The sequence below is a fragment of the Hymenobacter ruber genome (assembly GCF_054783255.1).
In genome coordinates, this window is the sequence record NZ_BAAGQX010000002.1 from 1433063 (window position 1) to 1490733 (window position 57671).

Consider the following 57671-nt stretch of genomic DNA (forward strand, 5'->3'; position numbering starts at 1 on the left):
TGGCCAACTCCCTCAATTTCGGCCTCTACGCCCCCGATGGCCGCCAAGCCGGCTTCGCCCGTGTGGTGACGGACAGGGCCACGTTTGCCTGGCTCTGCGACGTATTTGTGCTGCCCGAGTTTCGGGGCCACGGCCTCTCCAAGTGGCTGGTGAAGCAGATGCTGGCCCACCCCGACCTACAAAACCTGCGCCGCCACCTGCTCGCCACCTTCGACGCCCACACCCTCTACCAGCGCTTCGGCTACGAGCCGCTGGACCGCCCCGAGCGCTGGCTCGAAATCAAAAAGGCCAACCCCTACCCGGCGCCATAAGCCGCTATTTGGCCAGGCTGGTCCACTTGCTGTCCTTCAGCCGAAACCGCCACGGCTGCCCGGCGGCCTCAGCTCCGGCGTAGGCCAGGCCTACCCGCGCGCTAGCCACCACATCAGCATCGGCTACGTTTTCGGCGTGGTCTTCAAACCAGATAACGTCGCCGGTAACCGGCTGGCCGGTGAGGGCAGGCGTAATGCCCAGCGCCTGGCTTAGCACGCCCGGCCCGGCCGTGAGGGCGCGCACGGGCCGCGCCAGGCTGCGCCGGCGCAGCATTTCTTCCACCCCAATCAATGGCTCGATGGCCCGAATGAGCACCGCGTCGGGGTGGCGGGCATCGTGCGTGGCAATGTTGAACAACGCGTGTCGGTTGTAGACGGTGTAGATGTAGGCATGGCCGCCGGGCACGTGCAGCCCCTGCGCCTGGTGGCGCTTGCGCTGCAAATGCAGCGTGAGGGAATGGTCGCCCTCGTGCCGGTAAGCCTCGGTTTCGACGATACGGCCGGCCGTTATTACGCCGTCCAGGTGCGTGTAAAGGTGCTTGCCCAGCAGGTCGCGGGCAATGGCCAGCACATCGGGACGCTGGAAGAAAGCGGCGGGGAGTTTGGAATGCGACATGGATTTCAGCGGACGCGGTAGCGCAGCCCGATGCTCAGCAGCCAGTGTTGCTGCTGCCACGGCAGGCGCGTGGTAGGCTGGTCGTTCACGCGCAGGTCTACGTCGGCAGCGGGTAAATCGACGGTGGCGGCGCGTCGGAACAGGAAAAAGCCGCTTTCCTCGTCCAGCTGCAGTTGCGTTTTGCTGCGCATCGGCACCAGGTAGCTGGCATCAGCGACCAGCTCGAACCTATGGCTCAGCTCTACCCCCAGGCCAAGAGAGGGGCGCAGCGCGTCGCTGACGGTTTGCACGCGGGCGCTTAGCTCATCGGCCCCCAGGTGGGTGCCGGCCACGCGCAGGCCCGCGTCGGGATTATCAAAAGTGCCCAAAGGAAGGCCCACGGTTTGACGGATATAGCCCAGGCCAGCGCGGCCGTAGAGCGGCCGGTGGTGCGGGTTGACGTTGTGCTCGTAGCTCAGGCCCACCTCCCAGCCATCGCCCTTGAGCTGCCGGTACAGGCGCTGCGTGGCCACGCTAACCGCCAGTTCCCGCGTCAGGGTATACTGGTATTCAAACTGGGTTATTACGGTCAAATCCTGCGCGCTCACCCGGCCCGTGCGCTGCATCTGCAGGCCGTAGCCGGCCGGCGCATACGCCACCGTGAGGCCGGCGGCGGGCACGGCCACCGGCCAGGCCCCCGCGTGCGAGCCGTAGCTGAAGCGTTTCAGGAAACGGTCGAAACCGCTCAGTTGCTTTTGCTGCGGGTCCGTCCCGGCTTCGGAAGGCTTGAACAAAGAATCCGTCTGCTGCTGGCGCTGCTGGTCGAGAAGGGCTTTTTGCAGTGTTTCGGGCGGCAGCAGCGTGGTGTGGCCCCGCCAGAAAGCCGAGTCGTAGGCCACGGCGTTGCGCAGAAACACGTCCTGGTACTGCGCCCGCTCCAGGTAGCCGGGCCGGGGCGTCTGAGCCGTGTCGATGGCCGTAGTCAGAAATTCGCCGAAATAGTTGAGCGGCGGGCCAACGGGCAGTTTGGCTTTGGTTTGCCACCATACGGTTTTGAGGTGCCAGCGGCCGGCGTACAATTGATAAGCCACGCGCAGACTGCGCGAGTCGGCGGCATTCGGCGAGCTGTTGAGGCCAGCGGGCGTGTAGTGCCACTCGGCTCCGAGGAAAGCGTAGCTGTCCTGGTCGATGTACATGCGGCCTTCGAAGTCGGCGCGGCGGTTGCCGGCCTTTGGTGCGAAGGTGATAACGTACACCGGCCGGTCCTGGAAGGTGCTGCCGGGCGCGAGGCGGTAGTCATAATCCTTGAAATGGGCAGGGTCGATAAACTGCGAGCGCCGGTGCACGAAATCGCCGAGGTGCACAATGAACGGCCCGCCCGCCCAATCGATGCGGAACGGCTGCCGCTCGGGCCGCAAATCGACCTTGCGCGACTGCTTTATCTGCACCTCCCCCTCCGCCGTGCGCCGCTGATACGGTTCCTTAAACGCCAGCAGCAGCCCTTCGGCCAGGTAACGCGGCTGCCCGGCCAAGTCGTTGTCGGACTCGCGGTAGAAGCCCGTGAGCTGCGTGGGCCGCGTGGGGTAGTTGCGCGGAATGCGCGCCACGGCCTCCCGCACGATGCCTAGCACCGAGCCCGTCACCTGCACTTCGCCCAGTGCCGCCGGGCTTATTTTCAATTCGATGAGCAACTCCGGCCCCGGCAGCGGCGGCAGCGGCTGGCTGTAGCTGCGGTAGCCCAGCAGCGCCACCGTCAGCCGTTCCCGAGCATAGGCCGGCGGGATGCTCAGGGCAAAGCGCCCGGCATCGTTGGTACTGGTACCGATGCGGTTATCGGCCACGCCCACCTGAGCGTTGGGGATGGGCTGGTGCGTTTCGGCATCGAGCACCCGGCCGCGCAACAGGGTTTGGGCCTGGGCGGGGCCAGCCAGCAGCACCAGCAGAAAAACAAGCCCCCTCGAATACGGCATAAGCAGAACGCAGTAGAGACGCATATTTGCGTCTCGCTGTTGAACGATTCGACCCAACATTCAGCGTTGGCTGTTCAACAACGAGACACAAATATGCGTCTCTACAACGTTTTTTTCAGCTATTGAGCCGACACCTGCTGGCTCAACAGATACTCGGCAATTTGCACGGCGTTGGTGGCGGCACCTTTGCGCAGGTTGTCGGCCACCACCCACATATTCAGGGTTTTGGGCTGGGTTTCGTCGCGGCGCAGGCGGCCTACCAGCACAGCGTCTTTGCCGTGGCTGTCTTTGGGCATGGGGTAGGTGTTGGTCGAGGGGTCATCCACCAGCTCCACGCCGGGCGTGTGGGCGAGGATTTCGCGCACTTCGGCCAGGTCAAATTCCTCGGCAAATTCCACGTTGATGGATTCTGAATGGCCGCCCATCACCGGAATCCGCACGCAGGTAGCCGTCACGCGAATGCTGTCGTCGCCCATGATTTTCTTCGTCTCGTTCACCATTTTCAGCTCCTCCTTGGTGTAGCCGCTGGGCTCGAACACGTCGATGTGGGGCAGCACATTCAGGTCGATGGGGTGCGGGTAGGCGGGGTTGCTGGCCGTTTGGCCGGCGCGCTCTTCCAGGAGCTGGTCCACGGCTTTTTTGCCGGTGCCGGTCACACTCTGGTAGGTGCTCACCACAATGCGGCGCACACGGTATTTTTTGTGCAAGTCATTCAACGCCACCACCATCTGAATGGTCGAGCAGTTGGGATTGGCAATGATTTTATCTTCCGGCGTGAGGGTTTTGGCGTTTAGCTCGGGCACCACCAGCTTCTTGGTGGGGTCCATGCGCCAGGCCGAGGAGTTGTCGATAACGGTGGTGCCCACGGCGGCAAAGCGCGGCGCGTGCTCTTTGCTAACGGAGCCGCCGGCCGAAAAAATAGCAATATCGGGGCGAGCTGCGATGGCATCATCCATGCTCACCACGGGGTATTTTTTGCCCTGAAATTCAATAAACTGGCCCACCGATTTGGCCGAAGCCACGGGCAATAGCTCGGTGAGGGGAAACTGACGCTCGGCCAATACTTTCAACATCTCGGTGCCCACCAGGCCGGTGGCACCCACAACAGCAATTTTCATGGAAAAAGCAGAAAAATAAACAGGCGCACCAACGGGCACGCACCCGCAAATGTCGCCAGAAATGGATTACTTTAGACGCCGCGTCAGCATTTTGCCGGCTTCAACTTCTTCTGCATTCCCTTGCTGAAACACCTTTACTTCCTGCTCCTGTTCCTACCCGGCTTTGCCCACGCCCAGCTGGCCGATAATTTCACCGACGGCAACTTCACCGCCAACCCGGCCTGGAGCGGCGACGCGGCCAGCTTCCAGGTAACCGCGCAAGTGCTGCAAAGCAACGGCCCGGCCGTCACCACCACCCAGATTGCCCTTAGCACGCCCTGCCAGGCCAACATCGGCACGGTATGGGAATTCTGGGCCAACCTGCGGGTAGCAACTACTTCGGGTAACTATGCCGACGTGTGGCTCATCGCCTCGCAGACCGACCTCAAGGCCGCCAACAACTCCGGCTACTTTGTGCGCCTGGGCGGCACCGGTGGCAAAGTGAGCCTTTTCCGCAAAGACTCCACCCGCACGGCCGTGGCGGTTATCGACGGCGCAACGGGAAGTTTGTCTACCACCAACAACCTGGTGCGTGTGCGCGTGACCCGCACCACGGCCAACCAGTGGACGCTGGAGCGCGACCTCACCGGCAACCGCACCTTCGTGGCCGAGGCCACGCAACCCGTCGACGCCACCTACCAGCGCAGCGTGGCCGTGGGCGTGTTCCTGAACTACTCAGCCACCAACAACCGCAACTTCTACTTCGACGACTTTGTGGTGACCGATGCCACGGCCCCGCTCCTGACCCGCGCCGTGCCCGCCGATGCCCGGCAGGTCGACGTGGTTTTCAACGAGGCCGTGGCCGCCGCCAGCGCCGGCCTGCCCGCCAACTACCGCCTGCAAAGCGGCGCGGTGCCGGTTTCGGCGCAGCCCTCGGCCACCAATCCGGCCGTGGTGCGCCTGGTTTTTGCCGCCGATTTTCCGAGCCAGAGCGTGCTGGAAGTTCGCAACGTGGCCGACAGCTACGGCAACGTGGCCGCCGGGCCGCTCACGGCCGCTTTCACGGCGCTGCCCGTGCCCCCGGCCTTTGGCGACTTGATTATCAGCGAGATTTTTGCCGATGAACTCCCGCAGGTGGGCTTGCCGCTTTCCGAATACGTGGAGATTTACAACCGCAGCCTCACCAAAACCCTGAGCCTGCGCGGGGTGCGCCTGGGCAAAACCGGCAGCACCACCTTCGCCGCCTTTGCCGATACGGCCAAGCTGCTGCCCGGCCAATATGCCGTGGTGTGCGGCAGCACGCGCATCAGCCAGTTTGCTACGCCCGGCGTGAAGGTGTACGGCCCCACCAACTTCCCCTCGCTCAGCAACGGTGGCGACCAGCTCCTTCTGCGCGGGCGCGACGGCCGCACGCTGTTCGAAGTGAGCTACGCGGATACGTGGTACCGCGACATTGCAAAAAAAGACGGTGGCTGGAGCCTGGAAATGATTGACACCAACAACTTTTGCGCCGGGGCCAGCAACTGGATTGCCAGCACCGACCCAATTGGCGGCACACCCGGCCGCGCCAACTCGGTGCGCGCCGCCAATGCCGACGCGCTGGCCCCCACCCTGCTCCGCGCCGAGCTGCCCGCGGCCAATACCCTGCGCCTCACCTTCTCGGAAAAGCTGGACAGTGCCTCCGTGAGCAACGTGGCCCGCTACACCCTTGCCCCGACCAATACCATCACCCGCGTCACGCCCATCGGGCCTGATTTCCGGCAGGTCGACCTCACGCTGGGTACGGCGGTTTCGACTTCGGCTGTTATCAACGTCACCGTGCAAACGGCCTCCGACTGCGTGGGCAACGTGAGCGGCAGCCTGCAAACGGCCACCGTGGCCCCGCCATCCCCCCCTGTTGTGGGCGACTTGATTATCAGTGAAGTATTCGCTGATGAAACTCCGCAGGTGGGCCTGCCAATGTTTGAATACGCGGAGATTTATAACCGGAGCGCCACCAAAACCATCAGCCTGCGCGGGGTGCGGCTGGGCAAGGGCGGCACCACCACGGTAGCCGTTTTTGCCGATACCGCCCGGCTGGCCCCCGGCCAATACGCCATTGTGTGCGGCAGCACCCACACGGCCGATTTTGCCCAGTACGGCAAGGTGTACGGCCCCACCAATTTCCCCTCGCTCAGCAACGGCGGCGACCAGCTTATTCTGCGCGGCGCTGACGGCCGCACGCTGTTTGAGGTGACGTATTCCGATGCCTGGTACCGCGACGCCACGAAGAAGGACGGCGGCTGGAGCCTGGAAATGATTGACACGAACAACTACTGCGGCGGGGCCAATAACTGGATTGCCAGCACCAACCCCAGCGGCGGCACCCCCGGCCGCGCCAACTCGGTGCGCGCCGCCAATGCCGACGCCCTGGCCCCTACCCTGCTCCGCGCCGTGGCCCTGAATGCCACCACCGTCCGCGCCTATTTCTCCGAAAAGCTGGACAGCACCATGGCCACCGCCGTGGGCCGCTACGCGCTGGCCGCGCCCAGCCCGGCCATCACGCGGGCCGCGCCCGTGGGGCCCGATTTCCGGCAGGTTGACCTCACGCTGGCCGCCGCCCTGACTCCCAGCCGCCCCGTCACCCTCACCGTGCAAACGGCCACCGACTGCGCCGGCAACGCCAGCGGCGTGCTCCAACCTGCTACTTTCGCCCTGCCCGAAACGGCCGTGAGCGGCGATGTGGTGATAAACGAGTTGCTGTTTAACCCCCGCGTGAGCGCCGTGCGGTTCGTGGAAATCATCAACCGCAGCAACAAATTCATCGATTTGCAGGGCTGGCAAATCGGGAGCGTAAAATCGGACGCCAGCATTGACAGCGACGTGCTCAGCACCGGGCCGTTGCTGCTGGCCCCGGGGCAGCTGCTGGCGTTCAGCACCAGCTCGGCCATCATCACGGCACAATACCCCACCAGCAGCGACGCAGCCAATCTGGTGCAAACATCCAGCCTGCCCACCTTCCCGGATGCGGGCACCGCAGTATTAATCGACGGCAATAAGACAGAAATTGACCGTTTTGTGTACAGCAAAGCCTTGCACCTGAGCTTGCTGGCTACGCAGGATGGCGTGTCGCTGGAACGCATACGGACTAACGGGCCAACGCTGGGCAGCAACTTCCACTCGGCGGCCAGCGCGGTGGGCTATGCCACGCCCGGCCGGCCCAACTCGCAGGCCCAGGACGAAGCCGGCGGCAACCAGGAGCTGACCGTGACGCCCGAAGTCTTCACCCCCGACGACGACGGCCAGCAGGATTTCGCCACCCTCAACTACCACCTCGACGCGCCCGGCTACGCCGCCAGCGTGACGGTGTACGATGCCCTGGGCCGCCTCACGCGCCGTCTCACGCGCAACGAAACCTTGCCCACCAATGGCTTCATCCAATGGGACGGCATCGATGACAAAGGCCACAAGGCGGCCGTGGGCTACTATATTCTGTTGGTCGAATTATTCCGCCCCAGCAGCGGCGAAAAGCGCGAGTACAAGAAAACCGTAGTACTGGGGGCACGGTTTTAGAAACGCCCTGCCATTGCGAGCACAGCGCGGCAATCCGTCCTGTCGAAACCAGTCACTTTCTTTTTCCACAAAGCCCCGGCACTTCGCAGTATCGGGGCTTTCTGTTACTACAATGGGCTTGTCGCATTGTAGGACTGGTCGCTGAGAGAGGACGGATTGCGAGCGCTGCGCTTGCAATGACAGACGTCCACCGAGCCCTGCCCTTATTAAACCCCACCAGCTCGTTCGCGTCTTACCAGGCATGAACAGCACCCAGCAATTGCAGCACCTCTACTGGCGCGCCGGCTTTGGACCGCGCCCGCAGGACGTGGCCGCCGGCCTCAGCCCGCGCAAAGCCCTGCGCCAGCTGCTGCACGATTCCGCGCAATACGAGCCCCTCGCCGGCCCCGCCCTGAACTATACTGACCCGCAGGGCATGGTGATGACCGACCCGGCCTCGACCAAAAGCAACCCCGTGCCCAACGGCATGGTAACCACACCCGACCAACCCGCGCCTCCCGGCGCACCGGCCGCGCCCGTAGCCGCTCTGCGCCCCCGCGCGGCATTCAAAGGTGGCACCATTGCGGCGGGCGTGCCGCGCCTGCGCCGCGCCGACCTCACGCCCGCCCAGCGCAAGATGCAGAACGAGGGCATCCGCGACGCTTTCAACAACATGAGCACGGCCTGGATGGAGCGCATGGCCACCTCGTCGGCCCAGCTGCGCGAGAAAATGACGCTGTTCTGGCACGGGCACTTCGCCTGCCGCGTGCGCCAGCCCGATGCCGCGCTCAGCCTGCACAATACCACCCGGCAGTACGCCTTGGGCAAATTCCCCGACCTGCTGCTGGCCGTGAGCAAGGAGCCGGCCATGCTCCAGTTCCTCAACAACCAGCAAAATCGCAAGGAGCATCCCAACGAAAACTTCGCCCGCGAGGTGATGGAGCTGTTCACGCTGGGCCGCGGCAACTACACCGAAACCGACGTGAAGGAAGCCGCCCGCGCCTTCACCGGCTGGGGCTACGACTACCAGAGCAATTTCAAGTTCCGGGAACGAGAGCACGACGCCGGGACCAAAACCTTCTTGGGCAAAACCGGCAACCTGACCGGCGAGGACGTGCTGACGCACATTCTGGCCCAGCCCGCCGCCGCCACGTTCCTGACCACCAAAATCTACCGCTTCTTCGTGAACGACGTGCCCAACCCGGCGCACATTGAGCCGCTGGCGGTGGCCTTCCGCAAAAGCGGCTACGATATTGCCGACCTCATGGAGCGCCTGTTTTCGGCCGATTGGTTCTACGAGCCGGTCAACATGGGCACCCACATCAAAAGCCCGGTGGAATTGCTGGCCGGCATCCGCCGCACGCTCAATGTGAAGGTCGACAACGCGCAGCCGCTGCTGGGCCACCAGCGTGCCCTGGGCCAGAACCTGTTTCAGCCGCCCAACGTGGCCGGCTGGCCCGGCGGCCGCAACTGGATTGATTCGTCCTCGCTGCTGCTGCGCCTGCAGCTGCCGGCCATTCTGTTCAAAAACGCTGAGTTCGCGGTGGCCCTCAAGCAGGACGAAAACGACATCGCCCCCAACCAAACCAAGGCCGAGCGCACCGTGCGGCCTGGCGCGGGGGCCCACCTGCCACTGGCTCCGCTCCAGCAACTGCTCGGGGCCACGCCCGTCGCCCAGCAACCCGAGAAGCTCAGCGGCTTTCTGCTTCAAGCTAACATTCGGCCCGAAAACCTGCAGCTGGTGCAGCAGGCCGCCCAGCAAAAAGAGCCGGCCGAAGCTTTGCGGGCCACATTGGTGAGCCTGCTGAGTTTGCCTGAATACCAGTTGGCGTAACTTCCTTCCTTACCATATAGAGCTATGGCTTCCACCCGCCGCGAATTCCTTCGTACTTCCGCTTTGGCCAGCACCTTGCTGCTGGTGCCCAAGTTTCTGCACGCCCTGGACCGCGGACCGGGTCTGGCCGGTCTGCGCGATGCCGCCGGGGCGCGCCGCCTCATCGTGGTGCAGCTGGGCGGGGGCAACGATGGGCTGAATACCGTCATCCCCTACCGCAACGACCTGTACTACAAGGCCCGGCCCACGCTCGGCATCAAGGAAACCGAGGGGATTCTGGCTTTGGATAAAGACCTGGGGCTGCATCCGGCTTTAAAAGGCTTGAAAGGCCTGTACGACCAGGGCCAACTGGCCGTGCTGAACTCGGTGGGCTACCCCAACCCCGACCGCTCGCACTTCCGCTCGATGGATATCTGGCAGTCCGGCTCGGGCTCCGACCAGGTGGTAAGTACCGGCTGGCTCGGCCGCTACCTCGATTCGAGCTGTGCCGACTGTCAGCGCCCCTACAACGCTCTCGAAATCGACGACACCCTCAGCCTGGCCCTGAAAGGCAGCCAGCGCAAAGGCCTGGCCCTGAAAAACCCCGATAAATTCCACCAAATCAATCAGAACCGCCTGCTGAGCAAGGTGAGCAAGGAAACCGCGCCTGCCCACCAAGAGCAGGTCGACTACCTCTACAAGACGCTGGCCGAAACCGCGTCCTCAGCTGATTATCTGTACGACAAGTCGAAAATCTACAAGTCGGCCGTGACGTACCCGAACTCCGACTTCGGCAAAAACCTGAAAACCACCGCCGAGCTGATTAACTCCGGCGTGGAATCCCGCGTGTACTACCTGGCCCTGAGCGGCTTCGACACCCACGTGCGCCAGCACGAGCAGCAGCAGCGCCTCTTCACCGACCTCGGCGACGGCTTGGCCGCCCTGGCCGACGACTTGCGCCAGCACGACCAATGGAACAACACGCTGGTGCTGGTATTCAGCGAATTCGGCCGGCGCGTGGGCCAGAACGCCAGCAACGGCACCGACCACGGCACGGCCAACAACGTGTTTCTGGCCGGCGGCGCACTCCAGAAGAAAGGCGTGATAAACGACGCCCCCGACCTCGTGAACCTCGACCAGGGCGACCTGCGCCACCAGGTCGACTTCCGCAGCATCTACGCCAACATCCTCAAAGACTGGCTCGGCGCCGACGACACCGCCATTCTGGGCACGGGCTTTGAGCGGATGAGCGGGCTGGTTTGAGTTGAGGGTTAAAGAGTAGGAGTTACCAGAACGGCAACTCTTAACCCAATTATAGCGGCACGTTGAAGCCGAACGCCCAGATGGCCTGCAGCGACCCAAAAACGTGGGTGGCGCGGCCCTGCCGGTCATCGCCGAGGTAGGTGTTGGTGTAGTCGGCGAAGGCGCCCTGAATATCGGTTTGCAGGAAGAAATAGCGAAAAATATCCGCTTTCAGGCCCAGGCTGCTGCCCACCACCAAGCCGTGGTAGTGGAACGGTCCCTCCTGGTGGTTGCCCAGCACGGTGGAAATAGTGTAGGAAATCATGGGGCCGGCTCCCACCTTGCCCACGGCACTCACCTTGAAGTGGCGGCGGTCCCAGAGCGTCTTGTGCTTCACCAGGTTCACCATGAGGTAGTTGTTGCCGTTGGTGTGCTGCAGGTGCACAAAGTCGGGCGTCACCAGCGTGTCCTTATCAATGTAGTGGCCCCGGATGTTGCCGCGCACGTGAATCACCTGGTTGTCGTCGACCACATATTTGAGGTGGTTCCAGCTCACTTCAATGCCCAGGTTGTGCTTGTCGTGAAACAGGTAGCCCAGCGTCATGTCGTACTGCGGGATGGTCCAGGAATTGAACCGCCAGAAATCCTTAAAATCGGGCTTGTCGCTGGCGTGGGCGTGCAGAAAGGTAAAGTCGTAGTTGTCGGTCGTGGTGTTTTTGAAGCGAATGTCGCTGCGCGTGTACCAGTCGCGGTTGTAGCCCCAGCTGAAATACACGCTGCCGTGCGGCGTGAGCTCGGGCGGAATGGGCGCGGCCGTGGCCGTTGAGGTAGTGGCAATTGGGTCGACGGCCGGAGCCAGCGGTTGGGCAACAATTGGCCCGGCCAGGCCCATCAATAGGCCCGACAATAAGAAGGTAAATCTCATTGAAAATGAATAAATAATTTCCGCAATAAAGCTCAACTATAAAAGCGCGCGAAGGTAAGCCGCAAGTCTGCCAATTGTTTAGCCTGAGCGTGAGGCTGTATGCTCGGTGTGCCCGGCCACAAGTCCCAATGGCACGGTTTATAGGCCTCCTGAAGTGCGGCACCGTAGCTTAGCGCCGGAATCTACCCGCACTTACTCCCGTGAAAAAACTATTTATCTGTGCGGCAGCAGCCCTGCTGCTGGCACCGGCCGCGCCCGCCCCTGCGCAGATTCTCACCCCACCGGCGGCCTATGCCGGCCCACGCTTTCCCGGTGGCCCCGACTCGCTGCGCGCCCTAACGGGCCGTAGCATACGGCAGGCCGGCGCCACGCCAGCGGGCCGCATGCTGGTCCAGTTCGAGTTGAAGGCCGATGGCCAGCCGACCAACTACACCATGGTGCGCCCGCCCGAGCCGCTGAGCAAGCCGTTGGTAGAAGCTGCCGCCACGGCGCTAAACTATCTGGAAGCCCACATGCCCGCCTGGCAGCCCGCCCCACCCGACCCCGAAGCATCATCCAAAACTCAGCCGGCCTGCATCAGCCTCGTGCTGGATTTCACCACTCCTCTGACTGCGCAGCCGTATGCCTACACCGACCTGCTACCAGCCGTTCCGGACCCAGTAGCGCTACATAAGGCTCAGAAAAAATCCCGCTACCCCATTTCGCTGGACTACTCTTCGCGTAGCCTCAAAACCTACACTCAACGGCAGGTCCTGTATCCACCAGCAGCCCTGCGCCAGCAATTGCAAGGAGCAGTTTACGTCTATTTCGAGATAGGAGAAAATGGGGCCATTGAGCGTCCTTGCATTGTCAGTTCGGTAGGCGAAGCATTGGATCTGGAAGTGTTGAAGGCTCTCAAGCAACTACCCAACGCCACAGTACCCGCCTCGCTCCACGGCCGGCCGGCACGAGTATATTACTCATTACCTATCACATTCGTAATCAACTAAGCCCTACCGCCCAAACACGGCCGCCGCCAGCGCCAGCACGGCCCGGCGCGTGGCCTCTGGCTGCTCCAGGTACGAGAGGTGCCCGCTGCCTTCCAGAAACAGCGCCGCGCCAACTGGCGGCAGGGCCGCCTGGCGCACGGCATCGTCGAAATGCACGGCCACGTCGTGCTTGCCGGCCACCATCAGCACCGGGAAAGAGGCTTTGGCCAGCACCTGGGTGCGCTCGGGGCGGGCGGCCATGCCGCGCAGCGCCCCGGTGATGGTGGTGGCCGGCGTGGCCTTGCCGATTTCTTCGAGCAAGCCGCGGGCGTCGGTCAACTTGTCGCGGTTGGTGGGCGCGAAGAGCGGGCGCACGAATGATTCCATAAACTTGCCCACGCCGTGACGCTCCACGAAGTTGATGTTTTTCTCGCGGTTCTGGCGCTTCTCGTCGGTATCGGGCAGGGCGGTGGAGTTGATGAGGGCCAGGCCGGCCACGCGCTGGGGCCAACGCTCGGCCAGGGCCAGGGCCACGTAGCCGCCCATGCTGTGGCACACCAGCAGCACCGGGTCGGGGCAGCCTTTCTGGTTGAGGTAGTCGATGATGTGACGCGCCTGGGCCTCCATCGAAAAATCGGGCACGGGCGCGAGGTTGGTGCCGTGGCCGGGCAGGTTGGGGGCCAGCAGCCGGTAGCCATCCGGAAAAGCGCGGGTGAAGTCGGTCCACACCTCGCGGCTTTCGGCGAAACCGTGGAGGAAAACGATGGTGGGCGGGTTGGAGGCGGGCGTCATACGGGCAAAAGTAAGGTTCCCCGCTTTCCGCTTGCTTATTTATTTCACCGCTTCTTCCACCTGCCGCAGCGACGACTCCCGCACGAACAACTGCGGCTGCAGTACCACCTGCCGCTGCGAAAACGCCGTGCCATCGGCCGCCGCCAAATCGGTGAAAAGGCGGAAGGCGGCCTGGCCCATTTCCTCGCAGCGCTGGTCCACAGAGGTGAGATGGGGCTCGGCCACCATGGTCAGGGCCTCGTTGCTAAACCCCGCCAGGGCCACGTCCTGCGGCACGCGCAGGCCCCGGCTTTTTAGCACCTGCAAGGCCCCGAGAATGGCCCAGTCGCCGGCCGAGAATACACCATCGGGCGGGTTGGGCAGGGCCAGCAATTGCTTCATGCTTTCCTGGCCGCCTTCCAGGGTCATGTCGCAGTCGATAATCAGGCTGTCGTCTGGCGCGATGCCGTGGCTTTGCAGGGCCTCCAGGTAGCCCTGGCGGCGGTTGCGGTAGATATTGAGGTGCTGCGGGCCGGCCAGGTGCGCCACGCGGCGGCAGCCCTGCTCCAGCAGGTGGCGCGTGGCCTGGAAGGCGCCGTCCTGGTCGTTCAGCACCACGGCATTCACGCTGTCGCCTTCCAGAATACGGTCGAAAAACACCAGCGGTACCCCGCGCTTAATTACTTTATCGAAGTGCCGAAAATCGAGCGTGGTGCGCGACACCGACACCAGAATGCCCGCTACCTGCGCGCTGAGCAGAGTTTCGAGGTTTTTGCGCTCCTGCGCCACGTCTTCGTTCGACTGGCAGATGATGACGCTGTAGCCCGCCTTGCTGGCCGCCGTTTCAATGCCGTGCACCACCGACGCGAAAAAGCGCCCTTCGATGTAGGGCACAATCACGCCCAGCAGTGTGCTGGTGCCCTTGCGCAGGGCCGAAGCCATGCGATTGGGCTGGTAGTTCAGCTTTTTGGCTAGCTTGAGCACGGCCTGCTTGGTGGCCGGCCCAATGCTGTGGTGGTCGCTCAGGGCCCGCGAAATCGTGGTCATCGACACGCCCAGCTCCCGGGCCAAATCGGCCATGGAAACGGGGCTGTGGCCCGCATCGGAGGGTTTTGCAGAAGGGCGGCGTCCGGCCATTTTACTAATGCGATAGATAGAACTACAAGGCGTAAAGCTAGTAGAAGTGCCGCAACGATTACCCGGCGGCCCGGTTCTAACCCGGCAGCTTGCCGGAGAAGAACGTAATTTTTTTACCCCCAATTCCATAATTCCGCCGGCCGGAACCGTACAACAACGCCTGTCTTTCCGGACCTTTGGCCCCTCTGAACCAATTGCGACTCTATGAACCCTCTCGTTGACATCCGCCAGTTCGACCAAAGCCTGTGGCTGGACTTTATCAGCCGCCCCATCATCATCGACGGCAAGCTCCAGCGCCGCATCCAGGACGAAGCCCTGCGCGGCGTAACCTCGAACCCGGCCATTTTCGCCAAGTCCATCGGCGACACGGCCGACTACGATTCGGCCATCAAAGCCCTAGCCCTGCAAGGCAAAACCACCGACGAAATCTACACCAACCTGGCCGTGTCGGATGTGCAGGCGGCTACCGACCTGTTCCGCCCGCTCTACGACGGCCCCGACCACGGCTCCGACGGCTACGTGAGCCTCGAAGTATCGCCCGAGCTAGTGAACGACACCGAAGGCACCATCGCCGAGGCCCTGGCCCTGTGGAAAGCCGTGGACCGCCCCAACGTGATGATAAAAGTGCCGGCCACGCTCGAAGGCCTGCCCGCCATCCGTCGCCTCATCTCGGAAGGCGTGAACGTGAACGTGACCCTGATTTTCGGCCTGGAGCGCTACCGCCTGGTGGCCGAAGCTTTCATCGCCGGCCTCGAAGACCGCGCCGCCAAGGGCGAGCCGCTGGCCCGCATCGACTCGGTGGCCAGCTTCTTCCTGAGCCGCATCGACGTGCTGATTGACCCCATGCTGGAGAAAATCGCGGCCGAAGGCGGCGAGAAGGGCAAGCTGGCCGAAAGTCTCGTGGGCGAAGTGGCCATTGCCAGCGCCAAGCAGGCCTACCAGATTTACAAGGAGATTTTCTCGGGTCCGCGCTGGGAAGCTTTGGCCGCGAAAGGGGCCGAAACCCAGCGCCTGCTGTGGGCCAGCACCGGCAACAAAAACCCCAAATACGACAACCTGCGCTACGTCGACGGCCTCATCGGCCCGCACACGGTGAACACCGTGCCCGTGGAAACGCTGGACCTGTTCGGCAAGAGCGGCAAGGTGGCCGCCACCATCGAAACCAACCTGGAGCACTCGAAAGACGTGCTGGCCCGCCTGCCCGAGCTCGGCATCAACCTTGAAGAACTGACCCAGCACCTCGAAGAAGACGGCGCGACCAAGTTCAAGGAGCCCTTCGCCAAGCTGATGCAGTCCATCGAAAAGAAGCGCGCCCTGGCCGTGGAAGAAAAGGTGGACGACTCGAAAATGGAGCTGGGCCAGTACCAGGCCGCCGTTGATGCGCAGATTGCCAAGTTCAAAGCCGACAATTTCGTGCATGGCTTCTGGGATAAGAAAGCCGACCTGTGGACGGCTGATGAAGCCGGCCAGCACAGCATCCGCAGCTACATGGGCTGGCTGCGCGTGGCGGAGACGATGGTGGGTGCCGTGCCCGAAATCGAGCAGTTCGTGCACGAGGTGCAGGCCGCCGGCTTCAAGCACGTCGTGGTGATGGGCATGGGCGGCAGCACGATGGCTCCCATCGTGTTTAAATCCTCCTTCCCGAAAGGCGAAAACGGCCTGCCGATGTCGGTGCTCGACACCACCGACCCCGGCGCGGTGCGCGCCATTGAGGCCGAGCTTCCGCTGGCCGAGACGCTGTTCATCGTGGCCAGCAAATCCGGCACCACGGCCGAGCCGCTGGCTTTCGGCGACTATTTCTACGCCAAAGTCAAAGAAATCAAGGGTGATAAAGCCGGCGAAAACTTCGTGGCCATCACCGACCCGGGCTCCAAGTTCGTGACCGACGCCACAGCCGCCAAGTACCGCCGCATCTTCCTCAACTTCCCCGAAGTGGGCGGCCGTTTCTCGGCCCTCACCTACTTTGGCCTAGTGCCGGCGGCCCTCTACGGCCTGCCCATCGGCGAGATTCTGGAACGCGCTATTTTGATGATGCGTGCCTGCGGTGCCTACGGCCCCACCGAGAAAAACCCCGGCCTCGAATTCGGCACCGCCCTGGGCGTGCTGGCGTCGCAGGGCCGCGACAAGCTCACCATCGTGGTGCCCGATGCCCTGCACGACCTCGGCCTGTGGCTGGAGCAGCTCATCGCCGAAAGCACCGGCAAGGAAGGCAAGGGCATCCTGCCCGTGGCCGGCGAGCCGCTGGGCGACCCCAGCATCTACGGTACCGACCGCGTATTCGTGTACGTGGGGTACAAGGACCAGCCCGACGAGGCCAACACCGCCAAGCTGCAGGCCCTGGCCGCCGCCGGCCACCCCGTCATCACCCTGCTGATGAAGGACGCCTTCGACCTCGGCCAGGAGTTCTACCGCTGGGAAGTGGCCACGGCCGTGGCCAGCGCCGTGTTCCGCATCAACCCCTTCGACCAGCCCAACGTGCAGGCCGCCAAAACGGCCACCGACAAGCTAATGAAGGCCGTGGAAACCGAAGGCAAGCTGCCCGAAACCGAAGCCCCCGCCGCCAGCGAAAACGGCGTGGACTACTACACCGCCGCCCACGGCGACGGGGCGGCCGGCGTGCTCAAAGCCTTCTTCGCCCAGGCCAAGCCCGGCGATTTCGTGTGTCTGCAAGCCTACCTCACCGAGACGCCCGCCGTAAGCGCCAGCCTGCTGGCCCTGCGCCAGCGCGTGCAGCAGGAGCTGCACCTGGCCACCACCTCGGGCTACGGCCCGCGCTTCCTGCACAGCACCGGCCAGTACCACAAGGGCGGCCCCAACACCGGCCTGTTCATCCAGTTCACGGATGACAACCCGCAGGACCTGGCCCTGCCCGGCCGCTCCTACACCTTCGGCACCTTCAAGAATGCCCAGGCCCTCGGCGACCTGCAAGCCCTGCTCGACAACGGCCGCCGCACCCTCCGCGTGAACCTCGGCAACAATGCCGAGGCCGGCCTGAAAACGATGCTCGCCGCCCTGCCGCCGCTGAAGTAACTCCCAGCTGCGGCTACTCCTGCCACGCGGCGGTTCCCGGCAACGGGGGCCGCCGCGTGTTGTTTTTTTTGGATGTTCACTACGGGGGAAATTAAGTAGCACAAAGAAGCCCCCGCAGCATCAGCTACGGGGGCTTCTTTCATTGTTGCCAGTCGCTGACGGCAGGAAAGCAAATACTAGAACTGAATGTTCGCAAATGTTCCTACCACTTCCCCAACGAAGGGGAAAGTAGCGCGGAAGTCCCCGTTCACGAGTTTCGTTTGCGGGTCGTAAGTTGTCGTACCGGTATAGTTTGTGCCCGCTACGCCGTCTAGGGTACCGGTAAGGGCATTCGTGGTGTAGTTGGTGGTGGAAGTGCCTTTGGTGAAGTTCAGCACCATGGTTTTGCCACTGCCCAGCTTGCCGGTAATACTCAGGCGCGGGGCGCCGGTGAGGTAACCGCCGTCAACTACGCGTGCTTCGCTCAGGTCGTAGACCGGGGCTCCGGCTTCGGAAACCGTTACCTTAATGGTTGATGCCGTAGGGGTTGGGGCCGGCGTGGGCTCATCTTTCGAGCAGCCCATCAGGAAGGTACCGACCAGCAGCGCCGGAAATAAAAAATTAGCAGTTTTCATAAAAGTTGGTTTGGTAGAAACATTGCTGCGCACTTCGCGCAATCCGGCAAATGTACCGGTGTAGCAATAGCTAAACCAACGATTGCAGTACTTGATTCCCAACCTTGGCACCCAACTCGCGCACAGCCTGGGCAATGCCGGCCGCATCGAAGCCGCACTCCTTGTAGAGCTCGTCCTGGGTGCCGTGCTCCACCACGCGGTCAGGGATACCGAGGCGGGTGACGGGCATATGGAAGCCGTGGTCGGTCAGGAATTCGAGCACGGCCGAGCCGAAGCCGCCGGGCAGGCAGCCGTCTTCCACCGTCACGATGGCGCGGTAGCGGCGGGCCACGTCGCGCAGCATTTCCTCATCCAGGGGCTTGCAGAAGCGCATGTCGTAGTGGCCAGCATCGAGGCCTTCGGCGGCCAGGGTTTCGGTGGCTTTCACGGCGTAGTTGCCGATGTGACCGATGCTGAGGATGGCTACGCCGCCCTCTTCGCCCTCGCGCACCACGCGGCCCGTGCCGATGGCCACGCGCTGCAGCGGCGTGCGCCACTCGGGCATCACGCCCTCGCCGCGCGGGTAGCGGATGCTGTGCGGGCCGGCGTTTTCGGGCAGGGTGGCGGTGTACATCAGGTTGCGCAGCTCCTGCTCGTTCATCGGGGCCGACACCACGATGTTGGGGATGCAGCGCATGTAGGCCAGGTCGTAGCAGCCGTGGTGGGTGGGGCCGTCGGCCCCGGCAAAGCCAGCCCGGTCGAGGCAGAACACCACGTGCAGGTTTTGCAGGGCCACGTCGTGCACCACCTGGTCGTAGCCCCGCTGCATGAACGAGGAGTAGATGTTGCAGAACGGAATGAGCCCCTGCGTAGCCAGGCCGGCCGAGAATGTGACGGCGTGCTGCTCGGCAATGCCCACGTCGAAGGCGCGGGTGGGCATGGCGGCCATCATGATGTTGAGCGACGAGCCCGAGGGCATGGCCGGCGTCACGCCCATGATTTTGTCGTTGGCCTCGGCCAGCTCCACCAGCGTGTGGCCGAACACGTCCTGGTACTTGGGCGGCTGGGGCTTATCGGGCGTTTTCTTGTAAATCTCGCCCGTGATTTTGTCGAACAAACCCGGCGCGTGCCACAGCGTCTGGTCTTTTTCGGCCAGCGCGTAGCCCTTGCCCTTCACCGTCACGCAGTGCAGCAGCTTGGGGCCGGGAATGGACTTTAGGTCGTTGAGGATGGTGACGAGGTGCTGCACGTCGTGGCCGTCCACAGGGCCGAAATAGCGGAATTTCAGGGCCTCGAAAAGGTTGCTCTGCTTCATCAGGGTCGCCTTCATGGCGGCCTCTACTTTGCGGGCAATCTGCTGGGGGTTGGGGCCGAATTTAGAGAGCTTGCCAAGTACGTTCCAGAGCTCGTCGCGCACCTTGTTGTAGGTGCGGGAGGTGGTGATGTCGGTGAGGTATTCCTTAAGCGCGCCCACGTTGGGGTCGATGCTCATGCAGTTGTCGTTCAGCACGACAATCATGTTGTTATTGAGCACCCCAGCCTGGTTCAAGGCCTCGAAGCTCATGCCGGCCGTCATGGCCCCGTCGCCGATTACGGCGATGTGCTGGCGGTCAAATTCGCCCTTGTAGTCCGAAGCCACAGCCATGCCCAGCGCCGCCCCGATGCTGGTGCTGCTGTGACCCACGCCGAAGGCATCGTATTCACTTTCGCTGCGCTTCGGGAAGCCCGACATGCCTTTGTAGCGGCGGTTGGTCGGAAATTTATCGCGGCGCCCGGTGAGAATTTTGTGGCCGTAAGCCTGGTGGCCTACGTCCCAGATGAGCTGGTCGTGGGGCGTGTTGAAGACGTAGTGCAGCGCTACGGACAATTCAACCACGCCCAGCGAGGCGCCGAAGTGCCCGCCGTAGATGCTCACGGAGTCGATGATAAAGTCGCGCAGCTCGGTACTGAGCTGGACTAACTGCTCGGGAGCGAGCTTTTTGAGGTCGGCGGGCGAGTCAATTGCCGCGAGCAGCGGGCCGGGTTCAACTATCATCGGGGCAGGCGTGGTGGGATGGGTGACGGAGACTTAACCGCCTGACCCGCTAAAAGATTATCGGGCTGGCACAAAGGTACGACGGCGGGCGAAGTGCGGTTGTACGGCCGAAGGAATTCGGGGCTTGGTCGGGGTTCGGGGTATGATAATCTAGTTTTCGGCCGGAAAGGCGTTTACAACGAGGACCTTTGCGTAATGCGCAAGCGCCAGATAGCGATATAGCCAGCAACCGGCTTGCCCCACAAACAACAAAAGTACCGGGAGGATGCAACCCTCGGCCCCGATTACGGCACTTTGGCCGTTATGAATTGTATGAAACGAACCTTACCGGCTTCGGCCGTAGTGCTTACCGCCCTGCTGGGCATCAACCATTTAGCCGCTGCACAGCAAGGGCCGCCCACGGGCGCCCGCCCCGCTACGGCAGCTCCGACTGCCCCGCGCGCGGCAGCCGGCCGCGTGAGCGGCACCGTAACCGATGCCACAACCGGCAAGCCGGTATCCTACGCCACCGTGGCGGTGCTGGATGCGGCAGGCAACCCCGTGAACGGCGGCGTGGCCGGCGACGACGGCAAATTCGTGCTGGCTGGTATTCCGGCCGGCACCTACACGGTTCAAATCAGCTTCCTGGGCTATAAAAACGAAGACCGTGCGGGCGTGGTAGTGCCCGCCGGCGGCGTAATCAGCTTGGGCACGGTGGCGCTGGCTACCTCGGCCCAAAAGCTGGGCGAAGTAGTGGTGACCGGCCAGAAGGCCATCATCGAAGAGCGGGTGGACCGCACGGTGTACAACGCCGAAAACGACCAGACCGCCCGCGGTGGCGATGCCACCGACGTACTCAAGCGCGTGCCGCTGCTGAGCGTGGACCTGGACGGCAACGTGAGCCTGCGCGGCTCTTCCAATATTAAAGTCCTCATCAACAACAAACCCTCGACCATCGCGGCCAATAGCATTGCCGATGCCTTGAAGCAGATTCCGGCCGACCAGATTAAGACGGTGGAGGTCATCACCTCGCCCTCGGCCAAGTACGACGCTGAGGGCTCGGGCGGTATTATCAACATCGTCACCAAGCAGAACAACCTGCGCGGGGCCACGTTGGGCATTGATGCCAGCGCCGGCACCCGCAGCAGCAACCTGAGCCTGAACGGCAGCCTACGCACCGGCAAAATGGGCTTTTCGCTGGGCGGCTTCGGCCGGGCGCAGTACAATGTGCCGGGCGAGTTTTCGAACACGCAGGTGACGCGCAGCATTGCCGACGGCTCGGCCACGACCACGCTGCAATCGGCCGATACGCGCCTGCAACAGATTTTCGGGCGCTACACGCTGGGCTGGGACTACGACATCAACAAGTTTAACTCCCTGCAGGCCTCGGTGGCCTACGGTACCCGCAACGGCCAAAACTACCAGGACGGCCTGCTGCGCACCAGCTACGCGGGCGCTTTCGCCACCGGCGCGCCACGGAGCACCGACCTGCGCGACACCTACTCGAAAGACCTATCCGGCACTGTGGATGCCAGCCTGAACTATACGCACAGCTTTGCGAAGCCGCAGCACGAAATCAGCCTGCTGACGCTGTTTAGTCGCAACGACCGCACCAATAGCTTTACCAACAACATTCTGAGCACCTCCGATGCGACCAGCCTGGCCCGCCGCATCGTGAACGACAACCCCAGCTACAACGAGGAATACACGGTGCAGTTGGATTATCAGAATCCCATCAGCAAAACCCAGATTCTGGAGATGGGCGCGAAGAACATTCTACGCCGCGTGAATTCGGACTACAGCACGATTTCCTACGGAGCCGATGGCGCGGTGGTGCCTTCGGTGGGGCTGTCGTCGAGCAACGTGTTTACCTACCGTCAGAACGTGACGGCTGCTTACGCGGCTTACACCTTGGGCCTGCCCAAGGGCTTCACGCTGAAGCCGGGACTGCGCTACGAATACACGACCATTAAGGCTGATTTTGCCCAAACCGACACGGCAAAAACCAATATTCCTAATTACGACGTGCTGGTGCCCAGCGTGAACTTCTCGCGCAAGCTGGCCAACGGCAACGTGCTGAAACTGGCGTACAACAAGCGCATTCAGCGCCCGTCGCTGCAGTTCCTGAACCCCAACCGCAACGCCCAGAACCCGAAGAACATCAGCTACGGCAACCCTGAGTTGGACCCCGAATACACCAACAACTACGAACTGGGCTATAGCACCGCCTACAAGCGCCTAAACCTGAATTTCAGCACCTTCATGCGCAATACCACGGGCTCCATCGAGGCCCTGCGCACGGTGGAGGGTGCTGATATTGTGACGACCACCTACGCCAACATCGGCAAGCAGGATGCCTACGGCGGCAGCGTATTCGCCAACATCAACAACGGCAAGCTCAGCCTGAACGCCGGCACCGATTTCTACTACGTGAAGCTCACCAATAACGTACCCGACGCCCGCTTCAACGCCGCCAATGAAGGCTTTGTGATGAGCGGCCGGGTGTTTGGCTCCTACAACTTCACGCCGATATGGGGACTGCAGGCCTTCGCCTTCTACCGCGGCAACCAAGTGCAGCTACAGGGCAGCCAGAGCGGTTTCGGCGTGTACAGCCTCAGCGTGAAGCGCGACTTTGCCGAGAAGCGCGGCAGCATCGGCTTCGGGGCCGAGAACTTTTTCACGCCCAGCATCACCATCCACAACACGGTGGTGTCGCCGCTCATCGACCAGGCCAGCAACAATGTGCTGCACAACATGAGCTTTAAGGTGAACATCAGCTACCGCATCGGCAAGCTGACGGTGGCCCCGCCCACCCGCCGCGGCAAGAGCATCAACAACGACGACCTGAAAGGCGGCGGCGAAGGCGGTGGCGACATGGGCGGCGGCGGTGGCGCTCCCGGCGGTGGTGGCGGTGCTCCCGGGGGCGGCGCTCGCCCCACGGGTGCCCCGGCCGGTGCGCCCGCAGGCGCAGCCCGCCCCGGTGGTTATCCGGGCGCTGCCCCTGGCGCGGCTCCGGCCGGCGCAGGTGCCCGTCCTGGCGGCTACCCCGGCCAGCAGCGCACTGCGCCGGCCGATAGCACTTCGGGCAAGTCGGCGGCTGACAGCACCGGCCGCCAGCGCCCCGGTGGCTACCCCGGCCTGCGCCCTGCCACGGCCCAACCGGCCGATACGACCAATCGTCAAGCTCCGGCCCCGGTCGGCAACCCGGTTAATGCGCCAGCCAATGCGCCTTCGCCCGGCACCAGCACGCCCAACGGCACAGTGCCGGCCGGCAGCCCCGGCGGCCGCCCCTAGTCTGGCACTGTGGTTTATTACTGAAAAACGTCATGCTGAGCTTGTCCCGGCATGACGTTTTTCATATCAGCTTAATGTCTTTTTAATCAGTCGCCGGCCCGCTACCGCCTACTTTTGCCGGGCTGCTTTATTTCCTTCGATGACCGATAAACCCCTCGCTCCCCTGCCCGAAGACGACGCGCATTTTTTGCAGCGCTTGCAGCCCTCGCGGCTCATTCTGCCCGTCGTGATTGGCCTGAGCGTGGTGGGGTTTATGTTCTGGCGCAGCTACAAGCCCGGCGACCTCACTCCCCTGGCCCACGCCCGTTGGGAGTGGCTGCTCGTGACGCTGGGGGTGCTGCTGGCCCGCGATTTTGGCTACATCTACCGCATCCGGCACATTGCCGAGCGCGAGCTGAACTACCGCCAGAGCCTCGACGTGATTATGATTTGGGAATTCGCCTCCTGCGTGCTGCCCTCGGCAGTGGGCGGCACGGCGGTGGCTTCGTTTATTCTGAACAAAGAAGGCATTCCGCTGGGCAAATCCCTGGCCTACATCATGGTTACGGCCCTGATGGACAACCTGTACTATGTCATCATGGTGCCGCTGGTAGTGCTCATCGCGGGGGCCGGGCTCTACCCGCATGAGGCCATGCAGGGTGCATTCATCGCCACGCTGCGCATTGCGTTTGTTATCAGCTACGTGGCCGTCACGGCCTACGCCGGGCTGATGCTCTACGCCATTTTCATCAACCCGAAATCGGTGCGGCGGCTGCTGGTGCGGCTGTTCTCGTTCCGGCTGCTGCGGCGCTGGCAGCGCTCCGCCTACAAGCACGGTCAGGGCATGATGGATGCGTCCATCCAGCTACGCGGCAACCCCGCCATTTATTGGGTGCGGGCAGCGGCCAGCACCTTCTTCGTCTGGACGGCCCGCTACCTCGTCATCGGCTGTCTCATCGCTGCCTTCGTGCCGATGGATGCCGACACCTTCCTCTTCATTTTCGCCCGCAACCTCACCTACAAAGTGCTGCTGCTGCTGGCCATCACGCCCGGCGGCGCGGGCATTGTGGAAGGCGCGTTTCCCACGTTTTTCGGCAAGTTTATCGGCACGGCCACGCTCACCAGCTTCATGGTGCTGCTGTACCGGGTGGTCACGTACTACCTCTATCTGGTGCTGGGCACCATTTTCCTGCCGCGCTGGGTGGCGCGAGTATTCGCGAAGCGGCCGGCCGGCGCGGCGCACCGCATCGCCAGGTAAGCACCACAAAAAAAGCCCCGAACCAAGCTGGTTCGGGGCTTTTTCTTAGCTGAGTTCCGAAAAGATTACTCGGCTTCGAGCATCAGCGCGGCCCCGTCGGCCGACTTCAGCGTGAGCTTTTTGTCGGTCAGCGTTTCCACGGCGAAGGTGTTGCTGGTGGTAGCGCCGTCGGGCGTCAGGGTGATGGTTTTGCCGGCCTGGTCAAACGTATATTTGCCCGAAACCGCGCCGCTCGCCCCGGTCATGTTGTAGGTGCCGTTGGCGAAGATGCGCAGTTCTTCCTGCTTCTGGGCGTCGGTTTGTTTCACTTTGTCGCCAGCGGTATCGGTTTCCTTGGCGGTTTTCCACACCTTGCTATCGGTGCCGTACAGCATATTCACGCCCTCCACTTTGCCTTTGTCGTTGCTGCACGAGGCGGCGAACAGCGACACAAGCAGCAGCAAGCTGGCGAAGTAACGGAGCGAAAAAAGGGACTGGAGTTTCATGTGCACAAAGGGTAATGGTGAAAGAATGAAAACATGACGCACGGGGTGCGGCCTCGTCGGCTTACGACGCAGACGCAAAAGAGTTTAGAACGAAACCCCGCCTAAACTTGTCCGTATAGCAACCCGGTCGGCCCGCCCGCAAGCGTTTCCGGCAGAATTTATCTCTCCATTTAACTTCACCGAAACCATGGGACTCTTCGATTTCATCAGCGACAAAGGCGAGCAAAAGCCCGTAGAGCCCGCGGCTAAGCCGTCGGCCGGCGGCACCGATTTTTTTGGCAACGCCAAACCCGAAGCAGCCGGCAACACGTATACCGTTGTTAGCGGCGATTCCCTCTCGAAAATAGCCAAGCACCACTACGGCGATGCCGCCAAGTGGCACCAGATATACGACGCCAACAAGGCGCTCATCGGCGACAACCCTGACCACATCGAAGTGGGGCAGGTGTTGACCATACCTAGTCTCTAGGTACTTTTTTGCAGAAAAAAGGTGAGAAAAGCCACTCTGTTTCAGGGTGGCTTTTTTGCGTTTGGGGGGGTGAAATAGGCGGTCGTATTGACTACACCGCATGTCATCCTTCGCTGCGCTCAGGATGACAGACGATTTTGGCGCTGCCGAAAAAATATTTTCGCCCACTCGCTTGCCCATCTCAAAAATCCTGCTCTACCTTTGCATTACCAACCCGGTACTCCCCGCTAACGGTGGGCAGTTTTCAAGTTTTATACAGAAGTGGCGAGAGACTAGGCTCCGTGACCCACTGGCAACCTTCGCAAAACGAAAGGTGCCAATTCCTACCCAACCGCAGCTCCGGCCGCGCTGGGACAGATGATTCGAGTGCCATGGAAAATCCCTCACATTCTGCTTTTTTTCGCCCGTCTGCTCCGGCTGCTTTGTGCGCCGTAGGGTCGGGTTTCTTTGTTCCGGCCGCAGGCCGTAACGTGGCCGCACTCACTTCGCAGCGAATGCGAATGTGCTGTTGCCGCCCGTGTTGTTGCTAAGCTGATTCCGGCTTAGAACCCCTCCCCCCACTCTTCTGGATTTTTTTGGTGGCCCCGTGGGTCTGCCGCGTGCGCTTTCGGGCCTTCGCGGTGGGTTTGGGCCACGCCGGCAGCACGGGCTATTTCGGGGAGTTTTGGCGCTAAAAAAGGCCTTTTCAGGACCGCGGCGCACCTTTTCCAATTGTCATTTCGGTTTTTCAAAATTTCAAAACCAACCCCATCATGTCTGTTCAGCCCCAACACTTCGAAACCCTCCAACTCCACGCCGGCCAGCAGCCCGACCCCACCACCGGGGCCCGCGCCGTGCCGCTGTTCCAAACCACCAGCTACGTGTTCAAGAGCGCCGAGCACGGCGCGAACCTGTTTGCTCTGAAGGAATTCGGCAACATCTACACCCGCCTGATGAACCCCACCACCGACGTGTTTGAGCAGCGTGTGGCGGCCCTCGAAGGCGGCGTGGCGGCGCTGGCTACCGGCTCGGGCCAGGCGGCCCAGTTCATTGCCCTCAACAACATCCTGCAGGCCGGCGACAACTTCGTGAGCACGGCTTACCTATACGGCGGCACCTACAACCAGTTCAAGGTGGCATTCAAGCGCTTGGGCATTGAGGTACGCTTCGCGGATGGCGACAATCCGGCTTCATTTGAGGAGCATATCGACGAGAAAACCAAGGCCATTTATTTGGAAACCATTGGCAACCCCAGCTTCAGCATTCCGGATTTTGAAGCTATTGCGGCCATCGCGAAGAAGCATGATTTACCACTGATTGTGGACAACACCTTTGGGGCGGGCGGCTACCTGTTCCGGCCCCTGGAGCACGGCGCGCACATTGTGGTGGAGTCGGCTACGAAGTGGATTGGCGGGCACGGTACCAGCGTGGGCGGCGTGATTGTGGACGGCGGTACCTACGACTTCGGCAACGGCAAATTCCCGCAGTTCACGGAGCCGAGCGACGGCTACCACGGCCTGATTTTCAACGACGTATTTGGCAAGGGCGGGCCGTTTGGCAACATCGCCTTCATCATCCGGGCGCGGGTGGAAGGGCTGCGCGACTTTGGGCCGGCCATCAGCCCGTTCAATTCCTGGCAGTTGCTCATCGGCCTCGAAACCCTGAGCCTGCGCGTGGACCGCACCGTGGAAAACGCCCTCAAAATTGCCACTTGGCTCGAGGAGCACCCGCAGGTGGAGAGCGTGAACTACCCCGGCCTGCCCAGCAGCCCCTACTACGCCATCGCCAACAAGTACCTGAAGCGCGGCTTCGGCGGCGTACTCTCGTTCCGGGTGAAAGGCACCAAGGAAACAGCCACACAATTCATTGATAACCTGAAGCTCATCAGCCACCTGGCCAATGTGGGCGACGCCAAGACGCTCATCATCCAGCCCTCGGCCACTACGCACCAGCAGCTAAGCGAGGAGGAACAACTGGCCGCCGGCGTCACGCCGACGTCGCTGCGCCTGTCGGTAGGCATCGAGCATTTCGACGATATCAAGGCCGATTTGCAGGCGGCGTTTGATGCCATCGGCAACACGGCCAGCCTGCCGACCGAAGGCGAAGAAGTGGGCGAGCCCGAGCTGGAGCACACCCAACCACTGGAAGCTTAGTTGGTAGTGGTTAGTGGTGAACGGTTAGTGGTCAATGACAATCAGCCGCTACAACTTACCACTAACCGTTCACCACTAACAACTACCAAAGTATTGCCGTCAGCGGGCCACCCCTGGCGGGTCGGTGCCAGTCTCGCTGGCGGCCGAGTTTTATCGCAGCTTTAGAATCAGTGCATCGGCCCGGGCCTCTTCCGTGATGGGAGGAGATATGGGAGTGAGAAACTATTGCGCCGGGCCGGTTCGCTGGTTCTGAAGCTGTGCTATTGTATTGAATTATGCCAACCCAAGTATTTGAACTGCCCGACCTGACGCTGGAAAGCGGCGAAACCCTGACCGGGGCGCACGTGGCCTACCAGACCTGGGGCCAGCTCAACGAAGACCGCGACAACGTGGTGTGGGTGTGCCACGCCCTCACGGCCAACGCTGACGTGCTGGCCTGGTGGCCGGGCCTGGTGGGCCCGGGCTGCTACTACGACCCCGCCGACTGGTTTATCGTGTGCGCCAACGTGCTGGGCTCGTGCTACGGCAGCACCGGCCCGCTCGATGCCGACCCGGCTACCGGGCAGGCGCGTTTCCAGCGCTTCCCGCTGCTGAGCATCCGGGACCTGGTGCAGGCCCACGAGCTGCTGCGCCAGGACCTGGAGCTGACGGACATCAACACGCTGATTGGCGGCTCGCTGGGCGGGCAGCAGGCGCTGGAGTGGGCCGTGCAGCGGCCCGATTTGTTCGACCATCTCGTGGTCATTGCCACCAACGCCCGGCATTCAGCCTGGGGAATTGCTTTCAACGAAGCCCAGCGGCTGGCCATCGAGGCCGACCCGACTTATGCTGCCGGCCAGCCCGGTGGGGGCGATGAAGGCCTGCGGGCCGCCCGCGCCATTGCCTTGCTCAGCTACCGCAGCTACTCGGCCTACGGCGAAACCCAGACCGACCCCAACGACGATGAGCTGCTGCGCGAGCACCGCGCCAGCACCTACCAGCGCTACCAAGGCGACAAGCTGGTGTCGCGCTTCGATGCCTACAGCTACGTTTCATTGAGCCGGAGTATGGACACGCACCACCTGGGCCGCAACCGGGGCGGCGTGCCGGCGGCCCTGGCCCGCATTGGGGCGCGCACGCTGGTGCTGGGCATTACTTCCGATGTGCTGTTTCCGCTAACGGAGCAGCGGGAGCTGGCGGCCCATATTCCCGGGGCGATGTATGGCGAGCTGGACTCGCGCTACGGGCACGATGGTTTCTTACTGGAAACAGCGGCCATCACGCACTTTCTGGAGCTGTTCTACGCGCCCACGTTCGTGCATTAAATTTCGCAAACTGCCATTGCGATGCCTGGAGTCACTTTCAAGCTGTGCACATTGGCACAAACCTTCCGGCAACAGTACAAGCAGCAACCCGGCAGTACAAGCCTGCTCGCAAAGGCACAAAACACCGATAGCTGGTACAAATAGCTCGCCTGTTCGGAGCTGTGCCCCGCTATCCGCAACGACTTATCAATGAATCATTCTGAACACCCCTTGCACCTGGGCCTGATTGGCTTTGGCTGCGTGGGGCAGGGCTTCTACGACATTATCCAGCAGCAGCCCGGCCTGGGGTTGGCCATCACGCGCATTGCCGTGAAAAACCCCACCAAGCCCCGTTCGCTGCCCGCCGAGCACTTCACTTACCGCGCCGATGACCTGCTGCACGACCCCACGCTGGACGTGCTGGTGGAAGTCATCGACGATGCGGCCGAGGCATTTCGGCTGGTGAGCGCGGCCCTGCGCCAGGGCCGGCGCGTGGTAACGGCCAACAAGGCCATGCTGGCCCGCCACCTCGCCGAGCTGGTGCAGCTGGAGCAGGAGTTCGGCGGCGCGCTGCTGTACGAGGCGGCGGTGTGCGGCAGCATTCCCGTGGTGCGGACCCTGAGCAGCTACTTCAGCCACGAGCCGCTGCGGGCGGTGCGGGGCATTTTCAACGGCTCGTCGAACTACGTGCTCACGCGCATGAGCGAGGAGGGCTCCGCCTACGCCACGGCGCTGGCCGAGGCCCAGGCGCTGGGCTTCGCCGAAACCGACCCGGCGCTGGACATGGGCGCGTTTGACCCGCGCTCGAAGGCGGTGATACTGGCGGCGCACGCCTACGGGGCATTTCTGAACCCGGACGAAGTGCTGAACCTGGGCATTGAGGCGGTGGGCGCGGCAGATATTGCCTACGCCGCCGCGCGGGGCCAGAAGGTAAAGGTGGTGGCCAGCGTGGAGCGCCTGCCCAACGGCCGGGTGGCCGCCCTGGTGACGCCGCAGCTGCTGGGGCCGGAGTCGCCGCTGTTCATCGTGGAGCACGAGTTCAACGGCGTGGTGGTGGAAGGGGAATATGCGGGGCCGCAGTTTCTGGGCGGGCGGGGGGCCGGCGGGCACCCCACCGGCTCGGCGGTGCTGGCCGATGTGCTGGCCCTGCGGCGCGGTCTGCGCTACGGCTACGCCAAGCGGGCCACGGCCCCGGCCCTGCAGCCCGCCGACGAGCTGGCCCTGGACGTGTACCTGCGCCACCCCGATGTGGGCGTGCTGCGCGAGGTGCTGACCTGGCTGGAGCTGCCCGCCACGTCCCTGCGCACCGACGTACACGGCGTGTACGCCACCGGCTCAGTGCCGCTGCTGCGCCTGCGCCAATGGCGCGACGAGCTGCGCACGGCCGGCGTATTCGTGGCCCGGCGGGGCGAGGTGCGGGCCGTGGAGGCGGTGGCGGAAGGCCAGCTGGCCGCCTCGACGCTGGCCTGAAAAGCCCCGTCCAACAACTTATAGCTGGATAAAAAGAAGGGAGAGACTGGCGCGCCGGGGAGGGCCGGCATCGCATCAATATGCGATACCGCCGCCTTGAAGTAAGCCCGACCTTTGCGGCAAACTTCACGCTCTCCCTTTTTTATGATTGGAAACTTTACCTCCGGCTGCGCGCGGCTGGCCCTGGTGTGGCTGTGGCTGGTACTGCTTGGCACTCTCCCGGCGCTGGCGCAGGTGCCGCCCGGCAATGCCCTGGATTTTCTGCAGAACAGCACCGTGACGACCGGCACCGAGCTGCCGAACTACAACAACAACTTCACGGTGGAAGCCTGGGTGCGGACAGGCAGCGCGCCGCGCTACATTACCACGTTTGTCACCACCGGCGACAACTTCTACCTGGGTATCTACGGCTACAACGACCCCACCTGGGGCGGCAAGGCGGTATTTCACGTCCACAGCACGTTTATTTTCAGCACTACGTCCATCAACGACGGAAAGTGGCACCATGTGGCCGGGGTGAACAACAACGGCGCGGCCGCCATCTACGTGGACGGCGTGCTGGAAGCCACCGGCAGCGGCGGCGGCCAGAACTACTCCGGTGACCCCTCGCTGCAACTCCGGCTGGGCAGCTTCGACACCGTGCCCTACGAGTACGGCGTCGACGAGGTGCGCATCTGGAGTTCGGCCCGCTCGGCGGCGCAGGTGAAGGCCGCCTTTAATAACGTGATAACGCCGCTGCCCCAGGCCGGGCTCGACGTGTATTACAACTTCGACCGGGGCACAGCCGGCGGCAGCAACGCTGGCGTGAACACCCTGCCCAACCTGGGCAGCGCGGCCGGCTACACGGGCACGCTCAACAACTTCGCGCTTACCGGCACCACCGCCAACTGGATTGAAAGCTACGCCCTGGTGCAGCCCACCAACCTGGCCGCCACCTCCAACGCCGCCGGCACCAGCCTGAGCGTGAGCTGGACGGCCCCGCCCGTGGGCACCATCAGCAACTACGTACTCGACTGCGCCACCACGGCCGACTTCTCGGCGGGCCTGACCACCCTGACCCCGGCCGGCAACGCCACCAGCGCCACCGTGACGAGCCGCACGCCCAACACCCGCTACTGGCTGCGCCTGCGGGCCGACAAAGCCAGCGTGACCGGCCAGGGCGCCTACTCGCGCGACCAGGCCAGCCTGCGCACCGCCGGCGGCCTCACCCCGCCCGGCAACGCCCTGGCCCTCGACGGCACCGACGACTACGCCACGGGCACCAACGCCCTGCTGCCCCAGGGCAACGCCGCCCGCACTCTGGAGGCCTGGGTGCTGACCACCACCACCGGGGGCGTCATCTTCAACTACGGCACGGCCACCAATAACCAACGCTCGGGCGTGCTGGTGAGCGGGGGCGGGCACCTGTACTACGTGGGCGAGTTCAATGACCTGGAAGGCAGAAAAACGATAACCGACGGGCATTGGCACCACGTAGCCGCCACCTACGACGGCACGGCCCTGAAGCTGTACGTGGACGGGGTGCTCGATATCAGCAGCACGCCCAGCGCCTTTGGCACCAACGGCACCACCTGGCGCCTGGGCAGCCGCATCCTGACGGGCACCAGCCTCGGCGAGCAGCTCAACGGCCGCCTCGACGAGGTGCGCGCGTACAGCACGGCCCTGACGGCCGCCCAGGTGCAGGCCGACATGACGAGCACCACCCCGGCCGTGCCCGCCAGCCTGGTGGCCTACTACGACTGCGACCAGGGCACGGCCGGCGGGGCCAACGCCGGCCAGACCACCCTGGTCGACCGCAGCCCGAACTTCCAGGACGGCACCCTCGTCAACTTCGCCCTGACCAACGCCAACACCACCAGCAACTGGGTGGAAAGCTACGCCCTGGTGCTGCCCACGCTCACAGCCGCCAGCAGCCTCGGCACCACCGGCTTCACCGTGAACTGGACGGCCCCGGCCGTGGGCACGGTGAGCAACTACGTGCTCGACTACTCGCTTTCGGCCACCTTCGCCGCGGGCGTGACGACGCTGAGCCCGGCGGCCAACACTACCAGCCAGGCCGTGAGCGGCCTGCAAGCCAACCGCACCTACTACCTGCGCCTGCGGGCCGACAAAAACACGGTGTCGGGCCAGGGGGCCTACTCCCTGGGCTCGGCCCGCACGGCCCCGGCCCTCACGCCGCCCGGCAACGCCCTGGCCTTTGATGGCGCCGATGACTACGTGGCGCTGCCCAACACCACCCCCGTGCCCACCGGCAACGGCACCTACACCCTCGAAGCCTGGATTAAGCCCACCGCGATGGGGGTGGCAGGCATCATCGGCTGGGGCAACTGGGGCACCACCAACCAGGTAAACGCGCTGCGGCTGTCGCCGACCGGCATTGTTAATTACTGGTGGGGGCCTGACCTTATTGTGACGACACCCGACCTGAGCGGGCGCTGGCACCACGTAGCCGCCACCTTTGACGGCACGACGCGCACCATTTACCTCGACGGGGCGGCCGTGGGCAGCGACACCCCCGGCAGCCACACGGTGCCCAGCCCCAGCAATCTGCGCATCGGCTGCACTAATGCCCCGAGCTCGGGGGCCAACTACGAATACTTCAATGGCAGCATCGACGAGGTGCGCATCTGGAGCGTGGCCCGCACAGCGGCCCAGGTGCAGGCCGCCTACCTCAGCCAGCCCACCGCGCCCCAGGCCGGGCTGGTGGCCGCCTACAACTTCGACCACGGCACAGCCGGCGGCAGCAACGCCGCCTTCACCACCCTCACCGACCAGAGCGGCAACGGCAACGACGGCACGCTGGGCAACTTCGCTCTGACGACGGGCAACACCAGCAACTGGGTGGAAAGCTACGCCCTGGCCGTGCCCGCGCTGGCCGCCGCCACCGGCAGCACCGCCACTGGCTTCACAGCCAACTGGACGGCCCCGGCCCTAGGCACTGTGGATAACGGCTACCGCCTCGACGTGGCCACCTCCAGCACCTTCGCGGCGGGCACCCTGCTGACGCCAGCCGCCGGCCAGGTGGTGGCCGGCACCAGCCAGGCCGTGACCGGCCTCGACCCGGCCCAGACCTACTACTACCGCGTGCGGGCCGATAAAACCACCGTGACCGGCACGGGGGCCAACAGCCTGACCGGCATTCGCCGGCCCGCCACGCCGCTGCTGCCGCCCGGCAATGCCCTGGCCTTCGACGGCAGCGACGACTACGTGGCCGTGGCCCCCAACCCGGCCCTCGACAACCTGGGCCTGGGCTCGCTCACCATGGAAGCCTGGGTGTACGCCACCAACCTGCCGGCGACAAACTCCATCATCCGCAAGAGCGGCGACTACAACCTGGTGCTGCTGGCCGGCGGCCTGCTGTTTGCCGAAGTGTGGCCCGGCGGCCTGGGCACCACGGCCCGGCCCTACACCACGGCCACCACGGCCATTCCGGCCAACCGCTGGACGCACGTGGCCGCCACCTGGGACGGCACCGCCCTGCAGCTGTACGTGAACGGTGTGGCCGTAGCTTCCACGCCAAACTCGGGGCCCGTTGCCACCAACGAGCCCTTGCAGATTGGTCGCTCGGCGGCGTACAACCAGCCCTTCAACGGCCGCCTCGACGAGGTGCGCATCTACAACGCGGCCCTGACGGCGGCCCAGGTGCTGGCCGACATGACCAGCACCAGCGCCAGCCTGCCGGGTAGCCTGCAGCTCTACTACAACTTCGACCACGGCACGGCCAACGGGGCCAACACCGCCTACCCCACCGTGGCCGACCAATCGGCCAACCTGGCCCACGGCACCCTCACCGGCTTCAACCTGACGGCGGGCAACTTCACCAGCAACTGGGTGGAAAGCTACGCCCTGCTGCAGCCCACCGGCCTGGCCGTATCGGCCCGCACCAGCACCAGCTTCACGGCCAGCTTCACGGCTCCCACCATCAACGGCGCGGCCCCGGCAGCCGGCGAGGTGGAAGGCTACGTGCTCGACGTGGCCACCAACAGCAGCTTTGCCACGCCCGCGCCCGGCTCGCCCTTCGCCCTGAGCGGCTACGCCACCACCAGCCAGGCCGTGACCGGCCTCGCCAACGGCACCAACTACTACCTGCACGTGCGGGCCGAAAAAGCCAGCGTGACGAGCCAGGGCGCGTACTCGGCCACTGTCAACACCCACACCATCGGCACCGACGCCAAGCTGGCCAGCCTGGTGCCCTCGGCGGGTGCGCTCAGCCCCGCCTTCGCCACCGCCACGCTCAGCTACACGCTCTACCTCCCGGCCGGCACCAGCACCTACACGCTCACGCCCACGGCCAGCAACAGCTACACCGGCATCACCGTCAACGGCGCGGCCGTGGCCAGCGGCACTGCCTCGGGCAGCCTGAGCGTGGGGAGCACCGCCACCGTGGTGCTGACCTCGGAAGACGGCAACACCACCGGCACCTACACCGTGCAAGCCGTGGCGGCTCCCGGCTACTTCCGCAGCGTGGCCACCGGCAATTGGGACGCCCCCGCCACCTGGGAAGCCTCCTACGACGGCAGCACCGGCTGGTTTGCCGCGCCCGTGGCACCCACCGGCAACTTCACGGGCACCGTGACCGTGCGCAACGGTAACGTGGTGACGGTGGCCAACGCCACCAGCACCAAAACCACCACCATCGAGAGCGGCGGCATTGTGAACACGCTGACCGGGGCCACGCTCACCATCCCCAACGGCAGCACCATGACGGTGGCGGCGGGCGGCGTGCTGTCCATCGGCAAGCTGAGCGGGGCCGACGGCGTGACGGGCACCAGCCTCAACACGGGCCTGCTGAGCGTGACCGGCACCAACGCCCTCGCGGTGAGCGGCACGCTGGTGCTGAGCACGAGCAACACCTCGCCGGCCACCCAGGGCCTGAGCAGCACCACCACCACTGTGGCCAGCGGCGGCCGGGTGGTGCAGTACGCCACGGCCGTCGGCATTTCCATGCCGGCCCTGAGCTGGAGCGCCGGCTCGACGCTGGAGCTGGCCGGGGGCACCCTCAACCAGACCTATGGCGTGGTCAACCAGACCCTGCAAAACCTGGACGTGAACCTAACGACCCTGCCCGCCGGCACGGCCACGGCGGCCCAGCCCTACCTGTTCACGGCCGGGGCCACTGTCATCGTGGCCGGCACCCTGACGGTGCGCAGCACCGGGGTGGGCACGCTGCGCCTGTTCAATGCCCCCACCGGCACGCTCACGCTGGGCAGTGTAGACGGCGGCGGCAACCGCATCGGCGGCTACGTGCAGCAGGCCGGCACCAACGTGGTGGGTGCCTTCGGCGGCAGCACGGGCACCGGGGGCTCGCCCCTCAGCGTGGTGGGCAGCTTCCAGCTGAACGGGGGCACGTTTGCGGCGGCGCAGGCCAGCAGTGGCGTGACCACCACGCTGCGCACGCTCCCGCTCACGGTGGCCGGCGACTTCAGCGTGGCCAGCGGGGCTACGTTCAACCTGCTGTCGGCGGCGCAGAGCCCTGCTACTCTCTATCTGGGCGGCACCGTGGTGCTGAACGGCAACTTCAGCAACGCCGGCACCGTGAGCACCGGCAACACGGCCAGCACCACCCAGAAGCTGCAGTTTGGCAAGGCCGGGGTGCAGTCGTTCAGCAACTCCGGCTCGATAAGCGGCCTGGTCAACGCCCTGGTCATTAGCGGCAGCACCCTCGACCTGGGCACCCAGGCCTTCACCGGCGCGGGCACCTTCACCACCAACAGCGGCGGCACGCTGCGCCTGGGCAGCCCCGTGGGCATCAGCCCCATCGGCACGGCCACCGGCAACGTGCAGAGCACCGGCACCCGTAACCTCAACGGCAACGTTGAGTTCGTGGGGCCGGCCGCGCAGGTCACAGGTACCGGCCTGCCGGCCACGCTGCCCACCACCAGCACGCTCATCATCAACAACCCGGCCGGGGTCACGCTCTCGCAGGCCACCGCCCTGGGCGGCACCCTACAGCTTAAGCAGGGCGTGCTCACCACCACGGCCACCAACCTGCTCACCCTGGGCACCAGCGCCACCGTACCGGGCGTCCTCGATGCCACCGCCACCAACACCGGCCGCGTGGCCGGCCCCTTCCAGCGCTGGATAGGCACCAGCACGGGCAGCCGCGACTTCCCGGTGGGCCTGGCCACGGTCGGCCGCCCGGCCAACATCACCTACACCGCCGCGCCCACCACGGGCGGCACGCTCACGGCCGAGTTCATCGTGGCCCCGGCCGGCAGCCAGGGCCTCCCCCTCACCGAAGGCAGCATCACCGTCAACAAAGCCTCCGGCGATGGCTACTGGCACTTCACCGCCACCGGCCTGGCCGGCGGCACCTACACGCCCACGCTCACCTTCACCGGCATCCGGGGCGCGGCCGACTACACCCAGCTCGTGCTGCTGAAGCGGGCCGATGCCGCCTCCGATTGGGCGCTGGTGGGCACCCACGTCACCACCACCGGCTCCGGCGCGGCCCCGGTACTCAGCCGCACCGGCGTAACGGGCTTTTCCGACTTCACCGCCGGGGGCGACTTCAACGTGAACCCACTGCCCGTGGAGCTGACGGCCTTCACCGCCACCGCCCAGGGCCCGGCCGTGGCCCTGAGCTGGCGCACGGCCACCGAGAAAAACAGCCGGGCCTTCGAGGTGGAGCGCAGCCTGAGCGGCAGCAGCTTCGAGCGCATTGGCACGGTGACGGCGGCCGGCACCAGCACCGCCCCGCACACCTACGAGCTGCTGGACACCAACCCACCAACCCACCAAGCCACCATCTACTACCGCCTGAAGCAGGTGGACCTCGACGGCACGTTCAGCTACTCGCCCATACGCACCGTGGCCCTCGCTCAGCCCCTCAGCCACTCCATCACGCTGTTCCCCAACCCGGCCCACGGCGGCGCGGCCACCCTCGCGGGTGCGGCCCCCGGCACGGCGGTGACGGTGCTTGACGCGCTGGGCCGGACCGTGACGACCACCTCGGCCGATGCCACCGGCACGGCTGTGCTGACACTGCCGGCCGGGTTGCCGGCGGGCGTGTACCTGGTGCGCGCCGGCCATCAAGCCCTGCGCCTGACGGTGGAATAGACGGCGGCCGGTAGGCCAAAAGAAAAGGGCAGGCCAATGGCCTGCCCTTTTCTTTTGGCCTACCGGCCGCCCGCCCCTTATCGGAACTCGACGCGCACCGCCGGCTGGCCGGGGAATTTCAGCGTGTAGACGCCCCCTTTGAGGGCGCCGCGCGGCACGCTTAGCTCGCGCGAAGTGGGCTGGATGAGGCGCACCACCCGGCCCGCCGCGTCCAGCAGCTGGGCCTCGGCAGCAGTGGCGCTACCGGGTACGACCCAGGCGGCAGGCAGCTCGATGCGGATGGCGTCGTCGGCGGGGTTGGGGTAGGCCTGGGCGGTGGGCGCGGCGGTGGCCGGGGCCTGGGCGGCCGTCACTACCAGGCCGGGCAGGGCCAGCACAGGCCGCAGAAAGTCGCGGATGGTGCGGAAGGTAGTATCGGCGTAGGCGGCGTTGCTTTCGAAGGGAATGTGGCCCGCGCCACGCAACGGGCGCAGCGTGTTGCGGATGCCCAGCGCGGTGGCGCGGGGGTTCAGGCGGCCGCTGCCGTACACGTACTTGGGCGGCAGTAGCGAGCCCACGCGGCCTTGCAGGTAGGGCACGGTGCCATCGGCGGTGCCGTGCACGCTCAGCAACGGCGCGTTACCGGCCTCGATGTAGTTGGGGGTTTCGGTGGCCCCGCTCAGGTTGAGCACGGCCTGGGGCAGGCTGCTGTAGCCGGGGTTGCCGCTCACGCCCTCCACGCCGCCCAGGGCAGCAATGCCCACGTAGGCCGGCACCTCAGCGGCTTTATCGAGGTAGCCGACTTCGAGCGCGGCAAACGCCCCGGCCGAAGAGCCGCCCACGATGACGTAGCCGGGGTTGACCCGGTAGGTGTTGGTTGTGGCCGCGTCCTTGCGGAAGAAGCGCACGGCGGCGCGCAGGTCCTGCATGCCCCGGATGGCCGATTTGGCGATGTTCACCGTATCGAAGCCCCCGCCGAGCACGATGCTGAAATCCAGCAGGCGGTAATCAATACTGGCCGTGACGTAGCCGAGCTTGGCAAATTTCGTGCACACGTCCACCATGTAGGCATCGGTTTTGGAGCCCGACACGAAGCCGCCCTGGTGGGCGAAGACGATGACCGGCCGCCGGGCCAGCGCATCGCCGGTGGGCTGGTAAATGTCCATGGTCAGCGTCTGGTTGGTACCAACGGAGTTCACGGCCGCGCCATAGGTCACCCCCGAAGTCACGGTCACGTTGGCAAATACGGGGCGGTAATAGCGCCCGCCGGTAGTGTCGATGACGGCCTGGGCGCTGGCCACCTGGGCCGCCGTGAGCAGCAGGGCCGCAAGGAAGAGGAAAAGTGTTTTCATCACGAAAGCATTAAAGAATGAGCCGGATAAGTGAAGCCCCGCCGGTTTAGGTATCAACGCCGGATAGCCGGTCGAAGTTGGGTGAGCCGCAGGCGGTGTGCTGGTTCCGAAGATACGACCTACGTTATTTGCAGCCGCTTAGCCCTGCTACTTTATGTCGATTTCCTTCCCCCCTGCCCTGCACGCCGGCCAGCGCGTCGCCATCGTCAGCCCCGCCCGCAAGATTTCGGCCGCCGAGCTGGCCCCTGCCATTGCCACCCTCCAAAGCTGGGGCCTGGAAGTGGTGCTGGGCGAGAGCATTGCCGGCGACCACCACCAGTTTGCCGGCGACGACGACCTGCGCCGCCGCGACTTCCAGCAGCAGCTCGACGACCCATCCATCCGGGCCATCCTGTGCGCGCGGGGCGGCTACGGCACCGCCCGCATCGTGGACGGGCTCGATTTTGCCCGCTTCCGGGCCGCGCCGAAGTGGGTGGCCGGCTTCTCCGACGTGACAGTGCTCAACTCGCATGTGCTGGCCTTGGGCTACGCCAGCATCCACGGCGTGATGCCAGTGCTGTTTCATCAGGCCGGCGGCGAGCTGGCGCTGGAAACCCTGCGGCGGGCCTTGTTCGGCGAGGCTTTTCAGCCAATCGAAGTCGCGCCCCACGCCCTCAACCGGCCCGGCACGGCCTCCGGCGCGCTGGTGGGCGGCAACCTCAGCCTGCTGCAAACCATCACGGGCACGGCCTCGCAGGCCGGCTTCGCGGGCCGCATCCTCTTCCTCGAAGACCTCGACGAATACCTCTACCATATCGATAGGATGATGCTGCACCTGCACCGCAGCGGGCAGCTGGCCGGCCTGGCCGGCCTCGTGGTAGGCCACTTCTCGCAGATGCGCGACAATGCCATTCCCTTCGGCGTCACGGCCGTGCAAATCATCGACCGCTACGCGGAAATATATGACTTCCCGGTGGCGTATGGCTTCCCCGTGGGCCACGAGGCCGACAACCTGGCCCTGGTGGTGGGCCAGACGGTGACCCTGACCGTGGACGGCGCGGGCGCACGGCTGACGGCCTAGCGAGCTTGGCATCGGCGCCCGGTGGCGTACCGATGCCGGCCGCCCTACGGCCGCCCCAGAAACTCCAGCACCGCCGCGTTGAACATGGCGGGGTTCTCGCGCGGGGCGTAGTGCGTGAGGCCGGGGAATATGTGCACCTGTCCGTGCGGCAGGCTACTGGCAATGAGCCGGGTATGGGCATCCTGAATGAGGTCTTTCTCGCCGGCCAGCACCAGCGTGGGTGCGGCGATGCCGGCCAGGTCCGTGGCCTTCATGCGGGGGTAATCGAGCAGCAGCACCATGAGCGGGCGCATCTTGCGGGCCTGTGGATTGATGGGGTAGAGCCAGGTAGTCATGGCCTTGCCCTGACGCACCTCCTTCAGGGTGGCGGGCGTCACAGCCAGGGTGTCGGCCCAGAGGTTGGCGCCCATCGTCACCAGCTTTTTCACCTGCTGCGGATGGTGCAGGGCCAGGCTGAGGCCGGTGTTGCCGCCGTCGCTCCAGCCCACGACGTGGGCGGCGGGGATGTTCAGGGATTTGAGCAGGGCACTCATGTCCTCGGCAAACAGGTCGTAGGTCAGCGTCTGCTTGCCGTTGGTGCTCTGGCCCTGGGCGCGGGTGTCCACGGCAATTACCTGGTAATGCTTAGCCAGCTCGGGAATCTGCCCGGTGAAGGCCGAGATGGACTGGCCGTTGCCGTGCAGTAGCAGGAGCGGCTCGCCCTGGCCGTAGGTTTCGTAGTAAAGCTTGATGCCGTTGATGTTCGCGGTGTGGCCCGCTGCCGCGTTGTGGCCGTAGTTCACCACGCCCTGACCGGTGATTTCGAGGTAGTGGTTGCCGGCCGGCTCAGCCGCCGTGCGGAAGTGGAAAGCATCGTTGAGAAACAAGGGCCGCCAGCCGTTGGGGAAGCCGCTGGCGCTATCGGCACGGGTGGCCTCGAAGTCACCGTTGACGAGCGGCACGACCTGCCACTGGCCCTTGGCGGTGGCGATTTCCAACTTGAAATCGTCGTAACTAAACGTACCGTTGAGGTACACATTGGCGTTGATGACCAGCTGCGCGGCCGCCTTGGGCAGCGTGCCGGTCAAGGTGAAGGGGCGCCACTGGCCGTCGCGGCGCTTGGCGCGCATCTGGCCGGGCTTGCTGATGGCCAAATACTTCTTGTTCTTGTCGAACACCACCGCGAAAACGTTGGCATCGGCGCTGTCGCCGGCCGGAGCGTCTACTTTCATGCGGGCCGAGAGGCGGTAGGGCTTGCCGGCAAAGGGCTGCACTTCAGCCCGCTGCCGGAAGTAGAAGACGGGACTAACTTCGGTTTTCAACTTGCTCTGAGCCAGCGCGGGCAGGTTGAGCAGCAACAGCAGCAGTAAGGAAAGGCGCATCAGAAATGGGAAAGGGTAGTTAGGGTGAGTACCGTTGATACTAAAAACGGCCGGCGGGTTGCCCCGGCGGCCGTTTTTGATACTCTTGTCAATTGCTTAATCCACGTACAGCGTCTGCAGCATGGTCTGGCCCACCGCCTTCATCGTGTTGCGGTCGATGATGGCCATGTTGTCGGTGGTGGCGTGATGGTAGGCGGGGAAGTAGTCGGTGGGCGAGTTGTAGTGGTAGATGTCGATGGTGGGAATGCCGGCCCGGTTGGTGTACACGTGGTCGTCGGTGATGCCGCCGGTGTCTTCGTAGCGGAAGTAGTCGGAGTAGCCCAGCTGCGAGGCCACGCCCCAGATTTTATCGAGGGCGGTGCGGGCGTTGGTGCGGGAGGTCTCCTCGCGGGTGAACTTGCCGTTCTTCGCCCCTACCATATCCAGCAACACACCGTACTCGGCCTTGTAGTTGGCAGGCAGCAGGTGCGTGGCCCAGTACTGCGAGCCCAGGCACCAGGAATCGGTGCCGCTACCGGCCAGCTGGTCCTTCAGGTCGGCCTGGGTGGTGTCGTCGTGGCCCCAGTCCTCGGCATCGAAGAAGATGAAGTCGACGCCCACGTTGGGGGCCAGGCTGTCGGGCTGCAGGCTGAGCTGGCGGGCCATTTCCAGGGCCACGGCCACGGCGCTGGCGCCATCACTGGCCCCGTCCATGGGGGCGTTTTTCTTCACCTTGTCGTTGTCGGCAAAGGGGCGGGTGTCCCAGTGGCCGAAGATGGCCACGCGCCGCGCCGCCTGCGGCTGGTACTGCGCAATGATGTTGCGGCCGTGGATGTTGGTGCCGTCAAACGTCATCGCCTCGAAGGGCTGCTCCATCACCTTCAGGCCGTAGCTTTTGAGCTTCGCCACCAGCCAGTCGCCAGTAGCGCGGTGAGCCTTGGAGTTCGGCACGCGCGGCCCGAAGGCCACCTGCTTCGCCGTGAAGGCATAGGCCGAGTCGGCGTTGAAGACCGGGGCTTTGGGCAGCTTGGGTTCGGCGGCCGCCGTAGTTTCGGCGGTTTCGGTGGGCTTCTTGTCGGGGCAGCCAGTGAGGAACAGGAGGCCGGCCAGGGCGGCGAGGGGAAGGCGGAGGGTGCGCAAGTTCATATTCTTTACTGTCATCCTGAGCGCAGCGAAGGACCTTCCCCCCGCTGCACCGTTCTTATATTACTGCAAGTTGTTCGACGGTGATAAGGTCCTTCGCTGTGCTCAGGATGACAGACGATTTTGACCGTTTCTACTCCTCGCTATACGCCCACTCCACGCCCGCCTTCGTGTCCTTTATCACGATGCCCTGACTCTTGAGGGCGGCCCGGATAACGTCCACCTTGTCGTAGGCTTTGTCGGCCTTGGCTTCGGAGTAGAAGCCGAGGGTAAGCTCGATGAGTTGCTCGGGGTTGACGGCGGTTTCTTCGCGCAGGCCCAGCACGTCCTGCACCAGGGCGCGGTAAGTAGCGGCGGCTTGTGCCAAGGCTTCAGGGCCCACTTCGGCTAGGGCGGCCGGGCTGGTGGCGAACTTGTTGAACTGCTTGAGAAGGTCGAACAGCGCGGCCAGGGCGCGGGGCGTGTTCAGGTCGTCGTCGAGGAACTCGGCAGGCTTGGCGGCCAGGGCCAGCAACTGGGCAACGGCGGCTTCCGACGTTTCGCCTGTTGCTTCGGCGGGGGCAGCCAGCAGCTTGTCGAGCAGACGCAGGCCGTTCATCAGCTTACGGTAGCCTTTGCGGGCGGCCTGCAGGGCGTCGTCGCTCACATCAACCGGGCTGCGGTAGTGGGCTTGCAGCAGGAAGAAACGCACCACCATCGGCGAGTAGCCGAAAGCCAGCGGCCCGGTCGGCCCCAGGAACATGTCGCCCAGCAGCACGAAGTTGCCCAGGCTCTTGCTCATCTTGGTGCCGTTCACGGTTATCATGTTGTTGTGCACCCAGAAGCGCGCCTCGTCGGTGTGCGAGTGGCTGCCCTGGCTCTGCGCAATCTCGCACTCATGGTGCGGAAACATGAGGTCGAGCCCGCCGCCGTGGATGTCGCTCAGGTCGCCGAGGTACTTGCGGCTCATGGCCGAGCACTCCAGGTGCCAGCCGGGGAAGCCTTCGCCCCAGGGCGAAGGCCAGCGCATGATGTGCTCGGGCGAAGCCTTTTTCCAGAGGGCAAAGTCCAGCGGGCTGCGCTTCTCGCTCTGGCCTTCCAGATTGGCGCGGGTGCCGGCCAGCTGGTCCTCAATGCTGCGATTGGAGAGCTTGCCGTAGCGCTTGCCCTCCTCGTTGTACTTGGGCACGTCGAAGTACACCGAGCCGTTGACCTCGTAGCCCAGGCCGTTGCCGATGATTTCCTCAATCACCCGAATCTGCTCGATGATGTGGCCGCTGGCCTGAGGCTCGATGTCGGGCGGCAGGCAGCCCAGGCCCAGCATGTGCTGGCGGTAGCGGTTGGTGAAGTGCTGGGCCACCTGCATGGGCTCGATGCGGGCGGCACGGGCGGCCTTCTCCATCTTGTCCTCGCCGGTGTCGGCGTCGCTTTCGAGGTGGCCCACGTCGGTGATGTTGCGCACGTAGCGCACCTGGTAGCCCAGGTGGCGCAGGTAGCGCGTGAGCACATCAAACACCACGGGGCCGCGGGCGTTGCCGAGGTGGGCTTCGCTATACACGGTGGGGCCGCACAGGTACACGCCCACCTGGGGCGGGTGCACGGGCTGGAATTCTTCTTTCTTGCGGGTAAGCGTGTTGTAGAGCGTGAGCGACATGGTGCAAAGGTAGCGGGCCGGGCGACGTGCGCCGGCTGGCAGGCCACAACAAAACATTAGGGCCTTTTGCTCAACTCGACGGGGCATTTTGTGCAAAAATGCCGGCACGGCCGCCCCTACTTTAATCGGTACAGGGCTTCGACCGGAAAATGGTCGCTCCACTTGATTTCCCGGTGCACCTTGCACGCCAGCACCTGCCACTGCTTGCTGGCAAACTGCTGGTCGATGCGCAGGCCGGGCAGCTTGCCATGATAAGTGGCCCCGATGCCCAAGCCCACGGTGGCCCAGGCGTTCTGGAGGTGGTCGGCCAGCTGGTCGTAGGTGTAGGAATAGGGCAGGTCGTTGGTGTCGCCGGCCAGCAGCACGGGGTAGGGCGAGCGGGCTACGCGGGCCAGCAGGGTATCGACCTGCACGCCCCGCGCCACGGCCCCGTTGCGGAAACGGCGCAGCAGGTTGGGGGCTTTCTGGCGCAGGCCGGCGCGGCTTTCGGTGGCGGTGGCGATGTCGCTTTCGGCCATGGCCATGCTTTGCAGGTGCAGGTTGAAGACGCGAATGGTGTCGGGGCGGGCGCGGCCGGGGGCGGCGGGGCGGGCCAGGTCGGCCCACATGGCGTGGTTCTGCGAGAGCTTGCCGAAGGGAATGACGCCCTGCCGCACAATGCGGAAGCGCGAGAAAATGGCCAGTCCGAACTCGGCCCCCGCGCTGTTGGTGAGGCTAGTGGACACGAAGGCGTGCCGTCCGCTGCCCTTGCCCAGCTGGTCTTCCGACTGGAAAATACCACCGCTTTCGCGGGAGCGGCGCGGCTCGTTGTAGAACTCCTGGAGGCAGAGCACGTCGGCCGGGCTGGTGGCCAGCCAGTGGATAAAGCCCCTGGAGGAGGCGTAGTCCGGGTCGCGCAGCTGGGCATACACGTTGAAGATGCGGACGTTGGCCGAAATCAGGCTCACTTCATTGGCATGAGGCTGAGGCAGGAAGAAGGAGGAATGCAGCGTTTCTTTCCCGCTCTTGAATTCCTCATTCTTCGTCTTCACTTCTCCATTAAGCGAAGCGTGCAGGGCCAGCCCGCGCTGCACGTGCGGCCACGTGAGGCCCAGTGCCACAATGGGCAGCACCGCCACCCGCCAGTTGCGCCGCAGCCAGTACAGGGCCAGCAGGGCCGTGAGCAGCAGCGCCGCCGGCGTGGTGAGCGCCCCAAACACCACCGGCCAGAACGCGCCGGCCGGCACCTGCTCGCAGGCAATGGCCAGCAGCAGCCAGGCCAGGGTCAGCAATGTAAATTTGAAAGCGAAAGAGCGGCGCACGGCACAGGCAACAGAGCCGGCAAAGGTAACGGCTGGCCGGCCGTAGGTGCGAAGCGGCGCGCACTACATCTGCCGAAGTGCGCACGAATTTTGCGCAACTGCCGTTCCGGCAAAACCCCGCTCCTGCTGGTGGTCGGCCCCTATTTTTTCCCTAATCTTTGCCTTTCCACTCCTTTCTGCCTCTGGCTTTTCTATGCCCCTATCTTTTCCCTTGCTGAGCCGCGGTTTGCTGGCTCTGGTATGTGCTGCGGCAACCCTTGCCCACCCCGCACAGGCGGCGCGGGGCGCGGCCGTAGCGCCCAATAATCCCAGTCTGGAATTTGTGCAGAACAAAGGCCAGTGGGACGGCCGCGTGCGCTACGAGGCCAACCTGCCGGCCGGCACCCTCTTCGTGCTGCCCGACGCGCTGACCTACGCCTTCCTGGACCCCGCCGCCCTGCACCACCACGACGGCGCCCCCCGCCCCGCCGCCGGCAAGGCCAAAGCCTCCGACATCGCGGCCCACGCCTACACCGTGCACTTTGAGAAAGCCAGCGGCCGGGCCCGCCTCACGGCCGAAACGCCCACGGCCGGCGAGCGCAACTATTTTATCGGCAGCGACCGCGGGCGCTGGGCCAGCCACGTGGGCGCGTTCCGGCAGCTGCGCTACACCAGCCTGTGGCCCGGCATCGACCTGACGCTGTACGAAAACACGAGCCAGCACCTGGAATACGACGTGCTGCTGGCCCCCCGCGCCAACCCCGCCCGCGTGGCCCTGCGCTACGACGGTGCCAGCGCCCTGGCCCTGGACGCAGCCGGCAACCTCGTCATCAAAACTACAGTGGGCACCACCACGGAGCTGGCTCCAAAGGCCTGGCAGCTCGATGCCGCCGGGCAACGCCAGCCGGTAGCCTGCCGGTACGTGCTCACGGGCAGCACCCTCACCTTTGCGCTCGGCAGCTACGACCGGGCCCGCGCCCTGACCATCGACCCCACGGTGCAGTTCTCAACCCTCACCGGCTCAACGGCCGACAACTGGGGCTTCACAGCTACTTATGACAACGCGGGCAATATGTATTCGGGCGGCATTGTGGCCAGCAACCTGGGCGGCAATTACCCGGCCACGCCGGGCGCGTTTCACACCACTTTCAGCAGCATCGAGGACATTGGCATCATCAAGTACAACACCAGCGTGAGCGGCGCGGCGGCGCGGGTGTGGGCCACCTACCTGGGCGGCGGCAGCTCCGAGTTTCCGCACAGCCTGGTGGTGAATGCGCAAAACGAGCTGGTGGTGCTGGGCAGCACCAGCTCCACCAACTACCCCACCACGACCGGTGCGGTGCAGCGCAGCTTCGGAGGCGGCACCTACCTCGACCCTTTCCGCGACGGCGACCCCTACAACATGCCCAACGGCTCTGACCTTTTCGTGTCCCGCTTCAGCGCCGACGGCAGCAACCTGCTGGCCAGTACCTACCTCGGCGGGTCCGACAATGACGGCGTCACCAGCTCGGCGCTGGCCGCCAACTACGGCGACTGCTTTCGGGGCGATGTGCTGCTGGACGGGGCCGGCAACGTGTACATCGCCAGCAACACCAACTCGCGCAACTTCCCGCTCCTGAACAACGGGTTCAACAACGTGCTGGCGGCCGGCACCCAGTCCGATGCGCTCGTCTGCAAGCTGTCGCCGGGCCTGAACGTGATGCTCTGGGGCGGCTTTCTGGGCGGCACCGGGGCCGATGCCGCCTATTCGGTACAGCTAGACGCGCAGGGCCGCACCTACGTGTGCGGCGGCACTACTTCCGCCAGCTTCCCTACCACGGCCGGGGCCTACAAACCGGCTGCGCCGGGCGGCACCGATGGGTTCGTGGCCCGCATCAGCGCCGATGGCCGCACCGTGGAGCGGGCCACCTACGTGGGCACCGCCAGCTACGACCAAGCGCAGCTGCTCCAGCTAGATGCCAGCGGCGATGCCTACCTCCTGGGCCAGACGCTGGGGCAATTCCCCACCACGCCGGGCCTCTACGCCACGGCCAATGGCACGCAGTTTATTCAGAAGCTGAACCCGGACCTTACCACCAGTCTTTACAGCACATCATTTGGCAGCGGGAGCAATGTTGATGGCCCCAATCTGGTGCCCACGGCCTTCCTCGTCGATGACTGCGAGCGGGTGTATGTGAGCGGCTGGGGCGGGCTGGTGAATGCCCGCAATACCGGCTACCTGGGCGGCAGCACCAGTGGCCTGCCCACCACCACCGGGGCCGTTTCAACCGTTACCGATGGCTCCGACTTCTACCTGGCCGAATTCTCGGCCGGCATGACCCGGCTGGAGTACGCCACTTTTTTTGGCCAGAACGGTACTCGCGAACACGTCGACGGCGGCACCTCGCGCTTTGATAAGCGGGGCGTGGTGTACCAAGCCGTGTGCGCCAGCTGCAGCAGCACCCAGGGCTTCCCGCTGCCGCCGGGCGCGGGCACCTACACCGTGCGCAACGGCAGCTCGAACTGCAACAACGGGGCCTTCAAAATGAACTTCGAAATATTGCAGGCCGACCCCGGCCCGCGCCGCTACGTGTGCCTCGACAATGGCCCCGTGGCGCTGACCGGCAGTCCGGCCGGCGGCGTGTGGGCCGGGCCGGGCGTGCAGGCGGCTCCGGGCGGGGGTTACCGCTTCGTGCCCACGGCCGTGGGGCCGGGGCACTACGTTATCAACTACACCGTCGCGACCACCGGCATTTGCCAGAGCACCCGCAGCGTGCGCTACGTGGTGGCCCCGCCGGTGGTGCCCACGTTTGCACCGCTGCCCCCGCAATGCGTGGCCGGGGCGGCAGTGGCGCTGGCGGCCACGCCGGCCGGCGGTATCTTCAGTGGGCCGGGGGTGGGCAATGGCCGCTTCGACCCCGCGGCGGCCGGCGTGGGTACCCACACGCTCACCTACAGCGTTGCCGACTCAATGGGCTGCGGTACCCTCAGCCAGCAGGTGGTAGTGGTCCGCCTGCCCGCCATCACGCCCGGCCGTGATACCACCCTGTGCGCCGACCTGCGCCAGCCTTTCCAGCTAGTAGGCTTCGCGCCGGCCGGGGGCGTGTGGAGCGGTACCGGCGTCACGGCCGGCGGCTTCTTCACCCCGCCGAATACCGGCAACCGGGGCGGCGTGTTCCCGCTCACCTACACCGTGACGCAGGGCCCCTGCCAGGCCACGGCCACCCGCACGGTGGTGCTGGCGCCCGTGTCGGCGCAGGATGTGGGGCTGAACCTGCCGGTGTGCGCCGCCGCGCCGCGCTACACCGGCCTCGCGCCCTTTGAATGCCCGCTCTCGCCGGTGCTGCTGGCTCCGCACGCCACCTACAGCTGGGACTTTGGCGATGGCAGCGAGCCCAGCATCCTGGCCGAGCCGAAGCACATTTATACCCAGCCGGGCACGTACCACGTCACGCTCACGGCGCGCTACGGCAACTGCGAGGTGCTCACCGGCTTCTCGCCCGTGGAAGTGGGCGAAGTGTTCATGCCCAACATCATTACGCCCAACGGCGACGCCGCCAACCAGACCTTTCAGCCCCGGTTCAGCTGTCGGCCGGCTTCGCTGGAAGTGTACACCCGCTGGGGCCAGCGCGTGTATCAAACCGATGACTACCACAACAACTGGGACGCCACCGGCCTGCCCGACGGCATCTACTACTACCAGCTGCGCGACGCCGACAACCGCCACGCCAAAGGCTGGGTGGAAGTGCGCCGGTAGCTTGTAGCGCGGACTTTGTAGTCCGCGAGTCCAATGGCCCTAGTCGCGGACTACAAAGTCCGCGCTACATCACCCCGGCTTCACCGCACGCCCCGCAATGTCCACCGTTTGCCCCGCCACCAGCACGTGCATTTGCAGGCCGTGGCCGCTGATAACGGCCCCATCGGCCAGGCCGGGCAGGTTGTTGTGCGTGGCTTGCGCGGCGTCGATAACCACCACGGCTTCCTCGCCAAACACTTTTGCGGGCTGGTCGGGGCGGATAATTAACCCGGTCTCCTCGCTCAGGCCGATGCCCAGCAGCGTGGGCTGGGCCAGCACGGCGTGCAGCAGGCGCGGGTAGCGCCCGCGCTCGGCAAAGTGCTGGTCGAGCAGCACGCCGGGCAGCAGGTTCAGGCCGGGCTGCACCTCGATGCGGCCGCCCAGCAGGCTGCGCCAGCCGTGGCCATCTACCAGCATAAACTCGGCCACGGCCGAAGCGCCGGCGCTGGTGCCTGCAATGACAAAGCCAGCTTCAGTCTGGTATTTCTGTTTGAGAATGGTTAGGAATTCGGTACCGAGCAGGAAATCGGTGAGGCGCTCCTGGTCGCCGCCGCTCATGAACACGAGGGCGGCTTTGCGCAGGCGGGCCAGCGTGGCGGGGTCGTCGGCGGCGTGGTCTTCGTTCACCTGCAGGTGCCGCACGTGGGGACAGCCGAGCTGGTGCCAGGCATGGGCATAGGCGGCGGCGGTGCGGGCGGGCTGGCGGCGAGTGGCCGTGGTCAGCACCTCAATGGGCAGGTTGCTGTCGGGCAGCAGGCCGGCTAGTAGCGTGAGCAGGGGGTCGTCATCGCCCCCACCGAGCACCACGAGGGTGCCTAGCGGCGCGGCAATGGGGGAAGCATCTTCAGGCATGAGCACAGGGATTGGGCGGCAAGATGGGGCAGCGGCGGCGATTTGAGGGTGGGAGGTCCGCGTGTGAAACAGGGCTGTCATCCTGAGCGCAGCGAAGGACCTTACCACGCCAACCACTATTTGCAGTGCTTCTCATACGGCGCAGGCGTAGTAAGGTCCTTCGCTGCGCTCAGGATGACAGATACCCAGCATAACAAACCGCCCCGCAATACCCATTTACCGCCCGCTTCGCCCTACTTTTGTGGCGCTTATTCCCTTCATCAACCCCGCTTGCCTAGCGAAGCACCTCCCCTCCTTCTTTTTCATGCAGCCGCAGACCGTGGAAACCATCACGTCCCTGATTCAGGAGGGCGAATTTTTTAAGCTTAAGCAGCTGCTCCGCGATTTTCAACCCTCGGAGCTAGTGTCGCTCATTGAGGCCGAAGAGGACCGGGAACAGCTCATCATTTTCCGGCTGCTGCCGCTCAAGCTGGCCACCGAGGTGTTTGAATACCTCGATTTGGAGGAGCAGCGGCACTTTCTGGATAATCTGGCCCAGGACAAGATGGCCGACATTCTCAACGAGATGTCGCCGGACGACCGTACGGCCCTGCTGGAGTTTCTGCCCGCCAATTTCGTGGCCGAGCTCGTGCAAAGCCTCTCGGAAGAAGAACGCAAAGTGACCCTGCAGCTGCTGGGCTACCCCGAATACTCGGTGGGACGCCTGATGACGCCCGACTACATCGCCATCCGCGAGAACTGGACGGTGCAGCAGGTGCTCGACTACATTCGCCAGCACGGCGGGCAGTCCGAAACGCTGAGCATGCTCTACGTGACCGACGCGCAGGGCGTGCTGATTGATGACATTCGCATCCGGGAATTCCTGCTGGCTGCGCCCACGGCGCGGGTACGCGACCTCATGGACCGCCGTTTCGTGCAGCTCACCGCCACCCAGGACCAGGAAGACGCCATCGACGTGTTCCGGCGCAACGACCGCAACGCCCTGCCCGTGGTTTCGGACCAGGGCATCTTGCTCGGCATCGTGACCATCGACGACATCCTCAGCATTCGGGAGGAAGAAGACACCGAGGACATCCAGAAGTTCGGCGGCTCCGAAGCGCTGGACGAACCCTACCTCACCATGCCCCTGATGAGCCTGGTGCAGAAGCGGGCCGGTTGGCTGGTGGTGCTCTTTCTGGGCGAATTGCTCACGGCCTCGGCCATGCAATTCTTCGAAGGCGAGCTGCAGAAGGCCATTGTGCTGGTGCAGTTTGTGCCGCTCATCATCAGTTCGGGCGGCAACTCGGGCTCGCAGGCCACGTCGCTCATCATCCGGGCCATGGCGCTGGGCGAGTTCACGCTGGGCGAGTGGTGGCGGGTGTTGCGCCGCGAGCTCATCACCGGTTCGGCCCTGGGCCTGATTCTGGGATTGGTGGGCTTCGGGCGCATTGCCATCTGGCAGAGTATTACGCCCATTTATGGCGAGCATTGGGCACTAGTGGCCCTCACGGTGGGCATTGCGCTGGTGGGCATCGTGCTGTGGGGTTCGCTGGCGGGCTCCATGCTGCCGCTGTTGCTCAAGCGCCTGGGGCTGGACCCGGCCACGTCGTCCGCGCCCTTCGTGGCCACGCTGGTCGACGTCACGGGCCTGATTATTTACTTCTCGGTGGCCCTGCTCATCCTGCGCGGCACGCTACTGTAGGGCATTTTAACGGCCGAAAACCACCGCCACATGGGGGGGGTGTGCCCGCACATGCCGCCACACACGTGCCGGTGGTTTTGCCGGCTCCTACTCCAGTCGCCGCCGGTTGGCTTTCTTCTCGCCCTGAATCTTTTTGCCTTCCAGGCGTTTGCGCACGGCGCTTTTGCTGGGCTTGGTGGCCTTGCGGGGCTTGGGGCGGCGCAGGCTGCGTAGCAATAATTCGTAGAAGCGGGCCAGCACAATTTCCTTGTTGCGGAGCTGGCTGCGGTCGTCCTGCGCGGCGAGGAGCAGCAGGCCGTCAGCGGTGAGCTGGTTCGCCAGCTTCTCCAGAATCAACTGTTTCTGCTCATCGGTAAGGATTTCGGAGTTCAGCAGGTGCCAGCGCAGCTCCACCCGCGACTCCACCTTGTTCACGTTCTGCCCGCCCGGCCCGCTGGCCCGGCTGGTCTGGAAGGTGATTTCGGGCAGGAAGGCGGCGGCGGGAGGAAGCATGAGGCAAATGTAGGGGCGGAGCTTGCCCCCGCCCGCACGATGAACGGACGGCCCCGACGATTCGGGCGGGGCAAGCCCCGCCCTTACCTATTTCCCGCCCCTACCTATTTATTGAGTAGCATTGCACCGTAGGAATACCCGCCGCCGAACACGGTAATAATCACCTTATCGCCACTCTTCAGCGTGTTCCACACCTCGGCCAGGCCAATGGCAGCGCCGGCGCAGCCGGTGTTACCGAGGCGCTCGATGTTGCTCACGGCGCGGGCCGGGTCGAGGCCCAGGGCCTTGGTCACATTTTTCGAGATGCGCAGGTTGGCCTGGTGCGGGATGAGGTAGGTGAGCTCCTCGGTGGGAATGTGGTGTTTGTCGAGCAGCGTCTGGGTCACGCGGGCCATGTAGGTGCAGGCCTGCTGAAATACGTCGCGCCCGAAGGGCATCACAATGCCGCGCTCCACGGGCTTCAGGGTCACGGCTTCGTCGGCCTTGCTCACGGGCGCGGCCCCGCCGGTGATGACTTCGGCAATGTGCAAATCCTCGGGACTGATACGCTCCTTGCTGATGAGCAGCGTGGCCGCGCCGTCGCCCCATAGGTGGCCAGCCATCGTGTCTTCCTCGTTGTTGTAGGCCGTGTTGTGCTCGGTCACGACCACCACGGCACGGCTGGCCTTGCCCATGGCAAAGTAGCCCTCCACAATCTCCACAGCATTGAGCAGCGAGGAGCAGGCCGAGGAAATGCTGACGGTCGGGATTTCGTTGATGTCCAAATCGCGCTGCACGGCATGCGCGGCGGTGAAAATGGTATCGTGCGGCGTGTAGGTGCCGGCCACGATAAGGTCGACACTAGCCTGAGCAAAAGCGGGGGCAGCAGCCAGCGCGGCGCGAGTCGCGGCAATGGCCATGGTGTTGGCATTCTCGCCAGGGCCCGCTTTGCGGCGCTCCTGAATGCCGGTGCGCTCAATTATCCACTCGCTGGCGAGGCCATTAAGGCGAGTGAAATGAGCATTGGTGACGACGGCCTCCGGGAGGTAGGCCGCCACATGATGAAGATACACGGGGTGGTATTGGGTGAAACGCAAAGCCGGCTAGCGGCCCCACAAAGGTACGGCCCGCATTCTCCGGCGGTCGGTTTGGTCCGGCCATATGCCCGAATTTTATACCAGCAGGCCATTATCGAGCACCAAAAAGCCCCGACTGCCGCTAGCAGTCGGGGCTTTTTCACAGGCTTTTAGCGCGTTATTCCTTCACCACCCGGCCGCTGCCGTGGGTGCTGCTGCTGAGCTGCGCCCCGCCGGCCACGTACAGGCTGCCGGAGCCCGAAATCGACCCATCGGCGGTGCGGCTGGCGTACACGTAGGCATTGCCCGAGCCGCTGATGCGGGCGCGGCTGGTTTCGGTTTTCAGGTCGCGGGCCTTCACTTTGCCCGAGCCGCTGATGCGGATTTCGTTGCTGGGGCAGGTGCCGCCCACCGTCACATCGCCCGAGCCGGACACGGCCGTTTCCAAGCGCCCGGCTTTGAGCTGCGGCACCATGAGGTCGCCGGAGCCGCTTACGGCCAGCGTCATGGCATCGGCTTGCAGCCCGCCGTTCACTTCCATCTTGCCCGAGCCGCCCACGCGCAGGGCCGTGAGGCTGGGCGCGGTCACGTACACCGTTACGGGGCCGTGGCTTTTGTTGCTGAACATCCGGCCATCCTGCTGGCGGAAGTTCAGGCGCAGCTTGCCGCTCTGCACGTCGGTTTCAAAATCGGCCAGGTCTTCCTTGCTGCCTTCTACGGCCACGCTTTGGGGGCTGCCTTGCTTCACCACCACGCGGGCCGAACCCCCAAGGCTGATTTCGGTGAACGAACCCACCGAGCGGGTTTCGCGGTCGCTCTGGGGTCGGGTACTGGTGAAGGACGAGAGCGCGCCCACGGCCAGCACCAGCAGGCTGGCGCACATCGAGTTAATCCGAAAATTATTCATGCGAAAAAAGGTGAAGGGTGAGTGAGTAAATCCGGTTACCGACATGATGCCCGAAACGTTACCGCGGTTGCCCGAAGTTATTCTTTTCTTCCTTTTTTCAGTCTGATTTTCCTAGAATTCGACGTGCAGACGCACGGCCACCACATGCACCGGCCCACTACGGTCCTTATTATAAGCCGGGTTGATAACCAGCTGATAATCCGGACTGAGGGAGGCGTGATACTGCGGCAGCGCGAAGCTGTAGTACACCTCGCCAATCTGCTCCAGACCGTAGTTGAGAGCGCCGCTGTTAGGCACATAGCCGGTGCCGGGTCCGTCGCCCACGATGAAGCCGTAGCCGCCCGCGCCCAGGTAGGCGCGGTGCTCGGGGCTGAGGCCGTTCACCACGATGGCCGCGCCGAGGCGGTCGTCGGGCCGATGCCACCGGTCGCCGGTGCTGGCAATGCCGAGGCTGGCGCTGTGGTCGATTTCGGTGAAGGCCCAGGTTTCATTTTTGCCGTCGTTGTAGCTCACGCGGGCAAACAGGCCCACGTGCTTGGCGATTTCCTGCTCCGCGTTCAGCCCAAAGCCGACTTTGGTGTGGCCGTCGTGGCGCACCAGCGTCACATCGGGCTGCGCGCCGGTGAGCTGGGCCAGCCGAATGGCCGTGTTATAAGTGGCCATGGCCGCCACGTTGCGGAAGCCCAGCGCCCGAATGGTGCCCTGCCGACCCTTAACGTGGTACACTTTGGTCAGCTCCACGGTTTCGGCGTGGGCCGTGCCGTAGTGGAAATCCAGGATGGGCCCGTTGGCCAGCGTGGGCATGAGCGTGGACGCGAACCGGGCCGTGAAGCCGGGCGTGATGTACTCAAAAACGCCGCCCACGGTATAGCCGCGCGTGTTGGCGGCGTAGTCCCAGGCGCCGGCACTCATCAGGCTCCAGTTCAGAAACTGCGTGCGCGGGTCGTGCGAGTAGCTGTTCTGGTCGAAGAAATCGGCAGTACTGAACTTGCCCAGATTGAGGGCGAAGTAGCGCTGCGGCGTGGGGCCGGCCACTTGGTTGAGGTCGTCGAGGTCCATATCCGTGGCCGTGCCCAGCGCAAACACCTGCCGCAGATACAGCCGCGCCAGATACAGCTGCGGCGAAGGGTCGCCGATGCGGAAGGTCTCGCCGTTGGTGAAACCGGCCACGCCGCGCGCGCCGCTCAGGCCGCTGCCGCCCGCCACTTCGGGGTTGAAATACACGGCCGCATTTTTCCACAGCCGCCGCCCGATGAACAGCGTACTGGTGAAGGACAGCTTGGCCGATTCGCGGTCGGCCAGGCTGTAGTCGCCCGAGTAGGGCGTGGTCAAGTTATTGTGCCACTGGTCGATGAGCGTCTGCTGAAAGTGCAGGCTCCAGTTTCGGGCCTTTTCCACGGGCTGGTGCATCGGCTCCTGGGCCGAGGCGGCATTGGGCGGCGTGGCGGGCGTGGTAGAGCCGGGCGGCGTGACCTGGGCCAGGCCGGGCAAAGCCAGCAGCAGCGCCCCAACAAGGAGTAAAGATCTGTGTTTCAGGACAAAAAGATTAGGCAGGCCGGATAAAATGGGGCGAAAGTTCCCGCCCCGCAGATGTTGAAACAGTGAATTTTAGCCCACGGCCATAGTTGAGGCCGGGGCATTAGCCAACTCACACCCGCCGGTACGGTCGAGGTACTGCTTGCCCCAGCCCACCCACTCGCCAAACAGCGGCTGCACGCGCTGCCCCTGCCCCGTCAGGCTGTAGTCGACGCGCGGCGGCACGGTTTGGTGCACGGTGCGGGCCACGATGCCGTCGGTTTCCAGCTCCCGCAGCTCCTGAATCAGCATCTTCTCCGTGATTTCGGGCATCAGCCGACGCAGCTCGCCGTAGCGCCGGGGCTCATCGAGCAAATAAGAGAGAATCAGCAGCTTCCACTTGCCACCCAACACGTTGAGCGTGGTGCGCACGGGGCAGGTCAGGTTGCGTTCGGCATCGGCGGCCGACCAGTAGGCTTCGGCCGTTTGTTGTTTGGTGGGTTTTGACATAAAATTATCACGCTGATTAACAGCTATTTTTACTTTTAAGTAAGTACCCTACTTTTTAGTAGGTACTTGCGAAAAGCAAAGTTAGGCCATCACCTTTGCATCGCCGCCGCGCAACGATGCCCCGGCTCAAGTTTTTGCTTCTATGTCTAAGAAAATCACCGTCCTCGGCGCGACTGGCCACATCGGTACCGCCATCGTTCACACGCTGCTGAAACAAGGCCACCAGGTAACGGCAGTGGCCCGACCCAGCGCCCGTCTCGACGCCCTCGCCAAAGCCGGGGCCGCCACCAAAGCTGGTGATGCGCACGACGCGCCTTTCCTCACCGACGCCCTGCGCGGCGCCGATGCGGCGTTCCTGATGATTCCGCCCAACGTGACCTCACCCGATGTCTTGGGTTTCATGGACCAAATCGGCGAAGCCACCGCTCAGGCCGTGCGCGATTCCGGCCTGAAAAACGCCGTGCACCTGAGCAGCATCGGGGCCGATGAGGTCGCCGGCACCGGCCCCGTGGTGGGCCTGCACCGCCAGGAAGCCCGCCTCAACGCCATCGAAGGGCTGAACGTGGTGCACCTGCGCCCGGCCTATTTCATGGAAAACCTGCTGGCCAACGTGGGCATGATTCAGCACATGGGCATCGCCGGCTCGGCCACGAAAGCTGACGCCGCGTTCCCGATGGTGGCCACCAAGGACATCGCCGCCAAAGCCGCTGAATTCCTGACTGCCGATAAGCTGGCAAACCACGCCGTGCAGTACATTCTGGGGCCGCGCAACTACACGCTGGCCGAAGCTACGGCCGCTATTGGCCAAGCCATTGGCCGGCCGGAACTGCCCTACGTGGCTTTCTCCTACGAGGACGCTAAAAAGGGCATGGTTGGGGCCGGGCTGAGCGAGAACCAGGCCGACCTTTACGACGAGATGACCCGTAATATCAACGAAGGCAAGTCGATGGCCAACGGCCCGCGCGATGCCGCCAGCACCACGCCTACCACGGTGGAGGAATTTGCCCAGACGGTGTTTGCGCCAGCTTTTAAGGCGGCTACGGCGTAAGTAGTATAATCCTGTAGGGTGCGGGGCTTGCCCCCGCCCGTCGTTGAACGAATCCATTACATTTCGTTCGACGACGGGCGGGGGCAAGCCCCGCACCCTACTTTTGCCCCATGCCGCTACTTCATCACCTCGACCAGGGGCAGGGCCGCCCGCTGGTCATCCTCCACGGTCTTTTTGGTACGCTCGATAACTGGCAGAGCCTGGCGCGGCGCTGGGCCACCGAAGCCGGATTGCGTGTCATCAGCGTGGATTTGCGCAACCACGGCCGCTCGTTTCATAGTGCGGAACACACCTACGCCCTCATGGCGCAGGACGTGCTGGAGCTGTTTGACCACCTGCAGCTCGGCCCCGATACCACGCTTATGGGGCACAGCATGGGCGGCAAAGTGGCCATGCGCCTCGCCCTCGACCATCCCGAGCGGCTCGCTCGTCTCATCGTGGTTGATATCGCGCCGCGCTTTTCCGACATGGAGCACCAGGACGATATCCTGGCCGGCCTGCACGCCGTGGACCTCAGCACCATCACTAACCGGCAGGAGGCCGATGCGGCGCTGGCGCAGCACGTCGGTAACCTCGGTACCCGGCAGTTTTTGCTAAAAAACCTCTACCGCAAGGAGGATAAC

Annotated in this window: 38 protein-coding genes and 1 riboswitch (2 of these 39 running past the window's edge); of the genes, 18 read left to right on the plus strand and 20 right to left on the minus strand. The window is 64.3% G+C overall.

Annotated features, from left to right (window positions below):
* On the plus strand, positions 1-311 hold the 3' portion of the coding sequence (locus ACYVM5_RS06690) for a GNAT family N-acetyltransferase (RefSeq protein ID WP_460617345.1). 148 nt of this gene lie to the left of the window's left edge; only the last 311 of its 459 coding nucleotides appear in the window; its start codon lies off the left edge, out of view; its stop codon occupies positions 309-311.
* A gap of 4 nt (positions 312-315) precedes the next feature.
* Here the strand turns inward: ACYVM5_RS06690 and ACYVM5_RS06695 are convergent, their stop codons facing one another.
* The 3 genes from ACYVM5_RS06695 to ACYVM5_RS06705 form a co-directional block, all read right to left on the minus strand.
* Positions 316-927 carry a DNA-3-methyladenine glycosylase gene (locus tag ACYVM5_RS06695; protein ID WP_460617346.1) on the minus strand — a complete coding sequence of 204 codons (612 nt, stop codon included), beginning with the start codon at positions 925-927 and terminating at the stop codon, positions 316-318.
* A 5-nt stretch (positions 928-932) separates the two neighbouring features.
* Positions 933-2876, minus strand: coding sequence for a carboxypeptidase-like regulatory domain-containing protein (locus ACYVM5_RS06700; RefSeq protein ID WP_460617347.1), 1944 nt, complete (start codon positions 2874-2876; stop codon positions 933-935).
* 119 nt (positions 2877-2995) lie between these two features.
* Entirely contained in the window at positions 2996-3994 is a 999-nt protein-coding gene (locus ACYVM5_RS06705; RefSeq protein ID WP_460617348.1) for an aspartate-semialdehyde dehydrogenase, read from the minus strand.
* A gap of 120 nt (positions 3995-4114) precedes the next feature.
* Here ACYVM5_RS06705 and ACYVM5_RS06710 point away from each other — a divergent pair, with 120 nt between their 5' ends.
* The 3 genes from ACYVM5_RS06710 (at position 4115) to ACYVM5_RS06720 (ending at position 10580) form a co-directional block, all read left to right on the plus strand.
* Positions 4115-7525, plus strand: coding sequence for a lamin tail domain-containing protein (locus ACYVM5_RS06710; protein WP_460617349.1), 3411 nt, complete (start codon positions 4115-4117; stop codon positions 7523-7525).
* A 241-nt stretch (positions 7526-7766) separates the two neighbouring features.
* Positions 7767-9338 (plus strand): DUF1800 domain-containing protein, encoded by a 1572-nt coding sequence (locus ACYVM5_RS06715; RefSeq protein WP_460617350.1) that lies wholly within the window; start codon positions 7767-7769, stop codon positions 9336-9338.
* 24 nt (positions 9339-9362) lie between these two features.
* Positions 9363-10580: a DUF1501 domain-containing protein gene (locus ACYVM5_RS06720; protein WP_460617351.1), complete on the plus strand. Its 1218-nt coding sequence runs from the start codon at positions 9363-9365 to the stop codon at positions 10578-10580.
* A gap of 49 nt (positions 10581-10629) precedes the next feature.
* On the opposite strand, the gene ACYVM5_RS06725 is transcribed toward ACYVM5_RS06720, so the two are convergent.
* Positions 10630-11484, minus strand: a complete 855-nt coding sequence (locus tag ACYVM5_RS06725) for a hypothetical protein (protein ID WP_460617352.1) — start codon at positions 11482-11484, stop codon at positions 10630-10632.
* A gap of 200 nt (positions 11485-11684) precedes the next feature.
* Between ACYVM5_RS06725 and ACYVM5_RS06730 the strand changes: the two genes are divergently transcribed.
* Positions 11685-12473: an energy transducer TonB gene (locus ACYVM5_RS06730; RefSeq protein WP_460617353.1), complete on the plus strand. Its 789-nt coding sequence runs from the start codon at positions 11685-11687 to the stop codon at positions 12471-12473.
* 3 nt (positions 12474-12476) lie between these two features.
* Here ACYVM5_RS06730 and ACYVM5_RS06735 read toward each other — a convergent pair whose 3' ends face one another.
* Entirely contained in the window at positions 12477-13244 is a 768-nt protein-coding gene (locus ACYVM5_RS06735; protein ID WP_460617354.1) for an alpha/beta fold hydrolase, read from the minus strand.
* 39 nt (positions 13245-13283) lie between these two features.
* The gene (locus ACYVM5_RS06740) at positions 13284-14303 is read right to left on the minus strand and encodes a LacI family DNA-binding transcriptional regulator (protein ID WP_460617355.1); all 1020 of its coding nucleotides are present in this window, start codon (positions 14301-14303) and stop codon (positions 13284-13286) included.
* A 261-nt stretch (positions 14304-14564) separates the two neighbouring features.
* On the opposite strand from ACYVM5_RS06740, the gene ACYVM5_RS06745 reads away from it, so the two are divergent.
* Entirely contained in the window at positions 14565-17390 is a 2826-nt protein-coding gene (locus tag ACYVM5_RS06745) for a bifunctional transaldolase/phosoglucose isomerase (RefSeq protein ID WP_460617356.1), read from the plus strand.
* A gap of 176 nt (positions 17391-17566) precedes the next feature.
* Here the strand turns inward: ACYVM5_RS06745 and ACYVM5_RS06750 are convergent, their stop codons facing one another.
* Together ACYVM5_RS06750 and dxs are read right to left on the minus strand one after the other, a co-directional pair.
* Positions 17567-18004 carry a hypothetical protein gene (locus ACYVM5_RS06750; RefSeq protein ID WP_460617357.1) on the minus strand — a complete coding sequence of 146 codons (438 nt, stop codon included), beginning with the start codon at positions 18002-18004 and terminating at the stop codon, positions 17567-17569.
* A gap of 70 nt (positions 18005-18074) precedes the next feature.
* Positions 18075-20018: a 1-deoxy-D-xylulose-5-phosphate synthase gene (dxs, locus tag ACYVM5_RS06755; protein ID WP_460617358.1), complete on the minus strand. Its 1944-nt coding sequence runs from the start codon at positions 20016-20018 to the stop codon at positions 18075-18077.
* Positions 20019-20330: 312 nt separating this feature from the next.
* On the opposite strand from dxs, the gene ACYVM5_RS06760 reads away from it, so the two are divergent.
* Both ACYVM5_RS06760 and ACYVM5_RS06765 read left to right on the plus strand, forming a co-directional pair.
* Positions 20331-23291, plus strand: a complete 2961-nt coding sequence (locus tag ACYVM5_RS06760) for a TonB-dependent receptor domain-containing protein (RefSeq protein WP_460617359.1) — start codon at positions 20331-20333, stop codon at positions 23289-23291.
* Positions 23292-23430: 139 nt separating this feature from the next.
* The gene (locus ACYVM5_RS06765; RefSeq protein WP_460617360.1) at positions 23431-24528 is read left to right on the plus strand and encodes a lysylphosphatidylglycerol synthase transmembrane domain-containing protein; all 1098 of its coding nucleotides are present in this window, start codon (positions 23431-23433) and stop codon (positions 24526-24528) included.
* A gap of 65 nt (positions 24529-24593) precedes the next feature.
* Here the strand turns inward: ACYVM5_RS06765 and ACYVM5_RS06770 are convergent, their stop codons facing one another.
* A complete protein-coding gene (locus tag ACYVM5_RS06770; protein WP_460617361.1) occupies positions 24594-25013 on the minus strand; it encodes a hypothetical protein in 420 nt (139 codons plus the stop codon).
* Positions 25014-25200: 187 nt separating this feature from the next.
* Between ACYVM5_RS06770 and ACYVM5_RS06775 the strand changes: the two genes are divergently transcribed.
* The 5 genes from ACYVM5_RS06775 (at position 25201) to ACYVM5_RS06795 (ending at position 37426) form a co-directional block, all read left to right on the plus strand.
* Positions 25201-25482 carry a LysM peptidoglycan-binding domain-containing protein gene (locus ACYVM5_RS06775; RefSeq protein ID WP_460617362.1) on the plus strand — a complete coding sequence of 94 codons (282 nt, stop codon included), beginning with the start codon at positions 25201-25203 and terminating at the stop codon, positions 25480-25482.
* Between the two features lie 248 nt (positions 25483-25730).
* Positions 25731-25846, plus strand: a riboswitch (SAM riboswitch).
* Between the two features lie 388 nt (positions 25847-26234).
* Positions 26235-27614 carry an O-acetylhomoserine aminocarboxypropyltransferase/cysteine synthase family protein gene (locus ACYVM5_RS06780; RefSeq protein ID WP_460617363.1) on the plus strand — a complete coding sequence of 460 codons (1380 nt, stop codon included), beginning with the start codon at positions 26235-26237 and terminating at the stop codon, positions 27612-27614.
* A gap of 275 nt (positions 27615-27889) precedes the next feature.
* A complete protein-coding gene (locus ACYVM5_RS06785; RefSeq protein WP_460617364.1) occupies positions 27890-28918 on the plus strand; it encodes a homoserine O-acetyltransferase family protein in 1029 nt (342 codons plus the stop codon).
* 189 nt (positions 28919-29107) lie between these two features.
* The gene (locus ACYVM5_RS06790) at positions 29108-30367 is read left to right on the plus strand and encodes a homoserine dehydrogenase (RefSeq protein WP_460617365.1); all 1260 of its coding nucleotides are present in this window, start codon (positions 29108-29110) and stop codon (positions 30365-30367) included.
* 144 nt (positions 30368-30511) lie between these two features.
* Positions 30512-37426, plus strand: coding sequence for a LamG-like jellyroll fold domain-containing protein (locus tag ACYVM5_RS06795; RefSeq protein ID WP_460617366.1), 6915 nt, complete (start codon positions 30512-30514; stop codon positions 37424-37426).
* 77 nt (positions 37427-37503) lie between these two features.
* Here the strand turns inward: ACYVM5_RS06795 and ACYVM5_RS06800 are convergent, their stop codons facing one another.
* Entirely contained in the window at positions 37504-38757 is a 1254-nt protein-coding gene (locus ACYVM5_RS06800; RefSeq protein WP_460617367.1) for a hypothetical protein, read from the minus strand.
* Between the two features lie 154 nt (positions 38758-38911).
* Here ACYVM5_RS06800 and ACYVM5_RS06805 point away from each other — a divergent pair, with 154 nt between their 5' ends.
* Entirely contained in the window at positions 38912-39817 is a 906-nt protein-coding gene (locus ACYVM5_RS06805; protein ID WP_460617368.1) for a S66 peptidase family protein, read from the plus strand.
* A 44-nt stretch (positions 39818-39861) separates the two neighbouring features.
* Here the strand turns inward: ACYVM5_RS06805 and ACYVM5_RS06810 are convergent, their stop codons facing one another.
* The 4 genes from ACYVM5_RS06810 to ACYVM5_RS06825 all read right to left on the minus strand — a co-directional run bounded on the left by ACYVM5_RS06810 (position 39862) and on the right by ACYVM5_RS06825 (position 45234).
* Positions 39862-41178: an alpha/beta fold hydrolase gene (locus ACYVM5_RS06810; protein ID WP_460617369.1), complete on the minus strand. Its 1317-nt coding sequence runs from the start codon at positions 41176-41178 to the stop codon at positions 39862-39864.
* Between the two features lie 96 nt (positions 41179-41274).
* Positions 41275-42303 carry a M28 family peptidase gene (locus tag ACYVM5_RS06815; protein ID WP_460617370.1) on the minus strand — a complete coding sequence of 343 codons (1029 nt, stop codon included), beginning with the start codon at positions 42301-42303 and terminating at the stop codon, positions 41275-41277.
* A gap of 130 nt (positions 42304-42433) precedes the next feature.
* Positions 42434-43933, minus strand: coding sequence for a cysteine--tRNA ligase (cysS, locus tag ACYVM5_RS06820; protein WP_460617371.1), 1500 nt, complete (start codon positions 43931-43933; stop codon positions 42434-42436).
* A 116-nt stretch (positions 43934-44049) separates the two neighbouring features.
* Positions 44050-45234 (minus strand): endonuclease/exonuclease/phosphatase family protein, encoded by a 1185-nt coding sequence (locus ACYVM5_RS06825; protein ID WP_460617372.1) that lies wholly within the window; start codon positions 45232-45234, stop codon positions 44050-44052.
* Between the two features lie 193 nt (positions 45235-45427).
* On the opposite strand from ACYVM5_RS06825, the gene ACYVM5_RS06830 reads away from it, so the two are divergent.
* Positions 45428-48949, plus strand: a complete 3522-nt coding sequence (locus tag ACYVM5_RS06830) for a DUF7948 domain-containing protein (RefSeq protein ID WP_460617373.1) — start codon at positions 45428-45430, stop codon at positions 48947-48949.
* Positions 48950-49018: 69 nt separating this feature from the next.
* Here the strand turns inward: ACYVM5_RS06830 and ACYVM5_RS06835 are convergent, their stop codons facing one another.
* Positions 49019-49840: a cyanophycinase gene (locus tag ACYVM5_RS06835; RefSeq protein ID WP_460617374.1), complete on the minus strand. Its 822-nt coding sequence runs from the start codon at positions 49838-49840 to the stop codon at positions 49019-49021.
* 304 nt (positions 49841-50144) lie between these two features.
* Between ACYVM5_RS06835 and mgtE the strand changes: the two genes are divergently transcribed.
* Positions 50145-51521, plus strand: coding sequence for a magnesium transporter (mgtE, locus tag ACYVM5_RS06840; protein ID WP_460617375.1), 1377 nt, complete (start codon positions 50145-50147; stop codon positions 51519-51521).
* 87 nt (positions 51522-51608) lie between these two features.
* Here the strand turns inward: mgtE and arfB are convergent, their stop codons facing one another.
* The 5 genes from arfB to ACYVM5_RS06865 form a co-directional block, all read right to left on the minus strand.
* On the minus strand, positions 51609-52013 hold the full coding sequence (arfB, locus tag ACYVM5_RS06845) for an aminoacyl-tRNA hydrolase (protein WP_460617376.1): 405 nt from the start codon (positions 52011-52013) through the stop codon (positions 51609-51611).
* A 104-nt stretch (positions 52014-52117) separates the two neighbouring features.
* Positions 52118-53065: a 3-oxoacyl-ACP synthase III family protein gene (locus tag ACYVM5_RS06850; protein WP_460617377.1), complete on the minus strand. Its 948-nt coding sequence runs from the start codon at positions 53063-53065 to the stop codon at positions 52118-52120.
* A 181-nt stretch (positions 53066-53246) separates the two neighbouring features.
* The gene (locus ACYVM5_RS06855) at positions 53247-53975 is read right to left on the minus strand and encodes a head GIN domain-containing protein (protein ID WP_460617378.1); all 729 of its coding nucleotides are present in this window, start codon (positions 53973-53975) and stop codon (positions 53247-53249) included.
* Between the two features lie 111 nt (positions 53976-54086).
* Positions 54087-55466, minus strand: coding sequence for a carbohydrate porin (locus tag ACYVM5_RS06860; protein ID WP_460617379.1), 1380 nt, complete (start codon positions 55464-55466; stop codon positions 54087-54089).
* Positions 55467-55583: 117 nt separating this feature from the next.
* Positions 55584-56000 carry a winged helix-turn-helix transcriptional regulator gene (locus tag ACYVM5_RS06865; RefSeq protein WP_460617380.1) on the minus strand — a complete coding sequence of 139 codons (417 nt, stop codon included), beginning with the start codon at positions 55998-56000 and terminating at the stop codon, positions 55584-55586.
* Between the two features lie 142 nt (positions 56001-56142).
* Here ACYVM5_RS06865 and ACYVM5_RS06870 point away from each other — a divergent pair, with 142 nt between their 5' ends.
* Both ACYVM5_RS06870 and ACYVM5_RS06875 read left to right on the plus strand, forming a co-directional pair.
* Positions 56143-57048: a Rossmann-fold NAD(P)-binding domain-containing protein gene (locus ACYVM5_RS06870; protein ID WP_460617381.1), complete on the plus strand. Its 906-nt coding sequence runs from the start codon at positions 56143-56145 to the stop codon at positions 57046-57048.
* A gap of 110 nt (positions 57049-57158) precedes the next feature.
* A protein-coding gene (locus ACYVM5_RS06875) for an alpha/beta fold hydrolase (RefSeq protein ID WP_460617382.1) crosses the window boundary here: on the plus strand, positions 57159-57671 show its 5' portion. The gene runs 270 nt beyond the window's last position; the window shows 513 of its 783 coding nt (coding positions 1-513); its start codon is at positions 57159-57161; its stop codon lies beyond the right edge, outside the window.

What these genes read in the sequence shown, in the direction of transcription:
- ACYVM5_RS06855 (WP_460617378.1), bottom strand. Translation starts at nt 53,975, where the DNA reads ATGAATAATTTTCGGATTAACTCGATGTGCGCCAGCCTGCTGGTGCTG.
- ACYVM5_RS06865 (WP_460617380.1), bottom strand. Translation starts at nt 56,000, where the DNA reads ATGTCAAAACCCACCAAACAACAAACGGCCGAAGCCTACTGGTCGGCC.
- cysS (WP_460617371.1), bottom strand. Translation starts at nt 43,933, where the DNA reads ATGTCGCTCACGCTCTACAACACGCTTACCCGCAAGAAAGAAGAATTC.
- ACYVM5_RS06705 (WP_460617348.1), bottom strand. Translation starts at nt 3,994, where the DNA reads ATGAAAATTGCTGTTGTGGGTGCCACCGGCCTGGTGGGCACCGAGATG.
- ACYVM5_RS06725 (WP_460617352.1), bottom strand. Translation starts at nt 11,484, where the DNA reads ATGAGATTTACCTTCTTATTGTCGGGCCTATTGATGGGCCTGGCCGGG.
- ACYVM5_RS06740 (WP_460617355.1), bottom strand. Translation starts at nt 14,303, where the DNA reads ATGGCCGATTTGGCCCGGGAGCTGGGCGTGTCGATGACCACGATTTCG.
- mgtE (WP_460617375.1), top strand. Translation starts at nt 50,145, where the DNA reads ATGCAGCCGCAGACCGTGGAAACCATCACGTCCCTGATTCAGGAGGGC.
- ACYVM5_RS06695 (WP_460617346.1), bottom strand. Translation starts at nt 927, where the DNA reads ATGTCGCATTCCAAACTCCCCGCCGCTTTCTTCCAGCGTCCCGATGTG.
- ACYVM5_RS06765 (WP_460617360.1), top strand. Translation starts at nt 23,431, where the DNA reads ATGACCGATAAACCCCTCGCTCCCCTGCCCGAAGACGACGCGCATTTT.
- ACYVM5_RS06775 (WP_460617362.1), top strand. Translation starts at nt 25,201, where the DNA reads ATGGGACTCTTCGATTTCATCAGCGACAAAGGCGAGCAAAAGCCCGTA.
- ACYVM5_RS06750 (WP_460617357.1), bottom strand. Translation starts at nt 18,004, where the DNA reads ATGAAAACTGCTAATTTTTTATTTCCGGCGCTGCTGGTCGGTACCTTC.
- ACYVM5_RS06835 (WP_460617374.1), bottom strand. Translation starts at nt 49,840, where the DNA reads ATGCCTGAAGATGCTTCCCCCATTGCCGCGCCGCTAGGCACCCTCGTG.
- ACYVM5_RS06700 (WP_460617347.1), bottom strand. Translation starts at nt 2,876, where the DNA reads ATGCCGTATTCGAGGGGGCTTGTTTTTCTGCTGGTGCTGCTGGCTGGC.
- ACYVM5_RS06760 (WP_460617359.1), top strand. Translation starts at nt 20,331, where the DNA reads ATGAAACGAACCTTACCGGCTTCGGCCGTAGTGCTTACCGCCCTGCTG.
- ACYVM5_RS06745 (WP_460617356.1), top strand. Translation starts at nt 14,565, where the DNA reads ATGAACCCTCTCGTTGACATCCGCCAGTTCGACCAAAGCCTGTGGCTG.
- arfB (WP_460617376.1), bottom strand. Translation starts at nt 52,013, where the DNA reads ATGCTTCCTCCCGCCGCCGCCTTCCTGCCCGAAATCACCTTCCAGACC.
- ACYVM5_RS06790 (WP_460617365.1), top strand. Translation starts at nt 29,108, where the DNA reads ATGAATCATTCTGAACACCCCTTGCACCTGGGCCTGATTGGCTTTGGC.
- ACYVM5_RS06805 (WP_460617368.1), top strand. Translation starts at nt 38,912, where the DNA reads ATGTCGATTTCCTTCCCCCCTGCCCTGCACGCCGGCCAGCGCGTCGCC.
- ACYVM5_RS06770 (WP_460617361.1), bottom strand. Translation starts at nt 25,013, where the DNA reads ATGAAACTCCAGTCCCTTTTTTCGCTCCGTTACTTCGCCAGCTTGCTG.
- dxs (WP_460617358.1), bottom strand. Translation starts at nt 20,018, where the DNA reads ATGATAGTTGAACCCGGCCCGCTGCTCGCGGCAATTGACTCGCCCGCC.
- ACYVM5_RS06780 (WP_460617363.1), top strand. Translation starts at nt 26,235, where the DNA reads ATGTCTGTTCAGCCCCAACACTTCGAAACCCTCCAACTCCACGCCGGC.
- ACYVM5_RS06720 (WP_460617351.1), top strand. Translation starts at nt 9,363, where the DNA reads ATGGCTTCCACCCGCCGCGAATTCCTTCGTACTTCCGCTTTGGCCAGC.
- ACYVM5_RS06785 (WP_460617364.1), top strand. Translation starts at nt 27,890, where the DNA reads ATGCCAACCCAAGTATTTGAACTGCCCGACCTGACGCTGGAAAGCGGC.
- ACYVM5_RS06815 (WP_460617370.1), bottom strand. Translation starts at nt 42,303, where the DNA reads ATGAACTTGCGCACCCTCCGCCTTCCCCTCGCCGCCCTGGCCGGCCTC.
- ACYVM5_RS06830 (WP_460617373.1), top strand. Translation starts at nt 45,428, where the DNA reads ATGCCCCTATCTTTTCCCTTGCTGAGCCGCGGTTTGCTGGCTCTGGTA.
- ACYVM5_RS06800 (WP_460617367.1), bottom strand. Translation starts at nt 38,757, where the DNA reads ATGAAAACACTTTTCCTCTTCCTTGCGGCCCTGCTGCTCACGGCGGCC.
- ACYVM5_RS06715 (WP_460617350.1), top strand. Translation starts at nt 7,767, where the DNA reads ATGAACAGCACCCAGCAATTGCAGCACCTCTACTGGCGCGCCGGCTTT.
- ACYVM5_RS06870 (WP_460617381.1), top strand. Translation starts at nt 56,143, where the DNA reads ATGTCTAAGAAAATCACCGTCCTCGGCGCGACTGGCCACATCGGTACC.
- ACYVM5_RS06735 (WP_460617354.1), bottom strand. Translation starts at nt 13,244, where the DNA reads ATGACGCCCGCCTCCAACCCGCCCACCATCGTTTTCCTCCACGGTTTC.
- ACYVM5_RS06810 (WP_460617369.1), bottom strand. Translation starts at nt 41,178, where the DNA reads ATGCGCCTTTCCTTACTGCTGCTGTTGCTGCTCAACCTGCCCGCGCTG.
- ACYVM5_RS06795 (WP_460617366.1), top strand. Translation starts at nt 30,512, where the DNA reads ATGATTGGAAACTTTACCTCCGGCTGCGCGCGGCTGGCCCTGGTGTGG.